General features: G+C 40.2%; 43 protein-coding genes. 18 read left to right on the forward strand and 25 right to left on the reverse strand.

Going from position 1 to position 46,891, the window contains the following annotated elements; genetic code table 11:
* Nucleotides 1-24: 24 nt before the first annotated feature.
* The 6 genes from cphA to ACE1CC_RS14805 form a co-directional block, all read right to left on the reverse strand.
* Nucleotides 25-2,649 carry a cyanophycin synthetase gene (gene cphA / locus ACE1CC_RS14780; RefSeq protein WP_413271197.1) on the reverse strand — a complete coding sequence of 875 codons (2,625 nt, stop codon included), beginning with the start codon at nucleotides 2,647-2,649 and terminating at the stop codon, nucleotides 25-27.
* Between the two features lie 140 nt (nucleotides 2,650-2,789).
* On the reverse strand, nucleotides 2,790-2,987 hold the full coding sequence (locus ACE1CC_RS14785) for a hypothetical protein (RefSeq protein WP_413271198.1): 198 nt from the start codon (nucleotides 2,985-2,987) through the stop codon (nucleotides 2,790-2,792).
* A 1-nt stretch (nucleotide 2,988) separates the two neighbouring features.
* Nucleotides 2,989-4,953 carry an adenylate/guanylate cyclase domain-containing protein gene (locus ACE1CC_RS14790; protein ID WP_413271199.1) on the reverse strand — a complete coding sequence of 655 codons (1,965 nt, stop codon included), beginning with the start codon at nucleotides 4,951-4,953 and terminating at the stop codon, nucleotides 2,989-2,991.
* 75 nt (nucleotides 4,954-5,028) lie between these two features.
* Nucleotides 5,029-5,562, reverse strand: coding sequence for a Rab family GTPase (locus ACE1CC_RS14795; RefSeq protein WP_413267510.1), 534 nt, complete (start codon nucleotides 5,560-5,562; stop codon nucleotides 5,029-5,031).
* A 2-nt stretch (nucleotides 5,563-5,564) separates the two neighbouring features.
* Entirely contained in the window at nucleotides 5,565-8,207 is a 2,643-nt protein-coding gene (locus tag ACE1CC_RS14800; RefSeq protein WP_413271200.1) for an OmpA family protein, read from the reverse strand.
* A gap of 92 nt (nucleotides 8,208-8,299) precedes the next feature.
* Nucleotides 8,300-8,917, reverse strand: a complete 618-nt coding sequence (locus ACE1CC_RS14805) for a hypothetical protein (protein WP_413271201.1) — start codon at nucleotides 8,915-8,917, stop codon at nucleotides 8,300-8,302.
* Nucleotides 8,918-9,285: 368 nt separating this feature from the next.
* Between ACE1CC_RS14805 and ACE1CC_RS14810 the strand changes: the two genes are divergently transcribed.
* The 5 genes from ACE1CC_RS14810 to ACE1CC_RS14830 all read left to right on the forward strand — a co-directional run bounded on the left by ACE1CC_RS14810 (nucleotide 9,286) and on the right by ACE1CC_RS14830 (nucleotide 13,992).
* Nucleotides 9,286-9,648, forward strand: coding sequence for a VOC family protein (locus ACE1CC_RS14810; RefSeq protein WP_413271202.1), 363 nt, complete (start codon nucleotides 9,286-9,288; stop codon nucleotides 9,646-9,648).
* 53 nt (nucleotides 9,649-9,701) lie between these two features.
* Nucleotides 9,702-11,000: a recombinase family protein gene (locus ACE1CC_RS14815; protein WP_413271203.1), complete on the forward strand. Its 1,299-nt coding sequence runs from the start codon at nucleotides 9,702-9,704 to the stop codon at nucleotides 10,998-11,000.
* A 370-nt stretch (nucleotides 11,001-11,370) separates the two neighbouring features.
* The gene (locus tag ACE1CC_RS14820; protein ID WP_413271204.1) at nucleotides 11,371-11,928 is read left to right on the forward strand and encodes a peroxiredoxin; all 558 of its coding nucleotides are present in this window, start codon (nucleotides 11,371-11,373) and stop codon (nucleotides 11,926-11,928) included.
* A 77-nt stretch (nucleotides 11,929-12,005) separates the two neighbouring features.
* Nucleotides 12,006-12,710 carry a response regulator gene (locus tag ACE1CC_RS14825; RefSeq protein ID WP_413271205.1) on the forward strand — a complete coding sequence of 235 codons (705 nt, stop codon included), beginning with the start codon at nucleotides 12,006-12,008 and terminating at the stop codon, nucleotides 12,708-12,710.
* A gap of 190 nt (nucleotides 12,711-12,900) precedes the next feature.
* On the forward strand, nucleotides 12,901-13,992 hold the full coding sequence (locus ACE1CC_RS14830) for a sensor histidine kinase (protein WP_413271206.1): 1,092 nt from the start codon (nucleotides 12,901-12,903) through the stop codon (nucleotides 13,990-13,992).
* A 329-nt stretch (nucleotides 13,993-14,321) separates the two neighbouring features.
* Here ACE1CC_RS14830 and ACE1CC_RS14835 read toward each other — a convergent pair whose 3' ends face one another.
* From ACE1CC_RS14835 to ACE1CC_RS14850, 4 genes are all read right to left on the reverse strand, one after another.
* Nucleotides 14,322-15,161, reverse strand: coding sequence for a GGDEF domain-containing protein (locus ACE1CC_RS14835; protein ID WP_413271207.1), 840 nt, complete (start codon nucleotides 15,159-15,161; stop codon nucleotides 14,322-14,324).
* Between the two features lie 128 nt (nucleotides 15,162-15,289).
* On the reverse strand, nucleotides 15,290-16,534 hold the full coding sequence (locus ACE1CC_RS14840) for an HhoA/HhoB/HtrA family serine endopeptidase (protein WP_413271208.1): 1,245 nt from the start codon (nucleotides 16,532-16,534) through the stop codon (nucleotides 15,290-15,292).
* 269 nt (nucleotides 16,535-16,803) lie between these two features.
* Nucleotides 16,804-17,655, reverse strand: a complete 852-nt coding sequence (locus ACE1CC_RS14845) for a prephenate/arogenate dehydrogenase (protein ID WP_413271209.1) — start codon at nucleotides 17,653-17,655, stop codon at nucleotides 16,804-16,806.
* Nucleotides 17,656-17,666: 11 nt separating this feature from the next.
* Complete coding sequence (locus tag ACE1CC_RS14850; RefSeq protein ID WP_413271210.1) at nucleotides 17,667-19,508, reverse strand: APC family permease; 1,842 nt, start codon at nucleotides 19,506-19,508, stop codon at nucleotides 17,667-17,669.
* Nucleotides 19,509-19,848: 340 nt separating this feature from the next.
* On the opposite strand from ACE1CC_RS14850, the gene ACE1CC_RS14855 reads away from it, so the two are divergent.
* From ACE1CC_RS14855 to petD, 6 genes are all read left to right on the forward strand, one after another.
* Nucleotides 19,849-21,399 (forward strand): pentapeptide repeat-containing protein, encoded by a 1,551-nt coding sequence (locus tag ACE1CC_RS14855; protein WP_413271211.1) that lies wholly within the window; start codon nucleotides 19,849-19,851, stop codon nucleotides 21,397-21,399.
* Nucleotides 21,400-21,515: 116 nt separating this feature from the next.
* The gene (locus ACE1CC_RS14860) at nucleotides 21,516-23,072 is read left to right on the forward strand and encodes a pentapeptide repeat-containing protein (RefSeq protein WP_413271212.1); all 1,557 of its coding nucleotides are present in this window, start codon (nucleotides 21,516-21,518) and stop codon (nucleotides 23,070-23,072) included.
* Between the two features lie 68 nt (nucleotides 23,073-23,140).
* Nucleotides 23,141-23,743 (forward strand): DUF1517 domain-containing protein, encoded by a 603-nt coding sequence (locus tag ACE1CC_RS14865; protein ID WP_413271213.1) that lies wholly within the window; start codon nucleotides 23,141-23,143, stop codon nucleotides 23,741-23,743.
* A gap of 91 nt (nucleotides 23,744-23,834) precedes the next feature.
* The gene (locus tag ACE1CC_RS14870) at nucleotides 23,835-24,749 is read left to right on the forward strand and encodes a hypothetical protein (protein WP_413271214.1); all 915 of its coding nucleotides are present in this window, start codon (nucleotides 23,835-23,837) and stop codon (nucleotides 24,747-24,749) included.
* Between the two features lie 956 nt (nucleotides 24,750-25,705).
* Nucleotides 25,706-26,374: a cytochrome b6 gene (gene petB / locus ACE1CC_RS14875; RefSeq protein WP_413271215.1), complete on the forward strand. Its 669-nt coding sequence runs from the start codon at nucleotides 25,706-25,708 to the stop codon at nucleotides 26,372-26,374.
* 57 nt (nucleotides 26,375-26,431) lie between these two features.
* A complete protein-coding gene (gene petD / locus ACE1CC_RS14880; protein ID WP_193985524.1) occupies nucleotides 26,432-26,914 on the forward strand; it encodes a cytochrome b6-f complex subunit IV in 483 nt (160 codons plus the stop codon).
* Nucleotides 26,915-27,054: 140 nt separating this feature from the next.
* Here the strand turns inward: petD and ACE1CC_RS14885 are convergent, their stop codons facing one another.
* Nucleotides 27,055-27,267, reverse strand: coding sequence for a hypothetical protein (locus ACE1CC_RS14885; RefSeq protein WP_413271216.1), 213 nt, complete (start codon nucleotides 27,265-27,267; stop codon nucleotides 27,055-27,057).
* Between the two features lie 87 nt (nucleotides 27,268-27,354).
* Between ACE1CC_RS14885 and ACE1CC_RS14890 the strand changes: the two genes are divergently transcribed.
* Together ACE1CC_RS14890 and ACE1CC_RS14895 are read left to right on the forward strand one after the other, a co-directional pair.
* Nucleotides 27,355-27,633: a TIGR02450 family Trp-rich protein gene (locus ACE1CC_RS14890; RefSeq protein WP_413271217.1), complete on the forward strand. Its 279-nt coding sequence runs from the start codon at nucleotides 27,355-27,357 to the stop codon at nucleotides 27,631-27,633.
* A 53-nt stretch (nucleotides 27,634-27,686) separates the two neighbouring features.
* Nucleotides 27,687-28,559 (forward strand): aldo/keto reductase, encoded by an 873-nt coding sequence (locus ACE1CC_RS14895; protein WP_413271218.1) that lies wholly within the window; start codon nucleotides 27,687-27,689, stop codon nucleotides 28,557-28,559.
* A gap of 47 nt (nucleotides 28,560-28,606) precedes the next feature.
* Here ACE1CC_RS14895 and ACE1CC_RS14900 read toward each other — a convergent pair whose 3' ends face one another.
* Nucleotides 28,607-29,125 carry a DUF937 domain-containing protein gene (locus ACE1CC_RS14900; RefSeq protein ID WP_413271219.1) on the reverse strand — a complete coding sequence of 173 codons (519 nt, stop codon included), beginning with the start codon at nucleotides 29,123-29,125 and terminating at the stop codon, nucleotides 28,607-28,609.
* Between the two features lie 225 nt (nucleotides 29,126-29,350).
* Here ACE1CC_RS14900 and ACE1CC_RS14905 point away from each other — a divergent pair, with 225 nt between their 5' ends.
* Nucleotides 29,351-29,890: a carbonic anhydrase gene (locus ACE1CC_RS14905; RefSeq protein WP_413271220.1), complete on the forward strand. Its 540-nt coding sequence runs from the start codon at nucleotides 29,351-29,353 to the stop codon at nucleotides 29,888-29,890.
* Nucleotides 29,891-29,950: 60 nt separating this feature from the next.
* Here the strand turns inward: ACE1CC_RS14905 and ACE1CC_RS14910 are convergent, their stop codons facing one another.
* Nucleotides 29,951-30,340: a GxxExxY protein gene (locus tag ACE1CC_RS14910; RefSeq protein ID WP_193985537.1), complete on the reverse strand. Its 390-nt coding sequence runs from the start codon at nucleotides 30,338-30,340 to the stop codon at nucleotides 29,951-29,953.
* Nucleotides 30,341-30,454: 114 nt separating this feature from the next.
* On the opposite strand from ACE1CC_RS14910, the gene ACE1CC_RS14915 reads away from it, so the two are divergent.
* Nucleotides 30,455-33,202 (forward strand): valine--tRNA ligase, encoded by a 2,748-nt coding sequence (locus tag ACE1CC_RS14915; RefSeq protein ID WP_413271221.1) that lies wholly within the window; start codon nucleotides 30,455-30,457, stop codon nucleotides 33,200-33,202.
* Between the two features lie 59 nt (nucleotides 33,203-33,261).
* Here the strand turns inward: ACE1CC_RS14915 and ACE1CC_RS14920 are convergent, their stop codons facing one another.
* From ACE1CC_RS14920 to ACE1CC_RS14930, 3 genes are all read right to left on the reverse strand, one after another.
* A complete protein-coding gene (locus ACE1CC_RS14920) occupies nucleotides 33,262-33,465 on the reverse strand; it encodes a hypothetical protein (protein WP_413271222.1) in 204 nt (67 codons plus the stop codon).
* A 38-nt stretch (nucleotides 33,466-33,503) separates the two neighbouring features.
* Nucleotides 33,504-34,316: an Rpn family recombination-promoting nuclease/putative transposase gene (locus tag ACE1CC_RS14925; protein WP_413271223.1), complete on the reverse strand. Its 813-nt coding sequence runs from the start codon at nucleotides 34,314-34,316 to the stop codon at nucleotides 33,504-33,506.
* Between the two features lie 106 nt (nucleotides 34,317-34,422).
* The gene (locus ACE1CC_RS14930) at nucleotides 34,423-35,211 is read right to left on the reverse strand and encodes an Rpn family recombination-promoting nuclease/putative transposase (RefSeq protein WP_413271224.1); all 789 of its coding nucleotides are present in this window, start codon (nucleotides 35,209-35,211) and stop codon (nucleotides 34,423-34,425) included.
* A gap of 266 nt (nucleotides 35,212-35,477) precedes the next feature.
* Here ACE1CC_RS14930 and ACE1CC_RS14935 point away from each other — a divergent pair, with 266 nt between their 5' ends.
* Nucleotides 35,478-35,714: an NfeD family protein gene (locus ACE1CC_RS14935; RefSeq protein ID WP_413271225.1), complete on the forward strand. Its 237-nt coding sequence runs from the start codon at nucleotides 35,478-35,480 to the stop codon at nucleotides 35,712-35,714.
* Between the two features lie 95 nt (nucleotides 35,715-35,809).
* Here ACE1CC_RS14935 and ACE1CC_RS14940 read toward each other — a convergent pair whose 3' ends face one another.
* The 3 genes from ACE1CC_RS14940 to ACE1CC_RS14950 all read right to left on the reverse strand — a co-directional run bounded on the left by ACE1CC_RS14940 (nucleotide 35,810) and on the right by ACE1CC_RS14950 (nucleotide 38,798).
* A complete protein-coding gene (locus ACE1CC_RS14940; protein WP_413271226.1) occupies nucleotides 35,810-36,094 on the reverse strand; it encodes a type II toxin-antitoxin system RelE/ParE family toxin in 285 nt (94 codons plus the stop codon).
* Nucleotides 36,091-36,318, reverse strand: a complete 228-nt coding sequence (locus tag ACE1CC_RS14945; protein ID WP_413271227.1) for a hypothetical protein — start codon at nucleotides 36,316-36,318, stop codon at nucleotides 36,091-36,093. The genes ACE1CC_RS14940 and ACE1CC_RS14945 overlap by 4 nt, the downstream gene beginning before the upstream one ends.
* 101 nt (nucleotides 36,319-36,419) lie before the next feature.
* Nucleotides 36,420-38,798 carry a tetratricopeptide repeat protein gene (locus ACE1CC_RS14950; protein WP_413271228.1) on the reverse strand — a complete coding sequence of 793 codons (2,379 nt, stop codon included), beginning with the start codon at nucleotides 38,796-38,798 and terminating at the stop codon, nucleotides 36,420-36,422.
* Between the two features lie 257 nt (nucleotides 38,799-39,055).
* Between ACE1CC_RS14950 and ACE1CC_RS14955 the strand changes: the two genes are divergently transcribed.
* Nucleotides 39,056-39,187, forward strand: a complete 132-nt coding sequence (locus ACE1CC_RS14955; RefSeq protein WP_413255224.1) for a hypothetical protein — start codon at nucleotides 39,056-39,058, stop codon at nucleotides 39,185-39,187.
* A 277-nt stretch (nucleotides 39,188-39,464) separates the two neighbouring features.
* Here ACE1CC_RS14955 and ACE1CC_RS14960 read toward each other — a convergent pair whose 3' ends face one another.
* The 5 genes from ACE1CC_RS14960 to surE form a co-directional block, all read right to left on the reverse strand.
* Nucleotides 39,465-41,174: an ABC-F family ATP-binding cassette domain-containing protein gene (locus tag ACE1CC_RS14960; RefSeq protein ID WP_413271229.1), complete on the reverse strand. Its 1,710-nt coding sequence runs from the start codon at nucleotides 41,172-41,174 to the stop codon at nucleotides 39,465-39,467.
* 170 nt (nucleotides 41,175-41,344) lie between these two features.
* On the reverse strand, nucleotides 41,345-42,385 hold the full coding sequence (locus tag ACE1CC_RS14965; RefSeq protein WP_413271230.1) for a DUF1611 domain-containing protein: 1,041 nt from the start codon (nucleotides 42,383-42,385) through the stop codon (nucleotides 41,345-41,347).
* Between the two features lie 17 nt (nucleotides 42,386-42,402).
* A complete protein-coding gene (locus ACE1CC_RS14970; RefSeq protein WP_413271231.1) occupies nucleotides 42,403-42,861 on the reverse strand; it encodes a hypothetical protein in 459 nt (152 codons plus the stop codon).
* Nucleotides 42,862-42,879: 18 nt separating this feature from the next.
* A complete protein-coding gene (locus ACE1CC_RS14975) occupies nucleotides 42,880-43,935 on the reverse strand; it encodes a dipeptide epimerase (protein WP_413271232.1) in 1,056 nt (351 codons plus the stop codon).
* Nucleotides 43,936-44,045: 110 nt separating this feature from the next.
* Nucleotides 44,046-44,870, reverse strand: a complete 825-nt coding sequence (surE, locus tag ACE1CC_RS14980; protein WP_413271233.1) for a 5'/3'-nucleotidase SurE — start codon at nucleotides 44,868-44,870, stop codon at nucleotides 44,046-44,048.
* Nucleotides 44,871-45,000: 130 nt separating this feature from the next.
* On the opposite strand from surE, the gene pheS reads away from it, so the two are divergent.
* Nucleotides 45,001-46,005 carry a phenylalanine--tRNA ligase subunit alpha gene (gene pheS / locus ACE1CC_RS14985; protein WP_413271234.1) on the forward strand — a complete coding sequence of 335 codons (1,005 nt, stop codon included), beginning with the start codon at nucleotides 45,001-45,003 and terminating at the stop codon, nucleotides 46,003-46,005.
* 664 nt (nucleotides 46,006-46,669) lie between these two features.
* On the opposite strand, the gene ACE1CC_RS14990 is transcribed toward pheS, so the two are convergent.
* Nucleotides 46,670-46,891 (reverse strand): hypothetical protein (locus tag ACE1CC_RS14990; protein ID WP_413271235.1); only part of this gene is annotated, 222 nt, incomplete at its 5' end.

A 46,891-nucleotide genomic window follows, 5' to 3' on the forward strand; every position in this document is an offset into this window, starting at 1 on the left:
GCGCTGAAGCGCAACAACGTACTGCTAGATCATAGCGGGTTGTTTGAGTAAATCTAAGGCGCGATCGACTTTATCGGGCAAAATTACTACTAAACTATTTTCGGTAGCTTTGAGTAAAGCTGTTTCGATCGCAGTCTGTTCATCCAAAATTATTTCGTAAGCAAAATCAGGCTTTTCTTGCTTAATTCCTTCTGCAATTAAAGCTGCAACTTCCCCACGATTACGACCGCGATTATCCTCGTCTTCCTTGATAATAACTCGGTCGAAAATTTGGGCGGTTAATACTCCTAGTTTATGTAAATCTTGGTCACGGCGATCGCCTGGAGCGCCTATTACACCGATGCGTTCTCCTGTTGACCAATTCCCCACAAATTGACCCAATGCTTGATAACCTGCTGGGTTATGAGCATAATCTAATAAAATGTGGAAATTTGCCCAATTAATTAAGTTCATTCTTCCGGGAGTTTGTTCCACTGAAGCGCGGAAAGTTCGTAAAGCGGTGCTAATATCTTCCACTCTCACGCCTTGGATATATGCAGCAAGAGAAGCAGCTAAAGCATTGGCAATCATAAAAGGTGCTTTTCCGCCCAAAGTTAAGGGAATATTCACCGCAAGTTCGACTTGAATTACATTTTCGCCGGAAAGGAAAGTTATGTAACCATTGTCATAAACTGCGGCGACTCCACCATTTTTGATATGTTCCCAAACTGTCGGATTCCAACGATCCATTGAAAAGTAAGTTACTTTCGCTTTTTGGCGATCGCTTTTTGCCATTGCTGCTACTAATGGATCGTCAGCATTTAATACTACAAAACCATTGGGACTAGTTGCTTCCGCAATCACACTTTTAACATGAGCCATGTCTTCTAAAGTGTTAATATTATGTAATCCCAAATGGTCGTCTGAAACATTCAACACTACCCCAACATCACATTGAGAAAATGCTAAACCAGACCGCAAAATCCCACCTCTAGCTGTTTCTAAAACTGCCACTTCTACCGAGGGATCTTGTAATATTAATTGGGCGCTTTGTGGGCCAGTATTATCTCCCGGTTCTGCTAAGAAATCACCGATATAAGTGCCGTCTGTGGTGGTGTAACCTACGGTTTTTTTGGTTTGGCGGAAAATGTGAGCAATTAAGCGAGTTGTAGTAGTTTTTCCGTTAGTTCCTGTGACGGCAACAATGGGGATTTGATGGGGTCGATCGAGCGGATATAACATATCCAAAATCGGTGCAGCAACGTTGCGCGGTGTGCCTTCGCTTGGTTGCAAGTGCATTCTTAATCCGGGTGCAGCATTGACTTCCACAATTACGCCATCTACTTCGGTTAATGGGCGAGAAATTTCCGGGGAAGTAATATCAATTCCGGCAATATCTAAACCGATAATTCTCGCTGCTCTTTGAGCAATCCAAACATTTTGGGGGTGGATTTCTGCGGTGCGATCGATCGCAGTTCCCCCAGTACTCAAGTTGGCAGTTGCTTTTAAATAGCAGATTTCTCCCTTTTCCAAAATGCTATTTAAAGTTAATTTTTGTTGGGCTAAAACTTGTTCGCTATGTTCATCAATTGTAATCCGAGTCAGGATATTTTCATGCCCATCACCCCGACGCGGATCTTTGTTAACTTGCGCTACTAATTCGGCAATTGTTGATTTACCATCTCCGATTACATGGGCGGGTACTCTTTCCGCTACGGCGACAACTTTGCCGTTAATTACTAATACGCGAAAATCGCGTCCTTTGTAATATCTTTCTACCAACACTCCGCCGGATTTGGATTCACTTTTTGCCAAATCATAAGCGTCTTCGGCATCATGCCAAGAGTTAATATTTAAAGTGATTCCTCTGCCATGATTGCCATCTAAAGGTTTAATTACAATGGGAAAACCAATTTCTTCAATGGCATTTTCTAATTGACGCAAACGATAAATTACTTTGCCTTTGGGAACAGGCAAATTCGCTTTCCGCAACATAGTAATTGTGCCTTCTTTATCACAAGCAAGTTCAGTTCCTAACAAGCTGGTGTTACTAGTTTGGGCGGCAACAATGCGTCGTTGATGAATGCCGTAGCCTAGTTGAACAATACCTCTCGCTGGTAATTCTGTCCAAGGAATTTTCCGGGCTTCTGCTTCTTTCAAAATAGCTTCAGTAGTTAAACCAAGGGATGTTTCTGCTTTTAATTTTCTTAAATCTTCTAAGTCTAGTTTTAGTTCTTTTTCGGGATAGTAACCGCGAGCGATAATATTTTCTACTAATCTTAATGCGGCTTTGGCTGCATAGCGACCTGCGGCTTCTTGGCGATATTCAAATATTACGCGATAAACTCCTGGTTTGGCAGTACTCCGGGCGCGACCGAATTTAACTCGCATTCCGGCTAAAGTTTGTAATTCTAAGGCGACGTGCTCAATAACGTGCCCCATTAATGTTCCTTGTTTAACTCGTTTGAGGAAACCTCCGCGATGTCCAGGTGAGCAAAAGTGTTCTTCTAAACTAGGTAAAATTTGAATTAATCCTTCATAAAATTCGGGAATCTCGTGAGAATAAATTTCGTTCATTTCTTCGAGATCCAGCCACATTTCAATTAGTTTGTGTCGGTTAATACTCCAGTAGTTTGGCCCTCTTAGTGTTTGCAGTTTAATGATTTTCATACGTTGCTCAAACTCGCTTGGTTATTATTACATAAGCTTCCTAAATTTTTCTGTTTCTCGTCGTCCTACAATAGGATCACCCGATCGGGTGATTCAGTCCAGATCCCCGACTTCTTGAAGAAGTCGGGGATCTGGAGGTGTTAGTCATCAGGAAATTGCCAGCAAAGAATACGTTCAACTTCTGTACTTCCACAACTACAGTTTTCCTCAGTGGATGCTACCCATTCTTTGTTACACTTACGGCAGTGGCAGAAAATGTTATGCAGGTTAGCAATAGTAATTTTCTTCTGCCATTCTTGGAGTTCATCTGGGGTTAATTGGGGATTATTTTGGGACATTTTAAATTCTCCCAGTTAAGAAATAGGTGAGCATTTCTCCTTTACCTTTGATTTCGATATATCCGCGTTGTTCAATTAAGTAGCGATCGCGCAAATATTGATAGGTTGCTTCTGTTATTTGAATTTTTCCTGGCAATCCATGAGATTCCATGCGACTAGCAATATTAACTGTATCACCCCACAAATCATAAGTGAATTTTTTTGTCCCAATTACACCTGCAACTACATCTCCGCTATTAATGCCTATTCGCATACTTAAAGAGTTGTTGGTTTCTTCATTATATTGAGCAATTGATGCTTGCATATCGAGCGCCATTTCTGCGATCGCGATCGCGTGATCTTCCCGCGTTTTTGGCAACCCTGCTACTACCATATAAGCGTCGCCAATTGTTTTAATTTTTTCCAAGTTATGTTTTTCTGCTAATTGATCGAATTCCGAAAAAATTTCATTTAATATTTCTACCAGTTCCGTTGCCGATACTCTCGAAGAAAGCTCTGTAAACCCAACAATATCAGCAAACATTACGCTAACTTCACTAAAATAATCAGCAATAGTGCTGGGGTGATGTTTTAATCTTTGGGCGATTTTATACGGTAAAATATTCAGCAACAAATGTTCGGTTTGCTCTTGTTCATAGCGCAGTGCCAATTCTGCTCTTTGCCGTTGCATAAATTGTCCAATTTGATTGCCAATAGTTACCATTGTTTGTAATAAGTGTTCGTCGCATTCTTGACGCTGGCAGCTAAAAAAACACATCACTCCTAAAACTTCCTTTTCATGAAGAATCGGAAATGCAAAAGCGCTGGATAGTCCATAATTTGCTGCAAGTTGCGAGCGCACAAAGTTAGCATCATTAACTAAATCACTGCTCCATTGAGGAACACCTGTTTGCCAAACTTTTCCCGGTAAACCTTCACCTAATTGAAAAACTGTTTGCTTAGTTACTTCAATAAATTCGGCAACTTTTAGGTATGGTTTAAACCAAATTTCTAAACATTCTAATTGATACTTATCATAGTTTATTTCTGGTAGCCAAAATTCGCCTATATCCCAACTTAAAGTTTCACATAATGAAAGGAGAATTTTTGGTAATGCTTGCTTAAGATTGTTGCAATTTGAAAGGTAACGACTAATAAAATACTGGGCAACTAAACGTTTTTCTATCCGCCTTCTTTCCTGTTCAATTATTTGTTTTTCTGTAATATTTCTACCAATATATAAAAAATCTTTAATTCCGGGCATTTCTGTGGGAATACTAGAGCAAGAAAAGGCTACATTAAGTTGTTTTCCCGTTTTACTATGACAAACTAATTCAATATCTGACAAGCATTCACCTGTAGATAATACTGCTTCGTTAATTATTTTTATTTGACCTTCACGATCGCTAATAATAATAGATATATGTTGGTTAATTAAATCGGTTTCACTATATTCAAATAAATTTTCAGCTGCTTTATTTATAGTTTTAATTTTTCCAGCTTGGTTAGTAACTATTAAAGCATCTGCCATTGAACCGATAATTTTATCGATGTATTGGTTAGAAGCGGATAGCTTACTGAATAACAGTTCTAATTCATTGTTTCTTTGAATTAAAGTTTGCTCTAGGAGCATTTTTTCTGTAACATTTTCTAAGATTATGAGTAATTGATTATTCATAATCTCAGCGTTTTTGATAATATAAAGGTCAAAGTATAAAGTTGAATTAGAGCTAGTTAAACGCGCAATACCTTTGTAATCAAAATCCAGGCGATCGCCTTGTAAAATTTCCCTAAGTATGTCTTCTACTCCGACTAATTCGGGGAAAACTTCACTAACATCTTTATCCAAAATTCCTTCTGAGTCAAATTCGGTAAATTTTTGCACTCCCGCTGATATTTCGACTACTTTAAAATTTTCGTCTATTAGTAAATAGTCTATAGATGTCAATTTTTGTTGAAAAATCTGCTCAATTTTTGATGGTTTCATAGGGGAATTCCTGAATATTTACATGAACATAAAACTCTGGGTAATATTTTTTTCTTTGTTTAACCAGCCGATAGTTTATTCGGGAAAAACTATTTTGTGAGCTAGTTTTTCAAAGATGAGATCGACATCTTTACCTGTTTTTGCGGAAGTGGCATAAGTAGATAAGACTCGCACCTGCTCGCTAAAGTCATAAGTAGTAAGTAATTTCTCCATTTTCTCCTCATCAAATAGGTCTGATTTATTAAAAGCAATGATAATAAATCCTTTCGGGTTTATTGACAAAAATAGATTTAAATGTTCCGTTAACCGATCGACTGTTTCTTGGCGGGTAACATCTGCAACTAAAATTGCGCCGCTAGCTCCTTGTAAATAGGAAGGTGCGATCGCTTTAAATTTAGTATGACCTTCTAAATCCCAAATCATCAATTGTAAATTTTCCACTTTCTGTTCAGGAGTTTTGGCTAATTCAATAGTTTTCCGAGAAATTTTCACCCCCACAGTTGAAAGATATTGATCGCTAAATTCCCGTTCGACAAACCGCCGAATCAAGCTGGTTTTTCCAACCCCAAAATCACCCACTAAACAAATTTTCTTCGAGATGGTAGACATAGTTATTCACTGATTTGCTGCGACACCACTGGTTGAAATTCCACACATCTAGCTAACCATAATGGTTTTTGAGAGTCTACACCCAAAGGGGGTGTAGGTGTTCCTAGAGCTTGCAATCTTTTTGGATCAATCCCTTGAGTAATTAAAGCATTTTTAACTGTTTCTGCACGGGCTTGTGCTAACTTAAGGTTAGTATCGGGAGAACCAATAGGATCGCTATAACCCATGATTCTCAAAGACAAGTTTGGATATTTATTCAAATAAGCTTTGATTTGCCAAATTTTGTTTTTATTCTCTGCTTTTAACTCTGCCGATCCTGAATCAAAATAGATGCGGGTTGCGATCGCTTGCGGTTGAACTTGCACCGTATTAGTAACACTTTTTACCCCCGGAATTTGTTTGAATGCTTGAGTAATTTTTTCCCCATCTTCAATTTGAGATACCGTTCCCTTAACCAGTACTTTACCATTTGAATATAGAGAATAAACGGTTACTCCATTGATTTGATTTAAAGTAGAAGTTACCCGTTTAATTTCCGAGGCTATATCCACAGGATTAGGAGGTAATTCCACTGCGATAATTTGGTTCTCTAACAACTGATTGGGAGCAATTTTTCTGGCTATTTCTTCAGCTTTGGTGCGGAGATACTGATTTGGTAAATTTCCCAAAAGCTGCAATTTTCCATCATCAACCCGCGCTTCTAAACGATAAACGGCTAATTCTGGAGTCGATGCTAAAGCTTGAACTACATCTTTTTCTAAACGGCGATCTGTGCTTTCACGATATTGCCAGTATCCCCAAGGTAAGATGATTGCACCCAACAGTAAAGAAGCAACAATTAACAGTCCAGAAGGTCGCAAAGCTTGACGTTTTGCACCTGGTTCACCGATTTTAATTAATCCTAATAAAAGTTCGTGAACTTTTTCAGGAATACTATCAGGATCACCCGCAAAAGTTTCTATTTCGTTACCAGCAATTTGCACAATATTGTAGAGAGTTTGCTGCATTCTGCGAATGTACCATTGGGGAGTTTTCCCTTGAGTTACTACTGATAAATAACAGTATCCTGCTACTTCTAAAACAATTTTAGAATTGCCATAATCGATCGCATCAATTTCCGAAACATCTCCCGATCGAGCAATACAATCATTCACAAAACTCCGAATCGCTGTGAGCATCCCAGCTACCATATCTGATTCTAGTTTTTCTTTCTCCTCTGGTTGAGCTTCTGCGATTAATAAACCTGAGCTTTTGTGAATTAAAAATACAGCACGAACCTTAAAAGGAATAGCTTCTTTAAGAATTAGTTCTGCTTCCGAAACCCCCTGCATTTTGGCGCGAATTTTGCGACTTATTCCTTCAAAACTTAAAGTATTCTCTATTTTTTCATTAATCGATCGAATCGCATCCGCCATGTATTTGCTAATAGTGCTACCAATCACCGGGTAGAGAGCATCTACCATTGCATCTCGTTCCAAAACTATTTGTTCTTTAATCGCTTTCCCCATTTCTGATGCTAGTGCTTTGGAAATAGCATTTTCATCTATTTTCTTTTGTTCTTTAATTGCTTCTGCTAATTCCGGCGCGATCGCTTGTGCAATTTCTTGGGGATAATTGCGTATTTGTTGGGAAATTGCTGGTGGAAGTAAAGGCGCAATCGCCTTAATTAAGGCTTCTTTATCTTCTTCTCTTTTATTCTCAATCACTCGATCGATAATTGGGGTAATAGCCTCAATCATCGCTTCTGGATCTAACTTAATTTGCTCCTTAATCGCTACTGCTATTTCCGGTGCAATTGCTAAAGCTATTTTCTGCGGTTCTTGGCGAACTTCTAAAGAAATTGCACCGGGAATAGCAGATGCTATAGCAGCAGCCATGCTCTCTTTATCCTCCTGATTTTTGGCTTTAATTAATTCATGAACGATCGGAGTTATAGAATTGATTAATGATTGTTTTGATTGCTCTGAATCATTAATCTTTCGATTAAGTAACTCAGAAATTATCGGCAAAAGTAAATTAATTAATTCGTCCGGTTGATAAAGTTTTTGCTCAATATTAGCCTGTTTTTGTTCAAATTTGCCAATCAAAGCTTGCATTTCTGCTAACTCTGGTTCTAATAAAAGAACTTGCAACCGTTTATAAGCATCGTATAATTCTTCTACATTATCATCATAATATTCCAGCAATGAAGCCGCAGGTTTAGATACTTCTAATTCCTGCTTCATTTCTGAAACTAAGTTTAATTTCTCGGTTCGCTTTTCTCTAGCTGCTGGCATAGCAGTTAGTAAATCTTCCTCCTTTTCTTCATCTGAATTATCTGAATTATTTATTTCTATATCCTGTCGATCGACTTCTGTTTTGATATTTAATGTTTCGCTTCTATCCGTTAGTAAATTTTCCTCGTTTACTTTATCTGAATTATCTATTTCTATATCCTGTGGGGCAATTCCTGAGCCTATATTTAACTCCCTACTATCACTAATTAACTCATTACTATACTTATCTTGTCGCATAATTTTTAAGTCAAGTAATAAGTTGACTAGCTTTTCTACCTCAACTTCTGTTTCTTGGTTAAGGTGATTAGACTGAGAAACAAAAGATTCCAGCTGATTGATTTCAGCTGGATTTTCTTGAGATAAGCTCATAAGTAACAACCTCTGCTTCTAATTGTTAGCTACGTACCCAAAATCGGGAGTTGAAAACTTATCTCGTCAGCTTTCAACTCGTTAGTTTTAGATTATTCCCATCTTTTGCTTTGTTCTATAATTGGGATATCCGCGTAAACATCATCATCTACTGTTACAGCTTGTTTTAACTGCGGCACAAATTCATTTCCTTTCAGTCGCATTCCTAATTCAAACAAAATTTCTGCTACATCATCTTTAGAAACTTTCGCATCTCTCATTGATGACAAACGCCGCTCTAATTCTTCAAAAACTTGAATTCTCAAAGTCCGAACATCTTCTTGTAATTTAGTTCTACTTTCTGTTAGTTCTTTGCGAATTGAACTACTTTGGCTGTCAAGATTTTGATCCAGTGCTTCTACAGCATTAGTAAACTTTTTATTGACTCGATCGAGTTGTTGTCGTAAATCGCTAATTTCCTCTTGATAACTTAAACTAATAGATCTGAGCTTTTTCTCTAAAGAATCAAATGCTGAACGTAGTTCTGTAGATACAACTGTCTTTACCTGATCGATGCGATCGCGCATCTCTTGCTGTAACAGAGAAATGTCAGATTCTATCTTCTCAAAGCGATTATCATATTCTCGCAACTGAGGGCCAAAAATAATATCGCGGATCTGGTCAATGTTTCCCAGTCTTTCCCGCATTTCCTCCTTGCTAATTTCTGACATAATTACACCTTTCTAGATAAAGTTAATCATTCACACCCCTAGAATTTTATCGGTTCAGGCGTTATTTAGTAATCTAGCACTGATTCCCGAATAAATTCATGTTCAGTTTAACATTGTATCTAATCACCTTCACCTCTACTCACATTTTTATCTTCCTCTAATTTTTCTTAATAATTTACTCATCAACCGCTCGGCTGCAACTTTAGCTCAACCATAGAAACACTTGCTGATTTTGGATCTTATGTGTTATTAAACACCTCTTTGTGTAGATACCGCAACTTGCTCAAATGATGATAAATTAGTATTATTCCCGATTTTGGATCAAGGAATAAATTTATTAACCGCTACTTAGTATAACTCGCTCGACCATGCAGATTACCCAAAGCCTTCACGCAGCTATTCTCGTTGCTAACCTAGAACAATCTGAACATTTCTATGGAAAAATTTTAGGACTATCCAAAGTAGAGCGATCGCTAAAATTTCCCGGTGAATGGTATGAAATTGGTAACTTCCAAATCCACCTAATTGTTAGCGAAAAAATAGTCCCAGATATGGTAGATTTTCAAAAGTGGGGACGCAATCGCCATTTAGCTTTTTCTGTTACTGACTTAGATGCTGCCAAACAACAATTAATCGCTCATAATTGCCCTTTTCAAGTCAGTGCTTCCGGTCGGACAGCCCTGTTCACTCAAGATCCTGATGGTAACATTATAGAATTGAGTCAGGTTTGATTAATTAACCAGTTTAAAAATTACTTTTTCCCTAATTCTACCTAGATAAGCCAATGGTAAAAAACCTTGCTTATATTTACAGCGATCCTCTATGGGAAGCAACACCCGAAACATCTATTTTTCCCCCAGAAGTAGAGCGAATTTACCAAGATTTAGGAGGAAGACAACAACTCCAGAAACTCTTAATCGACAGCCAAACTGAACCCCCAGAAAATTTACTAATTCGCAGTTTAGCAGACTTAGGAGATTCTGTACAGGAGGTGTGCGATCGCCTGCAAGAAATCGAATCCCTTGGGATTAAATTGATTCTAGAAGAAAAAAAATCTCCCGTTTCGCAAAACAGCAAAATTGACTTACTCAAACTATTACAAGAAATTCAAAATACCCAACGCAGTCGCCGCTTAAAACAAGGACACGCCCGCAATCGTTTAAAAGCCTTACCTCCCCCGGGCAAAGCCCCTTATGGTTATCGCCGAGGTAAAGATAAATATATCATAGATAAAAGTTCTGCTCCTGTAGTTCGCTACTTTTTTGAGCAATTTTTACTCTTTGGTTCTTTGCGAGGAGCAGTTCGTTATTTAGCCAAGAAATATGGGAAAAAAATATCAGTATCTACCGGAAAACGTTGGTTAATTAATCCCGTTTATCGAGGCGATTTAGCTTATCAAAATCAGGAAATTATTTCTGATACTCATGCTGCCATAATTTCCAGAGAAGAAGCAGCACAGATCGATCGCCTTTTACGCCGCAATCAACGAATGTCTCCCCGTACCGCCAGTGCGCCTCGTTCCTTAGCCGGATTAGTTGTTTGTGGCGAATGTCGATCGAATATGAATATCGCCAGAGTCACCACACCTAGAAAAGACAAGGAATATCTTTATTTACGCCCAATTAACTGCCCTAAATCACCTAAATGTCGAGCAATTTCATATCAGGAAATCTTAGATAAAACTATTCAACTTATCTGCCGAGATTTGCCGCAAGCAGTTGCTCAAATGCAATTACCAGACATGGGAGAAATGAAGAAAAATTTGGCAAGTGCGATCGCTCAAAAGCAGCAAATCCTCAGCCAACTACCTAACTTAATTCAACAAGGAATTTTAGACCAAGAAACATCCCAAATTCGTGCCTACAAACTCCGCACAGAAATTGCTCAACTGCAATCAAAACTAGCAGAATTACCCCCAGTAAATTTGCGCGAAACCGCCCAAACTGTTTCTATTCCTCAATTTTGGCAAGACTTATCGGAATCAGAACGCAGATTTTATTTTCGCGAATTCATTCGGGAAATTCAACTATGGCGACAAGACGAAGATTGGCAATTACAAATCAAATTTATCTTTTTTATCTGACTTGATTTGGCAAAGCTACATTTTTGAAATCACAGAGGCGCAATTATACTTCGTAGGGTGCGTCAGAACCTAAAAATTATTTTTCCTTACCTAAAATCGTAGTATTTGACGCACTTTATATCGTTTACGTAAATAATAGATACAAATCTGTAGGGGCGGGAGGGGCCAAAACCTTTGAATGCAAAGCAATCAGATTGAAGTCAAAACCCTCTCCTACAAAGCATCTGTAGCTTTTCTGTTTAACTGGATTTTTCTTGATCCGCTCCAATAATAAATGGTGCGTTACACTGCGTTAACGCACCCTACAATGTTTAAGCAAATTTAATAGAAGATTGTAAAATTATTTAAAGTAGCGTCCTTTCTTTTCCCAATGAAACTCCATCGTCACCTTTTTCGCGTCTTACTCGTTCTTTGTTTAGCCTTAGTTCCTTGGTTTAACTTTATTCCCAGTGCAGATGCCCTTGGCGGAAAACTTCCTCCTTTAAATCAACCCGCACCAACATTCACATTACCCACAAACACAGGCGATGGTGAAGTATCACTCACAGATTATCGTGGTAAATGGGTAGTACTTTATTTTTATCCCAAAGACTTTACTTCTGGTTGCACTTTAGAAGCCCGGAGATTTCAACAAGATTTGCCAAAATACCAACAAATAAATACCCAAATAATTGGTGTTAGCGCTGATTCTGTAAATACCCATGCCGAATTTTGTGATTCAGAAGGATTAAAATTTCCCTTACTTGCTGATACCGATGGCAAAGTGAGTAAAGGCTATGGTTCTTGGTTAGGAGCTCTTTCGATGCGTCACACTTTTATTATTGATCCCAATGGAGTAATCCGGGAAATTTACACAGGAGTTAACCCATCAATTCATAGTAAAGAAGTTTTAGCACGTCTGAGTGAATTGCAGGAAGCTTCTTCTTAAAAGATTGTCTTGGTAAAAAGTAGGGTGGTCAATTTCCACCTTACTTGATAATATGGTTTTTTTAGGTAAATTGGTCAATGGAAATTCTGATAGTCGAAGATGAACCGGAAATAGCTAAATTAATTCAATTAACTCTGGAAAATGAAGGGTTTTCTTGTCACCAAAGCCGCGATGGATTGAGTGCATTACAAACTTTTCAACAGCAGCAACCAGATTTAATTATTTTAGATTTAATGTTACCGGGGTTAGATGGTTTAGAAGTTTGCGCCCGAATTCGCCAAAAACCAGGGCCAAAAGACCCTTATATTTTAATGTTAACTGCCAAAGGAGAAGAGATCGATCGCGTAATTGGCTTATCCACAGGCGCAGATGATTACTTAGTTAAACCCTTTAGTCCCAGAGAATTAGTTGCTAGAGTTCGCGCATTATTGCGGCGCAGTTTACGACAAGGAGGCAACAGTTTAGTCTATCGCACACCTCATTTTACTGTGGATATAGACCAGCGAATCGCCCAGCGACAACTTCATCCTAATGAATCAGAAACTTTAGACTTAACCACCTTAGAATTTAACTTGTTAAGCACTTTTATTAGTCAACCGAATCGCGCTTGGAACCGGACTCAATTAATAGATAAACTTTGGGGAGATGACTTTTTTGGTGATGAACGAGTAGTCGATACCCACGTCGCTAGACTGCGAAAAAAAATTGAACCAGACCCAGCAAATCCCACCTTTATTAAAACAGTAATTGGTGTGGGTTACAAATTTGAAGACCCCGGTTAAAACGGGAGCATCCCGATTTTGTAAGGGCGAAGCATTCCGGCAGATAAGTTATTAGTTAAAACGATAAATTTACTACCGGAATGCTTCGCCCCTACCAATATATTTGCCAAATTGGGATGCTCCCGGTTAAAACTTGCTAAATTTATTTGTAGAATCAATCTAAAATCTAAAATCTAAAATTTAAAATCGAATGACCAAAGTTGGGTTGCGATCGCGTTTATTCCTCTCCCACTTCCTAGTAATGATGGTGGGAGTACTCAGCTTAGTAATTATTGGCAAAATCTCATCACCCGGAATATTTATTCTTCATTTACAAGAACTAGAAGGTGACGGCTACCAAATCCGTTACGCCCGAACTCGACTAATTCAAGGATTTGAAATTGCTTGGAGTCGGAGCACTTTTTGGTCAGTTTTAGCTGGCGCTACTGCTGCTGGCGCATTAAGTTATTGGGTATCTCGGCGCATAGTTCAACCATTAAATCAAATGGAAGAAATTACCCAAAAATTTGCCACTGGACATTTAGAGGAACGAGTACCTTCCTTAGAAATTCCTGAACTTAATCAACTAGGAACTAGTTTTAATCAGATGGCTTCCAGTCTCGAAGGTGTGGAAGTACGCCGCCGAGAATTAGTCAGTGACTTATCACATGAATTACGCACACCGTTAACAGTAGTTCGCGGTTATTTAGAAGAACTGGCAGATGGCACAATAGAACCATCACCAGAAATTTATCAGCAATTAGCCAGAGAAACCAAGCGCTTAGAAAGATTAGTTAATGATTTACAGGAACTTTCTAAAGCTGAAGCCGGATACTTACCAATTAATTTACAGCCTGTGAATTTACGACCTTTATTTGAGTCGTTAGTGCAAAAATTCGCTGACCAATTATTAGAAGATGGCCCAATTTTACGTCTGCAATGTCCGGCACAATTACCTTTAGTATTAGCAGATATCGATCGTGTAGAACAAATCTTAGTCAACCTATTGGGAAACGCCGTTCGCTACACAAGCCAAGGTACAATTACCTTGCGGGTTTGGACTGAACCTAGTAAACTTTGGATTGCCGTAATTGACACAGGACAAGGAATTTCCCCACAAGATTTACCTCATGTATTTGAGCGTTTTTGGCGTGCCGATCGTTCCAGAGCCAGATATTCTGGAGGAACCGGAATAGGTTTAGCAATCTCTCGCCGCTTAGTAGAACTACAACGCGGTCGAATTGAAGTAGAAAGCCAACTTGGTAAAGGTAGTACATTTCGCTTCTTTCTACCTTTAGCTTAAGTCATAACTTTGACACAAAAAAATCATCACTTTGTCACATCTAATTGTTAACTTAAGACTGTCAAATTCATTTTTAATTAATTCTGGCGCTCGGCATTTTTTTGATTTGTTTCTCGTGACCAGGTTGAACCTGATCACGAGGTAATTAATTCTGGCGCTCGGCATTTTTTTGATTTACTATTCAGTATGCCAACAACATTTTTAGCAATAATTTCCGTTGCTCTTCTCGGCTTATTTGGGATGCTAGCAATTTCCCTCCTATTTCCCAACTCTTAAATCTCATCAGTTCGTAGTAACGACTTCAGTCGTTACTTGACTCAATAATTGATTCAAATTTCCGTAATATGCTCAGTGGTATTTTTACCTTTATTCTTAATAACATACATTAAATAATCAGCCTTTTCGATAATTTCATCAACGGTTTCTGGACAATTAATATAAGTAATAGCACCGACACTAAAAGTTACAGGCCAAAGATTTGTTTCCATAACTTCTAAAAGTACATTGCGGACTCTATTAATAACTATTTGAGCAGGTTCATAAGCTAAACCGGGCAAGAAAATAATAAATTCATCCCCACCAATTCGAGCCACAATATCAGTCTCGCGCACGGTATTTTTGATAGTGTGTGCTACTACTTGTAAAACCCGATCGCCAACTTTATAACCACCGTAATCATTAAGATTTTTAAAATTATCTAAATCGATATAAGTTACTGTAAAAGGATGACCATAACGCCGCGACTTCTTCAACTCCATGCTAGCCAACTCGACAAATAATTTTCGGTTAGCCACGCCAGTTCTTTCATCAGTTCTGGCTAATTTGCTTTCTCTTTTCCGGGCGTTATGTAATTCCGCAAGCAGATAGTTTACTGTCAAATAGAAGGCTAACCGGATCAAAGCATTCCAATAAGGGAGATAATTTTGTAAGGTAATTTCGCTTTTTAATTGATGAATTGAAAACCAAACTGTAGCGCAAGCAAAAGATATTAATATCCCAAATTTTTCACTGACAAACCAACTAACTAAAGCCACAGGAATCAAAAAAAATATTGAAGCAATATCAGGTGAGACTAGGTAATCAATAACCCCGATCGCAATTACGAGTAAAATACTTAACCCGATTAAAAAAGATCTCGATCTGTTTTCCAGATATCTGAATAGGTACACCACAAATTCCCTGAAAGCGTTAATAGTTAGAATGGCTTCCTCCTTAATCATACAAAAGGGATAGGCGAAACACCTATCCCAAGAAACAAATTTACGTTAGTTTACTTGTTTGTGTTCTCTGGCTTTCTTTACTCTTCTTGTTGCTGTTGCTGTCTATTAGGCAAAGCACCAGGTTGCACAACTAAATCAACATTCTGCCCATTGCGACGCACTTCCATTGGCAAACGAGCACCAACACTGCTGGCATCTACAGCCTGTTGTACAGAGTTAGAATCTTTCACCGATTGATTGTTGATTTTGCTGATAATATCACCAGAACGTAATCCGGCTCTTTGGGCTGGGGAATTTGGCGCGACTTGGACAATTAACACACCATCGTCTTCATTGACGTTCAAATTGAGTTCAGGATCGCTGTTAATATTTTGCTTAATCTCAGGACTCAGGTCTACCATCTGAATACCCAAGTAAGGATGTTGCACCTTACCGTCAGAAATTAGCTTGTTAGCAATATTTTTCGCGGTGTTGACTGGAATGGCAAAACCAATACCTTGAGCACCTTGAATGATAGCTGTGTTGATGCCAATTACTTCACCAGCAGCGTTTAACAGTGGACCACCGGAATTTCCAGGGTTAATGGCTGCGTCTGTTTGGACGAACCTAACTCTTTGATCGGGAACGCCAACTTGACGACTGCTGCGACCTGTGGCGCTGACAATTCCTGTAGTCACGGTATTATCTAAACCAAGGGGGTTGCCGATCGCGATCGCCCATTCTCCCGGTCTTAAACTATCAGAATTTCCCAGCTTCACTGTCGGCAAATTTTGAGCATCAACTTTGATCACTGCTACATCAGTTACCGAGTCTGCACCCAACACTTTACCTGTTAAAGCGCGACCATCTTTCAGGGTAACTCTCACGGTATCACTACCGGAAACAACGTGGGCGTTAGTCAAAATATGACCGTTAGAATTGATGATAAACCCAGAACCAGTTTCGCTGACTTGGCGCGATCGGGGATAATTTGGCATTTGGCGACCACCGAAAAATTCCCCAAAAAACGGATCTTCCTGCATCCCTCTCGGCATTCTCGTGCTAACACTTCTGGAAGAATCAATTCTCACTACTGCTGGCCCGACGTTCTGCACTACACTAGTGACAAAATTGCTATCAGAATTAAATGGTAATTGGGCTACGATGTTCGAGGTAACTGATTTATCAGTAGCACGGGAGGGCAGATTACTTTGTGATAATAAATTGCTACCTGCCAAGCTAATTCCAGATCCTAATAGCACTAATGACAAATAAGTGAATACCCTGGGCATAGCAAATTTCTTAGTTCCTTGATTGTTAGGTTTTGTATCTTTAATTTCCATTTTTTCTCATTCTCCTGAAACTTCAACTCTGATCTTTTCTATGGTGGGATGGCAATAGTTCTTAATCTCGGAAGTAGTGACCTCTGATCCGGAGACACTCCATAAGACTTATCTTTAGTAGTAGTAGACTGTTTTGCTTACGTTTTTGATTTTAGATATTCTGTGTGACACTTTGATTACAGCTGTGTGTCAATTGAATGGCAATTCTTTTGCTTAAATAATTTAGAGGCTGCAAAGCTTTTTTGACCTGCCTTGGAGCCTTTCTTCGCTCAAAGATCCTTGGATGCTAAGAATTCGGGTCTAGCTTGCTGCGTTTTTTGGAGTATATCCGCTAAAGAACTCCAATTTCCTTGTTGGATGTAGGTAATTAATTGGTCGAGAGTTTGGCGATAGGAAAGGAGCGATCGCAACAACTGCTCTTGATTATAGGTTGCCATCAACACTCCCAATTCCGGATTTCCGCCACCTACCCGACTTGTATCCCGAAACCCAGAACTAGCTAAGTTTTGTGCTAATTCTAATACATTCTTCTCGCTTTCACTCAGGCAAGCACTGATTAAACTAGCGCTAATCATTACTGGTAAATGGGAAATCCAAGCCACTGCTTTGTCATGTTCTTCGGGACGACAAAGGTAAAATTTAGCTTGGAGCGATCGCACAATTTCTCCGACTATTTTTACTGATTCAGGAGTAGTATTTTCTACCGGAGTTAATACGTAAGGTTTGCCCACAAACAAATTAGATTGCGCCGCCTCTATCCCACTTTCCGCAGTTCCCGCCATTGGATGTCCGCCGATAAAATTCGGCCAAATTTTGGCTGCATCTGCCACAATTGGAGATTTAACTGAACCCACATCAGTTACAATTGTTTGTGGTGAAAGATGGGGAATTAATTGTTCAATTGTGGGAATAATTAAATCTAAAGGCGTGCAAATAAACACCACATCTGCGGCGGCTAAAAGTGACAGATTTACGCTAGCATCATCAACAATGCCTCGATCGATCGCAGTTTGGCAAGTTGACTCGCGCCGACTGACACCCAAAACTTGATAACCAAGCGATCGCAAATCCAACGCCAAAGAACCACCAATTAAACCTAACCCAACAATTCCAATATTCATCTCTAATCTAATTACAAAAAATATCGCACCGTAGTTACTACTCTACCTTTTTTTGCTCTTAAAGCCAACTTCAGAAATAAAGTTGTTTGGTTATGTAATAAATTTTCCCACCAATTTCGCGTTACAAAAGCGGGAATAATTACCGTTGATAAAAGACCCTGGTGTTTGTTTTCAAATTCATCGACAAACTGAACGATTGGAGAAATCACGGAACGATAAGGAGAATCTAGAATTACTAAGGGAATATCTGCTTCCAAAGTTTGCCATCTTTCCTGCAATTTTGCTCGATTGGTAGAACCAATATCCACATGAATGGCGACAATTTCATCTGCGATACTCCGGGCATAATTTAACGCTTCAATTGTACCTTGATGCAGTTGACCGACAATTACTACTGTAGGATGAGCGATCGTGTTTCCTTTAGGACGGCGAATAAAATAATTGCTAGGTGCAAATCCTTGAATACTTAATCTGTCAGCGACAAATTGATAGTGATTGTGAATATTGATAAAGAGAATTACCACTAAAGGAATTGCCACCACAACTAACCAAGCGCCCAGAAAAAACTTAGTTGATACTATTACTCCCAAAACTAATGTAGTAGCTAATGCGCCCAAGCTATTCATTAAAGCACTTGCTTTCCATCCCGATGTTTTTTCTTTAAACCAATGGCGTACCATTCCCGCTTGGGAAAGAGTAAAAGAAGTAAACACACCCACCGCATATAAAGGAATCACAGCGTTGACTTGTCCCCGGAAAACAATAATTACAATTGCGGCAAAGATACTGAGAAAAATTATCCCATTGGAGTAGACTAAGCGATCGCCCAACAAAGCCAACTGTCGGGGTAAAAATCCATCCCGTGCCAAAAAGTAACATAATCTCGGAAAATCAGCAAAACTCGTATTTGCCGCTAAAAGTAAAATTAATAAAGTAGCAATTTGAATAAAGTAATAAAAGGGATTATGATATCCTAAAATCTCCCTACCTAATAAAGAGATAATTGTTTGTCCTGACTCCGGGGCAATGTGATAAGCATTAGTTAATAGCGTAATTCCCAAGAACATAATTAAGAGAATTTCGCCCATATATAATAATGTCGTCCGAGCATTTTTCCATTCCGGTGGTTTAAAAGCTAACACACCATCGGAAATTGCTTCTACTCCGGTTAAAGCTGTACAACCTGCCGCAAAAGCTCGCAAAACAAAAAACAAACTAAGTGATTCTTTTGCGGGAATAACCGGATAACTTTGGGGAATATGACCAGTTAATTTTTGATAAAACCCGATAATCAGCAGGATAAAAATACAGACGACAAATGTATAGGTAGGAATCATAAAAATCCGACCTGATTCGCGCACTCCCCGCAAATTCGCTACCATGATCAAAAATACAAAAATCAAACACAGTTCAACTGTAAAATTTTGCAAAGCGGGGATTGCAGAAGTTAAAGCCGCAGTTCCCGCAGAAACGCTCACTGCCACTGTGAGGATATAATCAATCATTAAGGAAGCAGCTGCAACTAATCCCGGATACAAACCCAGGTTCTCACGAGCCACAATATAAGAGCCACCGCCTTTGGGGTAAGCGCGGATAGTCTGACGATAGGACATGACTACAATCACCAGTAGGATAACTATTCCAGAGGCGATCGGCAAAGACCAACCCAGTGCCCCACTACCCGCAGCCACTAAAACCAGTAAAATCTCTTCAGTAGCATAAGCAACCGACGAGAGAGCATCTGAAGAAAGTACTGCTAACGCAGCGGCTTTACTTAATCGTTCTTCCGCGTGAGCGCTAGTTGGTAAAGATTCACCCAATATGAATTCTTTTAGTTGAGCGTAGAAAGCCATATCCAGTCCATATATATAATGAATGGTTCCAGCTTACAGGAAATCATAGCTGACGATAGACTCCTGGTTAAGAATTGACAGATGAACACAAAAGATGCTTTCCTAGCTTCTCCCCTAATAGAGAAACTAGAAGTATAAAAAACTTCTATATTTTAAGGAGAAATTATCTTCATCGATTCCCCAGAACAGGAAATAGGTGCAAAATGTAGTGACATATCAGTTTAGCGTCTAATCCGGGGTCTAAAATGCCAATATTAATCCGCAGTTCCCTAATTTTGCTATTGGCAAAACCCAACACAAATTTTTACCCCTTAAATTTGGGTGTTTCTAAGGTAGTCTTATGGAAGTAGAAGAATTTTTAAATAAATATTCCCAAGGAGTCCGGGATTTCACGGGTATTAACTTAACGGAAGCGAACCTTAGTGGAATTAACTTGAGTGGAGCAAATTTGAGCGAAGCGAATTTGAGTATATCGAATCTCAGTGGAGCCAACCTCAGCAAAGTTAATTTTTACCAAGCAAAACTGAATGTAGCCAGACTCAGTGGCGCAAATCTTAGCCAAGCAAATTTATCTGGGGCAATTCTGAATGTAGCTAATTTAGCGAGGGCTGACTTGCGGGAAGCGGATTTATTTCAAGCAGCAATGATTCGCACTGAATTAATTCGGGCGGAACTGAGTAGCGCTAATTTGACTGAAGCAAACCTTACCGGAGCAGATTTAGGAGAAGCTAGGTTAAGATTAGCTAATTTGAGAGGGGCAAATTTAAGTGAAGCAAATTTGCGAGGAACTAGTTTAACTGGAGCTAATTTACAACAAGCAAATTTACATGGTGCGGAATTAAGCCGAGCGGATTTAAGCGGTACAGATTTACGTGGAGCAGAACTCAGACAAGCGAATTTAGGCATGGCGAATTTGACCGGGGCAGATTTGCGGGGAGCGAATTTAAGATGGGCGGATTTAAGTGGGGTAAATTTACGGTGGGCGAATCTCAGCGAAGCCAAACTAAGCGGCGCAAATTTAAGCGGCGCGGATTTAAGTAATGCTAATTTAATGAATACTAGTTTGGTGCATACAGATTTATCTCAAGCTAATTTAATTCAGGTAGATTGGATTGGTGCAGATTTAACTGGGGCAAATTTAACTGGGGCTAAACTCTATGCGGTGTCTCGATTTGGGATTAAAAGCGAAGGGATAAATTGTGAGTGGGTGGATTTGAGTCCAGAAGGAGATCGATCGCAAATTTATCGTTTAAATGCCGAAGAAGCTAGCAAATTTTTTCATCAAACATCCCCCACAATTCGGATTACTGTTGATGCCTCTTTAGATCAGGAAGCTAACTTCAATTTAGCCGCAACTTATTATCAAATTGCCAAAGAATACTCTAGCTTTGCCCGTCCAGCTAATATTGAAGTTGGCGAAAGAAAAACTACCATTATCTTAAGAATTGATAGCGATGAACAGCTATTTGTTAGTGCTTATTTAGCTGTTTGTCCGTTTGAAAATGGTAAAAATATTCAAGAAAATCTTATTTTAATATTGCGATTAATCCAGAAACAAGCCGGGGATTATTTGCTACTGGAATCCGAGAGAATTGAATTAGAAAAAATTAATAATCACATCAATCAAACCATTGAAAGTATCAATAAAATAAATCCGAGAAATTACTTAAGTAAAAACCTCAGTCAAATTGAATTTTTTAAAGCTCCTACACAAATTACCCTGACTAACTCTAGCGAACAAGCTTTAAATATTTATCAAGATTTGAACTTCGGGAAACGCTTTGTAATGAATAATGTGTGGGAAACCTTACCAGATAAAATACCGGATACAAAATTAGTGCTACCACCGCTAAATTTAATTTTTGATTTCCTGAGAAATTCTTATCTCTAAATTCATAATCAAATTCGGAATTTTCTGTAATCCATAATTAAAATAAAAGTTAGGAGTATATAACTCCAATGATTCAGTTAATTCAATTGTCCCCAGTTTGATGGCAAGGTAGCCAGATGGAAATAGAAGAATTACTAAGCAGATACGCAAATGGAGAACGTAACTTTGCAGCAATTAATCTAAGTGAAGCGCAACTAAGCGGAGTCAACTTGAGTGGTGCAAACTTAAGTAAAGCAAACTTAAGTATCGCCAATCTCAGTCGGGCAAATTTGAGTAGAACAGATCTAAGCTACGCTAAGTTGAATGTGGCTAGGCTCAGTGGAGCAGATTTATCTCAAGCTAACTTGAATCATGCTATTCTCAACGTCTGCAATCTAATTTTGGCTAATTTAGGCGATGCAGAATTAGTAGAAGCCACCTTAATTAGAGCCGAATTAATTCGGGCTGAATTTAGTAGAGCGAATCTGACAGGTGCTAACCTCAATAATGCGAATCTTAGAGAAGCAAGACTGAGACAATCTAACTTGAGTCGTGCTAATTTGAGTTCTGCTGACTTGAGAGGTGCTTCTTTAATCGCCGCTAATTTAGAAGGAGCCAATCTGCAAGGTACAGATTTAAGTAGAGCCGATTTAAGTAGTGCTAATGTGACAAACGCTGAATTTAAACAAGCAAATTTGAGTTTTTGTAACTTGAGTGGCGCAAATTTAAGTGGAACAAATTTGCGCTGGGTAGATTTGCGCGGAGCCAATTTGCGTTGGGCTGATTTAAGCGATGCTAAATTAAGTGGTGCTAACTTAACTGGAGCAGATTTAACTAATGCTAACTTATACAATGCTAGTTTGGTTCATGCTGATTTAAGAGAAGCAAGATTAATGTATGCTGATTGGACTGAAGCTAATTTATCTGGAGCAAATTTAACGGGAGCAAAACTGCATTCTGTATCTCGATTTGGGTTAAAAACGGAGGGGATAATTTGTGAGTGGTTAGATTTGAGTCCTGATGGCGATCGCACACAAATTCGTCGCCTCACTCCCGAAGACGTAAGAAAGTTTTTTCATCAAACATTACCCACAATTCAAATTATCATCGACGCTCCCCTAGACCATGAATCTCACATCGTTTTAGCCAATGCCTACCATAAAATAGCGCAAAAATATTCACCTTTATCCCAACCACCAACCATCAAAGTTGGTCATCGTCGCACCATGTTAACCTTTGCAATGGCAAACGACAATCAATTATTTTGTGCTGCATTCGCCGCTATATTGCCTTTTCTAGATAGTGAAGAAACTCAAAAAAATATTGTGCGTTATTTGCAAATGTTACTAGCTGATAATCCTAATATTTTGCAGGCAAAAGAGCAAAAAAGGATCAAAAAAACCTCTGAGGTTTTGATAGCAGATCTCAGCAAAAAATTTCAGATAAAATTAATGAAACCCGGTTTAAATATTCCCAAAAGATTGAAATTTTTTCAGGCTCCAACTCAAACAGTTTTATGCAATTCAAGCGATCAAACATTGCCAGTATATAATCATCCTAACTTTGGCAAACATTGGGCAAAATCCTCTAACATTGTCGATCCTGATGAATTTACTTCCGTTAAATCGGTAAAATACACTTTACCAGAAAGTAGTATACTATCAAATTTTGTGAAAAACTTTCCTCATAGCTAATAATGAAGTAATGGCAGAGGAAATAAATTAAAATAAGCTTAAAGGCACTGTAGTTGTGAAGTGAAGTGATGAGCAATATGCGCGATCGCATGAACAAAATGATGGGGCGCACCCGCTTTGTTGTCTGTCGGATTTTCATTCATTTAGCAGGTGATGAAGTCGCCCCCTTAATCGGCGTACTCAATCAAGTTGGTAGAGATGCTATTGATGCAGAAGGTGAAATTGATGTCTTAGGTGAAGGATTAGAAGAAATTTGCCTGGGTCTATTACGAAATGACATATATTGGCGATCGGCAGCCAATGAAGGAAACGTATTTTGGGACGAAGGCGAAGCAGGCGATGAAGTAAATTATTTATTTACTGACTCGGCTCAACGTTACAAAAGTGACTCAGACCCGGGTGAACAGGTAGGACAAACCGAACCATTATCAATCCCAGTCACTCGTAACTTAATTGTTATGATCACAGTAGCCTTTGAAGGTGAAGTACCTCAATTAGAAACAGATCTTGCCGAGATTAACGCTCTCAAAGCTGGTTTAAAAGCTCTGATTAATTTACATCATCAAAGGACTCTAAGAGCCATCCAAGTTCATTGGTCTCCAGCCAGATTAAGTGATGAACTAACCGACGATCAAATATTGGAAAATTATCCAGAACTCATCCCTCTATAGTTCTATATTTGAAAATCGTCAGCAAATTTTACTAAGCTCTTACTAAGCTCTAGAGAGTGATTAACCACAAATCGAAGTTCCTGAAAACAGCATGAATATCAATCGATCGACACTGCGTAAAATCACTGTACTCTTTCTCTCATTAACCTTGTGTTGGACAACCGTAGCTTGCGGCGGTGGAAACACAGTTTCCAACACCCCAGTAGGAAATCAGAGCGCCCCTGCTAGAACAGTTTCCAGCCGCATCAGTGCCGGAGAATACCCCGTACAACAGGCAAGATACAACGATGCCAACGGAGAATACAGCCTGATGTTGCTGAACACACCACCAGGAACACCCGCCAACTTCCGTACCACAGACTTACAAATGGCGCAACTCACACCAGAAGAAATTTCCGCTGGCAAAAAGAGTTACCTGAAAGTAGAAAACAACGGTCAAACATCCTTACATATTCCCGAAGACTTCAAAATTGAGTATATCCGCGCAGTCACCGAAACTCGGCCCGATCCGCAAACCGGACAACCCCAAACGGTAATAGTCCGTCAAGAAAGTGGTGGTTTCTGGGCACCATTTGCAGGTGCAGTAGCAGGTAACTTAGTGGGCAATATGTTGTTTGCGCCGAGATACTATGTACCACCAGTTTATCAACCTGGAATGTCTGTAATGACTGGATATGGTGGATATGGTAATACTTATAGCCAAGCTACCACTAGCTACCAACAACGGTATAACCAACCACCAGCGGCTGTGAGAAATCGCCCCGCTTATATCCGTACCACAGGTGCGCTGAGAAATTATCCTTCTTCGAGCGGTACATTCGATCGCCCAAGAAGCACCACCCCCGGACAAAGAGCCACAGGTTCCGGTTTCGGTTCCAGTACTCTGAGACAATCAGGTAGATCTGCTCCTAGTTCTGGTGGCACCTCCAGCTTCGGCAGCGGTGGGCGCTCTCGCAGCACCTCCGGCTTCGGTAGCCGCAGCGGTGGCTTTGGTAGAAGACGGTAGGTACTAGGGACTGGGGACTGGGAATTGGGATAGTTTTGAGTTTGTAGGGGCGGGTGAGAGCAGATAAGTGTATAGTCACAGCAGAAGAATTAACAGCTTTCACCCGCCCGTAAGAGTTTTCTTGCTCCCCACCTCCCCACCTCTCCATCTCCCCTACCTTGCCCAAATCCGCAGGGGAAATTATCTTGATAGAGCAATTCATCTCCCGTTACAGAGCAGTTTAACGGGAGATGAATTGCGACCCATTAACTCAGGTCTCGCTGTGCGAATCAATTTCAAAAGTAGGTAGTATGATTAGCGGGAAATCCGAGATTAGCCGTGAACTGCGAACTCGCCGAGCAAAAAGGCTAAGTTCACCAGTCCTTAACCAGGATTGCCCCAAATACCTTACTGCACTCTAACAAAGCTATGGCAAAGGTGGGAGAAAACAGAAATTCAATAAACTACCGTAGGGCATACGGGACGTTAAGCCTGTGGAGAGTGAGTAAGACTCGTTGGTACAAGGTACCAGAAAGCGTCGCTCAGTGAATCAGGAATCTCCTTTACATCCGTCAGGATTAACAGCGAGAGTGTCAAGAAAACCAATGTCCGACTATGTTACTTTTTTAATAGAAGTGAGAGCGTAGCAAAGCTCATCCTTTCCTAAAGGATCGAGAATAAAACTCAGATCTTGCACTCCTGGAGGTGGAACCTCCCAAATACTCATTCCCAGGTTGAACCTGGGAACGAAGAATGGAGGCTCTGCCTCAAGAGTGCAAGATCTGAGAATACAATGCTCAACTAAGCTAACAACCTGCATAAAATTAAAGATGGGCTGTATTTGCCTTACAGTTCTGAGAGGCAAATATTTTTATCCCTAAAGCAGACAAAGGTTGGCTTTTAAATCAACCCATCCTCAAAGCAGGAGATTGGGAAACGCGACATCAGCAATACATTAGATTAGGAACTCTTGCTTCATGTTTACTAAGCAGGTAAAAGACTCGGCAGTATATAACTGGTTCCAGGAACGCCTGGAAATCCAAGGACTTGAGGAAGATATAACCAGCAAGTATGTACCTCCCCACGTAAATATTTTTTATTGCTTGGGTGGGATTACCTTAGTTTGCTTTTTGATCCAGTTCGCCACTGGATTTGCTATGACCTTCTATTACAAGCCAACTGTTACCGAAGCATTTTCCTCGGTGCAGTACATCATGAATGAAGTCAACTTTGGTTGGTTAATTCGTTCCATCCACCGTTGGTCTGCCAGCATGATGGTGCTGATGATGATTCTGCACGTTTTCCGAGTTTATTTAACTGGTGGTTTCAAAAAGCCCCGGGAATTAACTTGGGTAACAGGCGTGGTTTTGGCTGTCACCACAGTTTCCTTTGGTGTAACTGGTTACTCCTTACCTTGGGATCAAATTGGTTATTGGGCGGTAAAAATCGTTAGTGGTGTACCCGAAGCGATTCCCGTAGTTGGTGTATTGATTGCTGACTTGTTACGTGGTGGTTCCAGTGTTGGTCAAGCCACTCTAACTCGTTATTACAGTGCTCATACTTTTGTGCTGCCTTGGGTGATAGCGGTATTTATGCTGCTACACTTCCTGATGATTCGCAAGCAAGGTATTTCTGGCCCCTTGTAAGATCGGAAGTTAACTGCTGTTTTTTCATATCTCGACAGAGGAGCACACTTTTTAAAGATGTCCGTACTTAAGAAACCGGATCTTAGCGATCCCGTATTACGCGCCAAATTAGCTAAAGGCATGGGTCACAACTATTACGGTGAACCAGCTTGGCCTAATGACTTGTTGTACACCTTCCCGATCGTAATTATGGGTACGATCGCATTGTGCATTGGTTTAGCAGTTCTCGACCCCGCTATGGTGGGCGAACCTGCCGATCCTTTTGCCACACCTTTGGAAATTCTGCCTGAGTGGTATTTGTGGCCTGTATTCCAAATTTTGCGTACAGTGCCTAACAAACTGCTGGGTGTATTGCTAATGAGTGCAGTACCCGCTGGTTTGATTTTGGTGCCTTTCATTGAAAGCGTCAACAAATTCCAAAATCCCTTCCGTCGTCCAGTAGCAACCGCAGTATTTTTATTTGGTACTTTGGTAACTCTGTGGCTAGGTATTGGGGCAATTTTCCCGATCGACAAATCTTTAACTCTCGGTTTGTTCTAAACTGAAGTAAGTGTTAATTGATGCCTGTTGAATTTTTTTGTTGTCAGAAAAGTTCAGCAGGCATCAAGCTATTTGTACGTTGTTGCGCTTTAGCGCTACTAACTAATAGCGCTGAAGCGCAACAACGTACCAAATTTTGACTATTCTTCTTCTCGCAAATCCGATCGCAAATTGTCGCCTTCATTAATCATTTGCGGGGCAAAACCGGGATTAGAGAGAAGTTCTTTGGGGTTATCGGGAATGTTACCAGTGCGAACTAAATCTCTGGGATCTACTACATTGTCGTCGTCAGTTTGGGGAGGCGCATCAAGATTTTTTTTGTATCCAGGTTGTTTAGGTGCTTCGCCAGTCATAATTTTTGCCAATTTAACATACTTTTTTTAGCCTAGAATTAGGATTAGGAAACATACACTATCGGAAGACAGATTAGAGATTTAAAGATGACGAAGAAGCAGAAATTTCCCCATTTAGTTGGTTCTAAATGGACAGCATTACAAAAAACTTGGGGTTGGAGACATTTTCAAGTAGTAAATCGCAAGAATCAAGGGGAATGGGTATTTGCTGAGATGGTTGCTTCTTGCGATCCAAATGTGCGATTTTGGATTAATGCGAAAGCGTTAAAAGATCGGACGATGTGGCAAGCGGGGTGGCAAACTTTACAAGAAATCCACAATCTTGAGATAGACTCGGTTGAAGAGATGATATCAGAAATACTTTAATCAAGCGGAGATTAGAGTAACCTATAATTTTAAGTGCAGCCAAGGTTCTAGTGATGGAAACGAAACGGTTAGGAAAGAGTAATATTAGTGTAAGTGCGATCGGTCTGGGTGGAATGCCGATGTCATTAAGCAGCAGACCACCTGAATCGCAATCAATCCAAGTCATACATCGCGCCCTTGACTTGGGAATTACATTCATTGATACAGCAGATTCTTATTGTAAAGACGAAACAGATAAACATCACAATGAGAAACTAATTGCTAAAGCATTAAGCGAGTATGCGGGTGATGTTAGTAATGTGATTGTTGCTACCAAAGGCGGATTAATGCGCCCGAATGGTGCATGGACAAGGAATGGAAATCCTGAGCATTTAAGAGAGACAATTAGGGAAAGTTTTCAGGCGTTGGGTGGGGGGAAAGCGATCGACTTATGGCAATATCATTCACCAGATCCAGAGTATAGTATTAAAGAATCGCTAACAGTAGCGAAAGAAGCTGTAGACGAAGGATTAATTAAATTTGTTGGGGTCTCTAACTTTTCAGTTGAGCAAATTAAACGGGCGCGAGAGATAGTAGAAATTGTTTCGGTACAGAATCAATTTAACCCTTGGTATCGCTTGCCAGAAATTGATGGGGTATTGAGATATTGTGAGAGAGAGAGTTTAACTTTTTTACCTTGGAGTCCGTTAGGTGGAAGTCGGAGAGTTGGGAGTTTAGAAGATGTAGAAGCGATCGCACAACTAGCAACAGAAAAACAAGTATCTGTATATTGTATTGTTTTAGCATGGTTAAGAGCCAAATCGCCTTGTGTTGTACCGATACCTGGGGCGAGTAAAGTTGCTAGTATTGAGGATTCAGTACGGGCGTTAGAAGTAACATTAACTGAGGCAGAAATAGCAAAGATCGATCGAGGTACAGAAGGTTAAAAGGTACGTTGTTGCGCTTTAGCGCTGAAGCGCAACAACGTACTTTATTATCTGCTGAAATAGCGACCTGCCATTTGCATTGCATCAGCGATATCGACATCGCCATCGCCATCAGCATCGAGGAAATTATTAACTACAGGATTTTCACCTTGAGGATTTTGAGTGTTGTTACCAGCTTGGAGGAAATTGAGTACTAGAGGTACTAACATGGGGAGAAGTTGGAGGATGGTATTGCGATCGATCCCCGTTCTTTGAGAAACTACATCTGCCACTGATTCCCACTGAGAACCAAACAAAGCATTAACAGCAGAAGGATTGGGAGAAGTCCCAGCAAATTGATTGATGATACCTTCAACTAATTGATTACCACCTTCAGCACGCTTTTCCTGTAAAGCAGAACGCACCAAACTACCAACACCCGACAAAGCAGTTTGCATTGTAGAACTATCAGTACCTTGGTTGTTTTGTAGCTGCTGGACGCTATTAAAAATGTTAGCCAGTTGACCTGCATTAGCTTGCAAGTTAGGGTCATTAACTGCGTTGAGTATTTGGTCGAAAAGTCCCATAGTTTTAGATTTTTTAGTTTATACAGCTAAAGTTTTGTAGTTTCCTGAAGCTTTTACTGAGATATTGTACTCAAAGGAGGTGGAACCTCCCACATCCTCGTTCCCAGGTTCAACCTGGGAACGAAGAATGGAGGCTCTGCCTCTTGGTGCAAGATCTCAGTTTTACCCGATAATCATAAACAGAGTTTGCTCAGATAGACAAAAGCCTTATGGCTGAATTTTCGCATGAAGTATAGTTGTTATTGTTCGATGAGTCGTCGTTGGTTTTTGCGATCGATCTTACCAGGTGCGCTATCGTTAGGTATTTTAGGTGTTACACAACCAGCTTTAGCCCAAAAAACAGCGAAAGCTTTGGTGCTCAGTTGCATTGATTTTCGGATATTGGAAGCGGAACGTTATTTTTTATCTTTAAATAACTTGGGAAATCAATATGATTTAACTGCTTTAGCGGGGAGTTCTTTGGCGTTAAGTGGTCTACCACATCCGGCTGATGCTCAAGCTTTTTGGGATCAGTTAGAGTTATCTTATCGCTTGCATCATATTCAAAAGGTGATTATTTTGGATCATCAAGATTGTGCGGCTTTTGCTGATAAAGTTAGTCCTGATTTGAGTAAGGATGCAGAGTTGGAGTTGCAGGTGCATCGGGAGTATTTGAGTAGGGCTTATTGGGAGATTCGGGAGCGTTACCCGGATTTGAATATTGAGTTATACTTTGTAGGTCTGAATGCGGATGTTAAGCCGATCAGTCCTTTGGCGAAGGTTTAAGAGTTTTTTTTGAACCGCAAAGAACGCAAAGAACGCAAAGAAGAAGAAGGAAGAAAAGGATTAAGAGGAGAGGACTATGCGTTTAATGCCGTCTTTGAGTATTTGGACGTTGAAGTTGATTAGAAGGGCAAGGGGGTGTTTAGTTGCCTTAAGATAGGAAATTACTCTTGCTTGTTGTATCGGAGGTACGTTTTCCAAGGCTTTTAATTCAACAATTAAGTTATTTCCCACTAAAAAATCTAATCTGCCTTCGCCAACTTCTTGACCCTTGTAGTGGACTGCAAAAACCACTTGACGCTTGAAAGGTATTCCTCGCAAGTCAAATTCTACAGCTAAAGCCTCCTCATAAACTGCCTCTAAAAACCCTGGCCCTAATAATCGATGTACTTCGATCGCTGCCCCAATTACAGCATAAGCCAGCTGCTCCACTTCCTGACTTGGTTGCCTCATCCTTTTCTCTCTCCTTCTCTTTCTTTGCGTCCTTTGCGTCCTTTGCGGTTCAAAAAAACTCTTCCCCCTCTCCCTATGGCAAAATTTTACAAGAAACAGCGAATCCCTTAACCAATGACACTAAACCTCCCCCCCCAATACGACCCCTTCTCCACCGAATCTAAGTGGCAAACATTCTGGTCAGAAAACCAAACCTTTAAAGCAAACCCCAAAAACGACGGAAAATCCTACAGCATGGTCATTCCGCCACCCAACGTTACGGGTAGTCTCCACATGGGGCACGCCTTCGGACAAACTCTCATGGATATCCTCGTCCGTTACCATCGAATGCAAGGTTACAATACTCTTTGGGTTCCCGGAACTGACCACGCCAGCATCGCAGTTCATACCATGCTGGATAAGGAATTTAAAAAAGAGAAAAAAACCCGTTTTGATTTCGGTCGTCAAGCATTCCTCGAACGCGCTTGGGAATGGAAAAATAATTCCGGGGGTGCAATAGTTCACCAGATGCGCCGTTTGGGTATCTCGGTTGATTGGTCGCGGGAACGTTTCACAATGGATGAAGGTTTGACGAAGGCGGTTATTGAAGCTTTCGTTCGCCTTTATGATGATGGTTTGATTTATCGTGGCAATTATTTGGTTAACTGGTGCCCAGTTTCTCAATCAGCGGTTTCTGATTTGGAAGTGGAAAATAAGGAAGTAAACGGTCATTTATGGCATTTCCGTTATCCACTAACTGATAATTCGGGTTATTTGGAAGTTGCGACAACTCGACCGGAAACTATGTTGGGTGATACTGCTGTTGCGGTTAATCCTAATGATGAACGTTACCAACATTTAATCGGCAAAACTCTCACTCTGCCAATTATGAATCGGGAAATTCCCATTATTGCTGATGAGTTGGTTGATGCTACTTTCGGAACTGGTTGTGTTAAGGTGACTCCGGCACATGACCCGAATGATTTTGAAATGGGTCAGCGTCACAATCTGCCGTTTATTAATATTATGAATAAGGACGGTTCGCTAAATGAAAATGCGGGGCCGTTCCAAGGTCAAGACCGTTTTAAGGCACGCGAAAATGTGGTGAAACGGTTGGAGGAAGATGGGTTTTTGGTGAAGATTGAGGAGTATAAGCATAGTGTACCATTTAGCGATCGCGGAAAAGCCCCGATCGAACCTCTCCTCTCAACTCAATGGTTTGTCAAAATTCAATCTCTCGGAGAAACAACTTTAAAATTCTTAGATGAGCAAAATTCCCCCAATTTTGTTCCCCATCGTTGGACTAAAGTTTATCGCGATTGGTTAGTAAAATTAAAGGATTGGTGTATCTCTCGTCAATTATGGTGGGGACATCAAATTCCCGCTTGGTATGCTATCAGCGAAACGAATGGCGAAATTACAGATAGCACTCCTTTTGTTGTTGCATATACGGAAGCAGAAGCTTGGGAAAAAGCTAAAGCTAAGTTTGGCGAAAATGTCAAAATAGAACAAGATCCAGATGTTTTGGATACTTGGTTTTCTTCCGGTTTATGGCCTTTTTCTACTTTGGGTTGGCCGGAAAAAACAGAAGACTTAGAATTTTATTATCCTACAGCTACTCTGGTTACAGGTTTTGACATTATCTTTTTCTGGGTTGCCAGAATGACTTTGATGGCAGCTTATTTCACTGGAAAAATGCCTTTCCGTGATGTTTATATTCACGGTTTAGTCTTAGATGAAAATGGCGAAAAAATGTCTAAGACGAAGGGAAATGGAATCGATCCTTTGGATTTGATTGATAAGTATGGAACTGATGCAGTACGCTATACTTTGGTGCGTCAAGTCGCTGGCGCAGGTCAAGATATTCGCTTAGATTACAACCGCAAAAAAGGCGAGTCTTCCGCAGTAGAAGCATCCCGAAATTTCACCAACAAATTGTGGAATGCCTCCCGATTTGTGATGATGAATTTGGAGGGATTAGAACCCAATCCCCAATCCCGTAGGACAGGCATCTTGCCTGTCATTCCCAATCCCCAATCCCTAGAATTATCTGACAGTTGGATTCTCTCCCGATACAATCAGGTTGTGCAACAAACTACTCAATATATCGATAATTACGGGTTAGGTGAAGCGGCGAAAACACTTTACGATTTCTTCTGGGGTGAGTTCTGCGATTGGTACATTGAATTAGTCAAATCTCGTCTACAAAAAGATGCTGATGCAACTTCTAAAAAGGTTGCTCAACAAACTCTTGCTTTTGTATTAGAAGGGACTTTAAAATTAATTCATCCCTTTATGCCTCACATCACTGAGGAAATTTGGCACACTCTCACTCAAGCTGATGAATCAGCATCTTTGGCGTTACAAGAATTTCCAAAAGCAGATGCAAATCTGATTAATTCTGAGTTGGAAGCAGATTTCGATTTGTTAATTAACACAATTCGCACAATTCGCAATTTACGCGCTGATGCTGATATTAAACCATCAACTAAAGTAACAGCAATTTTGCAAAGTGAAAGTGAAAAAGAACGCCAAATTCTCACATCAGGCGAGACTTACATTCAAGATTTGGCGAAGGTGGAAAAACTAACTATTACTCCTAGTTTAAATGAGGATGTTGGACAATCAACTACTGGCGTTGTTGGTACTATCCAAGTAATTGTTCCTTTAACTGGTGTCGTAGATATTGCAGCTTTACGCAGCAAATTAGAGAAGAAGTTGAGCAAAATTGAGAAGAACATTCAATCACTTTCAGCGCGGTTAAATAATCAAGCTTTTGTGGCGAATGCTTCTCCTGAAATTGTCCAAGCTGATAAAGATGCTTTGGCGGAAGCGGAGAAACAAGCGGAAATTTTGCGCGAGAAATTGCAGCAACTCCAGTAAGTTTTTGTTTAGTGCGATAAGCTGTAGGCGTATCGCACTTTTACTTTCCGTTTATAGTTTCAGTTAGCAGACTGTTGTTCCCCCGCCTTCTTTACTTGTTCCACATCCAAGTCTAACGCCTGTGCTATTTGTTCCACAGTTAATCCCACTGCTAACAACCGGGGTACTGTTGCTAATTTACCTTCTTGAAGACCCTGTTGAAAACCCTCTTGGAAAGCTTCTTGATAGAATCTTGTTTGCTTTAATTCACTTAAGCTAAACATTGCTCTATTTCCTCTCGACTTTGGTATTACTTAGAAAACTATTGTTCCGCTACCTTCCTAACTTCCTCGACATCTAAACGCAAAGCTTCTGCTATTTGCTCGACACTGGCTCCTAATGCTAACATTGGGCGAACTGCTGCTAATTTTCCGGTGATTTCACCTTCTTGGCGACCTTCTTGGCGACCTTCTTGGCGACCTTCTTGGAAAGCGTCTTGATAGACTCTTGTTTGCTTTAATTCACTTAATCCAAACATTGCTTCTATCTCCTTTTGACTCTTGTTTGGTAACTTGTAGACCAATATAGTCTCTATTAATTGTAATACTTGGGTCTGGGTTAGTTCATCAGGTATTTCTGACCTGACTTTATTTATCAGATTTCTTGCTTGTTCTACGGCGTTTTCTTCTGGGGAAATGACTAATTTGATTGTTCCAACACCGATAGATTGTTCTGCTATTTCTCCCAGTTGATTTAGATAGATGCGTCTGACTCGTTGACTGGTGAAAAATTCGCGGTAATGTTTGATATCTCCGGTGTCTGTGCTTTGGTTGGGATATAAAACTACTGCACGCCAGTCGTTTTCGGGTTTATTTTGACGTAAGTATAAAAAGATTTCAGCGAAAAAGCGAGAGTAGAATTCTGAGTCGGGTTGAAACTGAACTTCGAGAAAGTAAATTGGGTTTTCTTCGCCTGTTGCGGGAAGAAATACGCCGTCAATGCGAAAGGCGGTTTGTTTGATTTCAACTGATGAGAATTGATAGTTGTTTGCTTCTTCTGGGGGACGGTTGATTAGTTCAAAGAAGATGCTGGGGAAGGTTTGGAATAGGCGGTAGAAGAGGGAGTCAGTTTTCACGAATTGGGAGATTTGGGGGTTGGTTTAATTGTAATGGAAAGGGTGCGATATGCTTATGACATATCGCCATTTGAAAAACACAGTAACTTCCTTTTTACTTGTAGTTTTAATTAGAAGATTCCGGTTGCGCCGCCTTCCTGACTTCCTCGACATCTAAACCCAAAGCTTCTGCTATTTGCTCGACACTGGCTCCTAATGCTAACATTGGGCGAACTGCTGCTAATTTTCCGGTTATTTCACCTTCTTGGAAAGCTTCTTGATAGAATCTTGTTTGCTTTAATTCACTCAATCCAAACATTGCCTCTATCTCCTGACGACTTTTACTGGGTAGCTTATAAACTATGATAGTCTCGATTAACTGAAGTAGTTCTCTTTGGGTAGCTTCATCAGTTATTTCTGATCTGATTTGGTTGATTAATTCTCTCGCTTTTGTCTCGGTACTTGACTCATTTTCAATTACTAATTTGATTGTCTCAATGCCAATAGATTGTTCTGTTGTTGAGTCTAATTCATTTAGATAAATGCGTCTGACTCTTCCTGAATTGAGTAACTCGATATACCGTTCTGTTTCTCCTGTATCTATACTTTGACTGGGATAGATAATTACTCCGCGCCAATTGTTTGTTAGTTCGGTTTGATTCAGGTAGAGGAAGATTTCGGTGAAAAATCGAGAATAGAATTTTTGATCTGGTTGAAACTGAACTTCGAGAAAGTAAATTGGGTTTTCTTCACCTGCTGCGGGGAGAAATACGCCGTCAATGCGAAAGGCGGTTTGTTTGATTTCAACTGATGAGAATTGATAGTTATTCGCTTCTTCTGGGGGATGGTTGATTAGTTCAAAGAAGATGCTGGGGAAGGTTTGGAATAGGCGGTAGAAGAGGGAGTCGGTTTTCACTGATTGGGAGATTTGGGGGTTGGTTTAATTTTAGACCAAGGGTAGGAAGATAAGGATGTTATTCCGAAGTTAAGGAAGTTAAGCTAAGGGTTTATTTTGTTGTCATAGATTTGCTGGTGTCTGGAATGCTTGTTGGTGCTGAATTTGCCAAGTTGATTTTACTACAGCTTATCTTATTGCTTAACTTCGGGATCTCCTCTGGTTAAGGTTGGTTTGATGGTGCAAATTAGATTCTGTTACCCCAAATGTTCGGAGGGAGGTAATTAGTGGTAAGTTTATTTGTGCCGGAAAATGTTGAGGTGTTTTCGGAAGCGGTAATGGGAACGGTGGAAAAGACTATTACTCAAAATCTGCCTGGAAGAGTTAAGTGTTTGGGTAGTTATTGGCCTGCTCGATTTTATCATTCTAATTGTGATGTTATTGTTTTTCCTGATGATTTTGTGCAGGTTGTTGGTAGACAGGGAATTACTATGCTTGTGGTTCCGGTAAATTTGGGTAATTAATCAATAATGGTTTGATTTTCAAGACTGGCGGGAGTTTAAACCCACATTCTGCAATCTCAAGTGTCACAATCGGTTATTTCTGTTTACTGACGCAGTTAATAAACTTCATCATGCGTGCCTATGTCAAGCAGAACAATAACTTCACTTTTGGTTTCTGTATCGATTTCGATCGAGAAGACAATACGACAATCATAACCACAAGAGCAGGACTGAAGACCGTCAAACTTGCCGCTTAGTTTGTGGGTGGCGAGGGCTGGGGCAAATACGTCTGCTTCCATTTGTTGAAGAGTGTCTTCAATGCGTTGCTGGAGGTCAACATTTCGCTTGACAAACTTGCGGAATGCTCGTTTGAATTTGGAGGTTAAAACCAGTTGTCTCATACTTCTGGCTCATGCAAAGACTGGCGCAATGCTAGAATGACTTCTTGGGCTGACTGGCGTTGAAATTTACCTGCATGGAAGTCAGCCAGATTTTTTTCCGCATCGGCAGCCATTTCTGCTCGGCGATTTTCGCGGAGGCGATTTTGCAGAATTTCGATCAGCATTTCCTGCTGTTCGTAGGGCAGTTGCAAAGCAGTTTCTAGCACTTGGTCAAGGGTATTCATGGGACTGTTGCTATTGCCTGTGATGTTGAAATAGAAATGCAAAATTTGAGTAAATTATATCACTTATCTCTGACTTTTTCGAGGTAATTTGGTTAATGATTTTACCCATTTTCCATCGCCTGTCGCACTTTCTCAACTTGCTTGGGTGCTTCCATTTCGGTGAAGAGTCGAATTGCTTGTTGAAATTTTGGCTGACTTTTTTCGGTGTCACCCATTTTTTGATAAGTTAAGGCAAGTTGATAGTAAGCTTCGGCTAAGTCGCATTTAGCGCCTATTTTTTCTAGGAGTTCTATTGATTCTGTATGATGGGAAAGTGCTGTTGTAAAATCTCCCTGTTCTCGATAAAGTTCTGCAATACCAAACAAAGCTATACCTTTAAGCTGGATGAAATTAATTTGTTCGGCATATTTAATTGCTTTTTGATACGTTTCCATAGAGAAAACAAATTTACCTAAACTTTTATACGCAATTCCTAAATGAAATAACCTATAGCCTTGGCTTCTAATTCCTAAACTTTTTGTGGAAATTTCTTGATTTACTAATTCTACTAATTCTTCCACCTTTTTTCGATAATTTATTTTTGAGTATAAATTAAGACCTAAAGATGAATACAAAGAGGCTAATTTGCTCCATGCCCTAATTTGATAACCATGTAAATTATTTTCTTTGGCTATCAAGTTTGCTTGTTCAATATCTTCTATAGCTTGATGTAATTCACCAATCTCTCCTTTGCAAATGCCTCGATTAAAGAGATAAACTATGCTTAAAATTTTGCAGTTATTAATAATGTTACTATCTTTTTGATCTATAGTTTCTAAATATGCCTTAGCTATACAGCCCGATTTTTCATGATAATCAATTGCTTTTTTTATATTTCCATTTAGCCAAACTAGATCCCCCATTAAATTATAAAGTTTTGCTAAACAGTATTTATCTTCTACTTTCTCTATAACTTGGCTTATCGCTAATAACATTGGTCGATAAATTCCCAGTCTAATAAAAGAACTTCCCAGGCTAGCAACAGTAAGACTATCAATCAAATAATCTTCTGTCTGGTTTATATCTTTATTTTCTATAATGACGCTACCAGCTTTTTCAAAATTGTTTATAGCCAAATAATGATAATATTCTTCCAAAGCTTGCAAAGCATCTTCAACAGTTTCAACCGTCTTCACACTCTCCGTCCAAAACTCTGCTGCTTTCCGATTCGCAGTCTCCCAATCTTCACTTTCCCTCAATCTTTTTACCGCTTCTGCCCTAATCACTGGATGCAGCCAGTATTCCCTATTGCAAAAATCTACTAAAGACCGATCTTTCAAAGAGTTAATTACCCGCTTACGTTGACTAACTGGAACATCCCAAAGCAAACAAGACAAACCCTTCTCAGAATCGTTCTCAGGAACTTTTGGAACATCTTGATAACGATAACATCCCAAACGGCAGAGAAGTTTATAAGCAGAGGAATCGAGTTGTTGCAAGCGATCGAACTGACTAACAACCAACCCTTCTAATTCTCTCTCAATCAACAAATCATCCTTATTCGCTTGCCAATAAGCCGCTAAACTATTGTTATATTCCTTAATCGCACCAGGGAAAATTTGCATGGCTTTGGCATTTCCCCCGTAAGCTTGGTGCATCGCATTCAGCACTTCTGTATCTATCGGAATTTTGCGGCTGTTAAAAAACTTTTCCCATGCGGCGATATCCAAACCTTCTAAGCGATAATTTTCAACTGTTACTGCTGCTTCGCGCAGACGTTCGCGGCTGGTAATTAGGGTAACAGATTGCACTGCTGGATCTGCTAAAGCAGTGAATAATTCCACATATTTTCGGTGTGCTTCGATGCACCTGCCTTTTTCATCTAGTGCTGGTTCCAAATTATCAATTAATATGCCTATTCTTTGCTTGGGATTTCGCAATTGCTGCCTCAATCTATCCAGGGTAACGCCAAACTCTCGCCCTGGTTCTTCATCAAAATATCGCCGCAACCATTCTTCAATTACACTTTCAGCTGAAGTAATATTTTGAGTTTCTTTTGCCATCCGCAGATCGAGTATTTTATCGAATCCCTGCGTGTGGAGAAATTGCCACGCCAGCGTTGTTTTGCCGATACCGCCTTTACCGTGAATGACGATCGCTTTTGCACCTTGTTCGATTAGGTTTTTTAGGTGTGCGATCGCACCCTCCCGCCCCACAAAATTCGGATCTAGCGTCGGTGGCGATACCTGAACATTAACAGAAAGGTCACTTTCCTCTAGTGTTAGCCCTAATGCACTGAACAAAGCCTCGATCGAACTTTCATCAACCCTTTTTTTCCGCCGCTTTATCTGTGAAACAGTGTCGGTACTTAAACCAGATAGTTCCGCTAAACGTTCATTAGAACATTTACCGTCAAACTTTTTCTTTAGCGCATCTTGGAATTTATTCCAGCCATTCTCGCTGAGGAAATAGCTCCGCCGAATCCGTTTTTGTTGAATCATCGCCTATTTGCCTAAAACCCTGGTTGCCGAAGTTACACCGATCTTAAGGAAGATAATAGCTTTTTTGGGATTTTAGGGTAGGGATGCGATCGTAAAATGTATCGTTTCCGAAAGCTGAGAAGTACTTAGGCGCGAGTTTTCCAGAATTTTAGCTAAATCAACTAAAGTTCCTGCCTATCTCCTGAATCTCCTCTGGTTGAGATTCTTGGAAAGTTAGAAACTGGATTCAGTTGAAGAATCAGGAGTCCTAGAGCGCTATGAAAGGCAAACATTTCCAAGAATTCTTAACTGTACTGAGTATCACTGCCAATGTCCTCACAATTTGGCATGATTATCGGGCTTTAGCACTTGCATTGGCTGTGACAATAGCGTATTACCGATATCGGTGAAAAAGCAAAAGAATAAAGACGAACAATAAATCAATTCACTAAACCAAACCCGCCCAGAAATCATACCAAATCCGGCTTAAATACCCCCGTTATTCTTTAGTCCGCGTAGGCGGACTTTGTTTATGTAGCAGCGATTTCAATCGCCCAATCATAATGGGGTTAACTTCTGCATCTGCATAGATTCAAAAATACAAAACAGCAGAATTGGAAAATCTGGTGAATAGAGAAGAAATTTTGCTTCGCGCTTTATCTTCAATTTCACCAGTTTCCTGAAAGTTTATTTGCGTTTTGCTGCTGCTTTTTTAGCTGCTTCTTTAGCTGCTTTTTCGGCTTTTTTAGCCGCTTTTTCGGCTTCAATTTTGGCTAATCTCGCTTGTTCTTTTTCTTCGGCAATTTTATCTAAGTAATAATGATAATCACCTAAATAAACGCGGAATTCTCCATCGCGAATTTCGACAATTTTGTTGGCGACTTGGGAGATGAAATAGCGATCGTGCGAAACTATAATCGCCGTTCCATCATAGTTTTGTAATGCTTCTTCCAACATTTCTTTAGCAGGAATGTCCAAATGGTTTGTCGGTTCATCTAATATTAATAAATTAGCTGGACGTAACAACATTTTTGCTAATGCAAGTCGCGCTTTTTCTCCCCCACTTAATGCACCAACTTGTTTATATACCGTGTCGCCACTGAACAAAAAGCGACCTAACAAAGTGCGAACTTCTTCGTTTTTCCATTCGGGTACTTCATCATGAATTGTATCCATGACGGTTTTTGTTAAGTCTAATGCTTCGGCTTGATTTTGTTCAAAGTAACCGGGAATGACGTTATGTGCGCCTAGTTTTACTGTTCCTTCGGTGGGTGTTTCTAATCCTGTAATTAAACGCAGTAATGTAGATTTTCCGGCACCATTTGGGCCTAAAAATGCTATGCGATCGCCTCTTTCAATTAACAATTCTGCTCCTAAAAACAGAATCTTTTCATCATAAGTATGCACCATATCTTTGATAATTACTACTTCCCGACCGCTACGAGGTGCAGGGGGAAACCGAAAATGCAATGTTCTCAAAGAACCTGTGGGTGCTTCGATTCTTTCAATCTTTTCTAATTGTTTTTCTCGGCTTTTTGCTTGGGTGCTGCGTGTGGCGCTGGCGCGGAAGCGATCGACAAATGCTTGCTGTTTTTCTAATTCTTTTTGCTGACGTTCGTAAGCTGATAATTGCGCTTCTTGGTTTTCGGCTTTTTGCAGCAAATAGTTGGAATAATTGCCTAAGTAAGTAGTAGAAACTCCCCGTTCTGTTTCGACAATTTGCGTACAAAGACGATCTAAAAACTCCCGGTCATGTGATACAATTACCATTGGAGTGGTTAAACTTTTCAGGTAATTTTCCAACCATTCAATTGTTTCTAAATCTAAGTGGTTTGTCGGTTCGTCTAACAGCAGAACATCGGGTTTTTGCAGGAGGATTTTACCCAAACTCATCCGCATTTGCCAACCGCCACTAAAAGCACTGACTAAGCGATCGCCATCCCCCAATTCAAAACCCAATTCCGGCAAAATCTTATCAATTTGTGCGTCTAAAACATAACCATTTAAAGCTTCAAATTTTCTTTGAAACTTATCCATTTGGTGAATCAGTTTATCCAATTCTTCTGGGGTAGCAGTTTCCATTTGTCGATGCACTTCCGATAAAGCTTCATGCACATCGTTTGCTTCCCCAAAAGCACGCCAAAATTCTTCTTTAACTGTGCGGCTAGGGTCTACTTCAAATTCTTGGGTAAGATATCCTATATGTAAACTTGCAGGACGAATGATTTCGCCAGATGTCGGTTCAATTTCTCCGGTGATAATCTTGAGTTGGGTAGATTTACCCGCACCATTAACACCAACTAAACCGATTCTATCCCCTGGCTTTACTTCCCAGTTGACATCTTTCAAAACCTCGCCTGTGGGGTAAATTTTACTAATATGTTCGAGTCGCAGCATTCAGAAGTCTCCAGGAAGTTAAAACAAGGGGTTTTTCGCCGCTCGATCGGTGCAGCAATAAAACAGACCGAAACAATCTTAACAAAATTTAATGGCGATTGTGTGCATCAGAACTGGCTAATTTCTGGGTGTGAAGGCGCGATCGCTAATTTTTCAAGTTTCTTTGCGGTTCAATTCAAAACTGTATCTAACAACAAATCTCCTCCAAATCTTACTACATCAGTGCAAGGTAAACCTGTTTCTATCTTAACTTGCTCGATCGCACTTCCAGCCCTTTCCTCATCCAAATGTGCAGTATTAAGCGCGATCGCACTCACCCTAACTTCAGCAAAAGCACCCGCACAAAAAGCCACACTTTCATACAATTTCACCACCTCTTTTAAAGGTGGAATTTGCACATGAGGAAGGTTGCGAATGTGTGTTTGTCCTGCCCGATGTACTAATATTAAATGTGTAGGTTGAGAACCGCGCAAAAGTGGTAAAGTTGCCGTAGAACCTGGATGTAAAAGCGAACCTTGTCCCTCTACAAACAGAATTTCATTTGCTTCCCCATGACGCATTACTAACTGTTCAACTGCACCAGCAGCGAAGTCAACTCGCACCGCATCTAAAGGTATTCCATCACCAGAAATCATAATTCCTGCTTGTCCAGTTCCCAGGAATTTTGATTTTAATCCTCGGTTTTTTGCGGCTTTATCTAATTCTAAAGTAGTTGACATTTTGCCAACTGCCATATCAGTTCCAACGGCTAAAACACGACGACAAGAGAGCGATCGCGCTTTTGCACTCCCCACACCTAAACCCGCAGGTTCTTGACGAATATCCCAAATCCATTGTCCTTCTTTTAGTAATGTTTGAATCTCTGGATCTTTCCCTAATTGAGTGTGTAAACCATTCATCACAGATAAACCAGCAGCTACCCCTTGTTTAACTTCTTGAAACCAAGGTTCTGGTAAAATTCCCCCGGAAGGTGCTATCCCAATTGCTAATACATCGGGATGGTAAGAAAGTGCCTCTGCTACTGATGCTACAATTGGTATATCGTGAGGAATTCCTGTTAGTTTCGGTAGAGATTCTCCGGCTGATTCTTGGTCGATTACTGCTACGACTGGCGATCGACTATACCGTAAAAGTGCTAATCCGGTTTTGCCGTGAATTCCTTTAATTCCTTCGTGCAGTAGGATGGCTAATTTTTGGTTAGATTTCAGCATAGTTAATTACCTAATTATCAGTTCTTTTTTAAGACAGTCCCGGAACACCTGACATAAGAAAATTTCGCATCTTCTGGTTTATCAAATGTTAATCCTTCACTGGCGTTAGCATTCCATTCTCCCTTCAAAGTGCTGCGGGTTAATTCGCGGATATCTACTACAGAACCTCCCATATTTGGGCCATCACCGATGATGATAGAATTGGGGTTTTGCGGAGATGTTACATAGATTCCTTGATAGGAAGTTTGCCAAAGTCCATTCTTTTTCTGCATCCAAATGTATTGACCTTTGCGAGTATAAATAAAACGAGTTTGATTACATTTTCCCGGTGTACTCCATTCACCTATTAGCAAAGTTTGATTAATTTTCGTCATCGCTGCTAAGGTTCCTTGAGTGAAAGCGAAAAATAAGAAAAACAGATAAACAAAAGAAATTTTTAGAGTTTGACGGCGGGAATTAAATAAATTTTGCTGCATAGTGTTTTTACCTCGTTGTTAAGAAATTTCTTTATCCTCTCTTATTATCCCCAATCCTGGTAAATCATTGGGTAACAAACGACCTTCTTTTATGGTTGCACCTTTGAAAGGATCGTCTAATAAATTTAGGTGACTGTCTAAGTCTAAATAATCTGCTAATGGGGAGAGGTGGGAAAGGGCGGTATTTGCCAGCGAACTATCAGAATAACAGCCAAACATTACTTTTAATCCGCAAGCTTTGGCTGTATTAATCATTCTCATTGCTTCAGTTAAACCGCCAGATTTCATCAGTTTAATATTGATTCCATCGACTTTATCTGCTAAACTGGGAATATCTTTACTGGTAAAACAACTTTCATCGACAAAGATGGGAAGCGGGGATTTTTGCTTTAATTCTATTAAGCTTTTTTCTTCTCCTTTTTCTAAGGGTTGTTCTACATAATTTACGCCATATTGAGCTAAGAACTCACACATTTTTACCGCATCTGATAAACTCCAACCGCCATTAGCATCGACGCTGAATTTTGCTTTAGGTGCTTGTTGGTAAACGGCAGTAAACATGGCTTGATCTGCGGCGATTCCTTGGGGATTTCCCAGTTTAATTTTAAATACTTTGGCATCGATAAAGTTTACCCAATCTTGCACTCTTTTTACGGCAGCTTCGGGGGTGTTGATGCCAACTGTGACGGAGGTGGGGACGATGTTTTTACAATCTAAGCCCCAAAGTTTCCAAAGTGGTAAACCTGCCTTTTTTCCCGCCCAATCATGTAACGCTACGTCTATTGCTGCACAAGCGGCGGAAGGTAATTTTGTTTCTTTGAAAATTTGTTCTATTTGTTGTCTTTCTAAGGGGTGAAACTGTTCTAATTTTGGGGCAATTTGTTGGAGAGTTTCTTGGAGAAAGGGGGTTTTTTGCGGGGAGTTGCCAATAGAAAAAGGCGAAGCTTCTCCCCATCCGGTAATTCCTTCTGCTTCGATTTCTACCCAAATGTTTGTGCTTTGGGATGTTGTTCCTCTACTTATGGTTAGGGGGAAGCGTTTGTTGACGGTGAAGGTTTTTATTTGGATTTTCATGCGTTGATTTAGGTTGAATTTTTAGAACGCAGATGAAAGCGGATAAACGCAGATGAACGCAGATGTAGTTTTAGATTTTGGTGGGGATGCTGAGGTTTTGTGATTTGGAATTAAGCAGGGTTGTTTCCTAGATCCCAATCGTTTGTTAGTTTTCCCCATTGTTGTAAATCTTGCAATCCTGAACCGTAAGTTAAGTCGTATTGTAAAGGGGTGATGGTAATAAAATTTTTGCGGATTGCTTCTACATCTGTGAGAATTTCTGGGGGTAAAAAAGCATGGGTTTGGGATTCTATTTCTTCCTGTACTTCTCCGGTTAACCAATAGTAAGTTTTACCACGCGGATCGATGCGTTTTTCAAATACATCAATGTAGCGACGTATTCCTTGGCGAGTGATTGCTACTCCTGCTATTTCTTCCCATTCTACAGGCGGTACGTTCACATTTAACAACATTAATTGCGGTAATGGTTTTTTGGCTAAACGATCTAATAAAAGTTTGGCAAAATTCGCTGTAGGTTGAAAGTCTCGGTGGGTAAAACTGGTTAAACTAAAAGCGATTGCGGGTATTCCTTCAATTACTCCTTCCATTGCAGCGGAAACTGTTCCTGAATATAAAATATCTGTGCCTAAATTTGCACCATGATTGATGCCGGAAAGTACATAGTCGGGAGGGCTATCTAATAATGCCCAGATGCCTAATTTTACACAATCGGAAGGTGTTCCAGAACTTGCCCAAGCTTTTACCGAGGGATGAAAAACTGATTCTACCACTTCGGCGCGAATGGGATCGTGCAAGGTTAAACCATGTCCGGTTGCCGATCGCTCGCGGTCAGGACATACTACACTAACATCATGGCCTGCCTCTGCCAAAGTATTGGCTAAGGTGCGGATGCCAAGTGCGAAAATACCGTCATCGTTACTGATTAAGAGTTTCATATTCTGATTTTCAGAGATTATGAGCTTCGGATCAACCGCAGTTCTAAGAAAAGATCGAAAATCTCTTAAACTGGTAGCGATAGGCTGTGTTTACCCACACCTTTCCCCTTCTGTTTGACAATAGATTAGCATGACGAATCAGCCGAATGAATTAGAGGCAAAACTAACAGCGTTAAAAGTTGACGCGCAAAAAGCGATCGCCGCTGTTAATACTTTACCCCAACTCGAAGAATTGCGAGTTGCCTATTTAGGTAAAAAAGGTCAACTTTCCCAAATTTTAGGAGGTTTGGGTAAACTTTCCCCAGAAGAACGTCCGAAAATTGGCGCGTTAGCGAACGAAGTTAAAGAAGCTTTGCAAACTGCTTTAGAAAGTCAGAAATCATCTTTACAAGCAGCGGAAATTCAAGCGCGGTTGGAAGCAGAAACTATTGATGTTACAATGCCCGCTGTTTATCGCCCGCAAGGTCGAGTACATCCGATTAATAGTACTATTGATAGGGCGATCGATATTTTCGTCGGGATGGGCTACACTGTGGAAACTGGCCCAGAAATGGAAACCGATTACTATAATTTTGAAGCCTTAAATTTCCTTCCAGATCACCCCGCCCGCGATATGCAGGATACTCTCTATTTACCTGATGGAAATTTGTTGCGAACTCACACTTCCAACATTCAAATTCATTATATGGAAGAGAACGATCCGCCAATCAGAGTAATCGCACCTGGGCGTTGTTATCGGCGGGATACTGTTGACGCTACCCACACCGCAGTTTTCCATCAAATTGAGTTTTTCGCGGTTGATGAAAACTTAACTTTCACGGATTTGAAAGGAACAATTAAAGAGTTTTTGCATCAAATGTTCGGCGAAGAAATGGAAATTCGTTTCCGCGCCAGTTATTTCCCATTTACTGAACCTTCCGCCGAAGTTGATATGCGATGGAAAGGTAAATGGCTGGAAATTATGGGTTGCGGAATGATCGATCCAAATGTGCTTAAATCTGTCGGTTACGATCCTGAAACTTACACAGGTTTTGCCGCAGGTTTTGGTGTAGAAAGAGTCGCTTTACTGTTGCACCAACTTGATGATATTCGCCGTTTATATAGTAGCGATTTGCGCTTTTTGCGGCAGTTTTAGTAGGGGCGAAGCATTTGGGCGACAATTTATGAAACTAACCAAAGATGTTTGTATCCAAATGCTTCGCCCTCCCCGACAGAAAAGCTGTATCTAACAATCTTGCTGTTGGGAAATTAAGTTATTGTAGGGGCGAAGCATTTGGGCGACAATTTATGAAACTAACCAAAGATGTTTGTATCCAAATGCTTCGCCCTCCCCCACAAACAACCTATATCTAACAATCTTGCTGTTGGTAAATTAAGTTATTGTAGGGGCGAAGCATTTGGGCGACAATTTATGAAACTAACCAAAGATGTTTGTATCCAAATGCTTCGCCCTCCCCGACAGAAAAGCTGTATCTAACAATCTTGCTGTTGGTAAATTAAGTTATTGTAGGGGCGAAGCATTTGGGCGACAATTTATGAAACTAACCAAAGATGCTTGTATCCAAATGCTTCGCCCTCCCCCACAGATAACCTGTATCTAACAATCTTGCTGTTGGTAAATTAAGTTATTGTAGGGGCGAAGCATTTGGGCGACAATTTATGAAACCAATCAAAAATGTTTGTATCCAAATGCTTCGCCCTCCCCCACAGATAACCTGTATTTAATATCATGTCCGGTTAATCAGACATAGTATCCTTAATCCAAAACCCTGTAGAGATTGATATATAACGTCTCTACATTATGGGTAATCAACCGGACATGATATAACACCTGTATTTAACAATCTTGCACCAAGACAGGGCGAAGCATTCGGACAGTTATATGTTGGTTGAGTTTCATAAATTGTCGCCCTTGCACCAAGACAGGGCGAAGCATTCGGACAGTTATATATTGGTTGAGTTTCATAAATTGTCGCCCTTGCACCAAGACAGGGCGAAGCATTCGGACAGTTATATATTGG

Origin of the sequence: Floridaenema aerugineum BLCC-F46 (genome assembly GCF_041929345.1) — a bacterium.
GTDB classification, from domain to species: Bacteria; Cyanobacteriota; Cyanobacteriia; order Cyanobacteriales; family Aerosakkonemataceae; genus Floridanema; species Floridanema aerugineum.

Bases quoted from the DNA above. Each gene is read 5' to 3' on its own strand.
- ACE1CC_RS14975 (WP_413271232.1), bottom strand. From the start codon at position 43,935: ATGAAAATCCAAATAAAAACCTTCACCGTCAACAAACGCTTCCCCCTA.
- ACE1CC_RS14960 (WP_413271229.1), bottom strand. From the start codon at position 41,174: ATGCTGCGACTCGAACATATTAGTAAAATTTACCCCACAGGCGAGGTT.
- ACE1CC_RS14950 (WP_413271228.1), bottom strand. From the start codon at position 38,798: ATGATTCAACAAAAACGGATTCGGCGGAGCTATTTCCTCAGCGAGAAT.
- ACE1CC_RS14920 (WP_413271222.1), bottom strand. From the start codon at position 33,465: ATGTTTAGCTTAAGTGAATTAAAGCAAACAAGATTCTATCAAGAAGCT.
- ACE1CC_RS14785 (WP_413271198.1), bottom strand. From the start codon at position 2,987: ATGTCCCAAAATAATCCCCAATTAACCCCAGATGAACTCCAAGAATGG.
- ACE1CC_RS14970 (WP_413271231.1), bottom strand. From the start codon at position 42,861: ATGCAGCAAAATTTATTTAATTCCCGCCGTCAAACTCTAAAAATTTCT.
- ACE1CC_RS14790 (WP_413271199.1), bottom strand. From the start codon at position 4,953: ATGAAACCATCAAAAATTGAGCAGATTTTTCAACAAAAATTGACATCT.
- ACE1CC_RS14965 (WP_413271230.1), bottom strand. From the start codon at position 42,385: ATGCTGAAATCTAACCAAAAATTAGCCATCCTACTGCACGAAGGAATT.
- ACE1CC_RS14860 (WP_413271212.1), top strand. From the start codon at position 21,516: ATGGAAATAGAAGAATTACTAAGCAGATACGCAAATGGAGAACGTAAC.
- ACE1CC_RS14870 (WP_413271214.1), top strand. From the start codon at position 23,835: ATGAATATCAATCGATCGACACTGCGTAAAATCACTGTACTCTTTCTC.
- ACE1CC_RS14850 (WP_413271210.1), bottom strand. From the start codon at position 19,508: ATGGCTTTCTACGCTCAACTAAAAGAATTCATATTGGGTGAATCTTTA.
- petB (WP_413271215.1), top strand. From the start codon at position 25,706: ATGTTTACTAAGCAGGTAAAAGACTCGGCAGTATATAACTGGTTCCAG.
- petD (WP_193985524.1), top strand. From the start codon at position 26,432: ATGTCCGTACTTAAGAAACCGGATCTTAGCGATCCCGTATTACGCGCC.
- ACE1CC_RS14890 (WP_413271217.1), top strand. From the start codon at position 27,355: ATGACGAAGAAGCAGAAATTTCCCCATTTAGTTGGTTCTAAATGGACA.
- ACE1CC_RS14845 (WP_413271209.1), bottom strand. From the start codon at position 17,655: ATGAATATTGGAATTGTTGGGTTAGGTTTAATTGGTGGTTCTTTGGCG.
- ACE1CC_RS14825 (WP_413271205.1), top strand. From the start codon at position 12,006: ATGGAAATTCTGATAGTCGAAGATGAACCGGAAATAGCTAAATTAATT.
- surE (WP_413271233.1), bottom strand. From the start codon at position 44,870: ATGAAACTCTTAATCAGTAACGATGACGGTATTTTCGCACTTGGCATC.
- ACE1CC_RS14805 (WP_413271201.1), bottom strand. From the start codon at position 8,917: ATGTCAGAAATTAGCAAGGAGGAAATGCGGGAAAGACTGGGAAACATT.
- ACE1CC_RS14840 (WP_413271208.1), bottom strand. From the start codon at position 16,534: ATGGAAATTAAAGATACAAAACCTAACAATCAAGGAACTAAGAAATTT.
- ACE1CC_RS14895 (WP_413271218.1), top strand. From the start codon at position 27,687: ATGGAAACGAAACGGTTAGGAAAGAGTAATATTAGTGTAAGTGCGATC.
- ACE1CC_RS14830 (WP_413271206.1), top strand. From the start codon at position 12,901: ATGACCAAAGTTGGGTTGCGATCGCGTTTATTCCTCTCCCACTTCCTA.
- ACE1CC_RS14820 (WP_413271204.1), top strand. From the start codon at position 11,371: ATGAAACTCCATCGTCACCTTTTTCGCGTCTTACTCGTTCTTTGTTTA.
- ACE1CC_RS14905 (WP_413271220.1), top strand. From the start codon at position 29,351: ATGAAGTATAGTTGTTATTGTTCGATGAGTCGTCGTTGGTTTTTGCGA.
- ACE1CC_RS14865 (WP_413271213.1), top strand. From the start codon at position 23,141: ATGAGCAATATGCGCGATCGCATGAACAAAATGATGGGGCGCACCCGC.
- ACE1CC_RS14945 (WP_413271227.1), bottom strand. From the start codon at position 36,318: ATGAATACCCTTGACCAAGTGCTAGAAACTGCTTTGCAACTGCCCTAC.
- ACE1CC_RS14915 (WP_413271221.1), top strand. From the start codon at position 30,455: ATGACACTAAACCTCCCCCCCCAATACGACCCCTTCTCCACCGAATCT.
- pheS (WP_413271234.1), top strand. From the start codon at position 45,001: ATGACGAATCAGCCGAATGAATTAGAGGCAAAACTAACAGCGTTAAAA.
- ACE1CC_RS14955 (WP_413255224.1), top strand. From the start codon at position 39,056: ATGAAAGGCAAACATTTCCAAGAATTCTTAACTGTACTGAGTATCACT.
- ACE1CC_RS14910 (WP_193985537.1), bottom strand. From the start codon at position 30,340: ATGAGGCAACCAAGTCAGGAAGTGGAGCAGCTGGCTTATGCTGTAATT.
- ACE1CC_RS14855 (WP_413271211.1), top strand. From the start codon at position 19,849: ATGGAAGTAGAAGAATTTTTAAATAAATATTCCCAAGGAGTCCGGGAT.
- ACE1CC_RS14815 (WP_413271203.1), top strand. From the start codon at position 9,702: ATGGTAAAAAACCTTGCTTATATTTACAGCGATCCTCTATGGGAAGCA.
- cphA (WP_413271197.1), bottom strand. From the start codon at position 2,649: ATGAAAATCATTAAACTGCAAACACTAAGAGGGCCAAACTACTGGAGT.
- ACE1CC_RS14885 (WP_413271216.1), bottom strand. From the start codon at position 27,267: ATGACTGGCGAAGCACCTAAACAACCTGGATACAAAAAAAATCTTGAT.
- ACE1CC_RS14810 (WP_413271202.1), top strand. From the start codon at position 9,286: ATGCAGATTACCCAAAGCCTTCACGCAGCTATTCTCGTTGCTAACCTA.
- ACE1CC_RS14900 (WP_413271219.1), bottom strand. From the start codon at position 29,125: ATGGGACTTTTCGACCAAATACTCAACGCAGTTAATGACCCTAACTTG.
- ACE1CC_RS14795 (WP_413267510.1), bottom strand. From the start codon at position 5,562: ATGTCTACCATCTCGAAGAAAATTTGTTTAGTGGGTGATTTTGGGGTT.
- ACE1CC_RS14940 (WP_413271226.1), bottom strand. From the start codon at position 36,094: ATGAGACAACTGGTTTTAACCTCCAAATTCAAACGAGCATTCCGCAAG.
- ACE1CC_RS14800 (WP_413271200.1), bottom strand. From the start codon at position 8,207: ATGAGCTTATCTCAAGAAAATCCAGCTGAAATCAATCAGCTGGAATCT.